Raw genomic sequence first — 57033 nt, forward strand, 5'->3', positions numbered from 1 at the left:
GGTCATCACCTCCGGCGGCCTGTGGAACACCTATGCCGACCCAAACCAGGTGGAAAACGCTCTCCTTAATCTGGCGATCAATGCGCGTGATGCCATGGAAGGGCACGGCAAGCTGACAATCGAGGTCGGCAATGCGGTTCTCGATCGCGATTACGCGCGCAAGCATTCGGAAGTTTCGCCGGGGCAATATGTCATGCTGGCTGTTACCGATACCGGATCGGGCATGTCGCCGGACATTCTGGAAAAGGTGTTCGAGCCGTTCTTTTCGACGAAACCGGAAGGCAAGGGCACCGGTCTCGGCCTTTCGATGGTTTACGGTTTTGCAAAACAGTCCAGTGGCCATGTCAACATCTATAGCGAGGTGGGGCAGGGCACGACGGTGAAGATGTATCTACCGCGATCCGCCGCCGACGAGGACAGGGAAGTGGTGATACCGACCGGCCCCGTCGAGGGTGGCACGGAAACGATCCTTGTGGTGGAGGATGACGAGGAGGTGCGCAGCACCGTCGTCGAGACACTGAGCGATCTCGGTTACCGCGTGCTCACTGCCCGCGATGCGCAGGCTGGTTTGACGGTGGTCGAGAGCGGTATTCCGATTGACGTCATCTTCACCGATGTGGTGATGCCGGGACCTTTGAAAAGCCGGGAAATGGCGCGCCGTGCGCAGGAAAGGTTGCCTAATCTCGCCGTTCTCTTCACATCCGGTTATACGGAAAACTCCATCGTGCATGGCGGCAAGCTGGATTCCGGGGTGGAACTGCTCTCCAAGCCTTACACGCGCGAAGCGCTGGCGCGGCGCATCCGCCATGTCATCGCCAATCGCAAGCAGGTTTCTCTCGCCAAGACGAGGCCGGTATCATCACCGCGTCATTCCAAAACCCCCGAACCCGCGCAGGTCGTCGGAGACGAGACCAGATCGGTTTGCGTGCTTCTGGTTGAGGATGACGAGTTGATCCGGATGAATTCGACCGAGATGCTGGCCGATAACGGCTTTGCCGTCGTCGAGGCCGGAAATGCTGTGCAGGCGCTAAAGGCGATCGAGACGGAAGAGATCGATGTTCTCGTTACCGACATAGGCCTGCCGGACATGAAGGGCGGCGAGCTGGCGGTTGAGGCATTGCGCCGGAAACCGGGACTAGCCATCGTGTTTGCCACGGGAGACAACCAACTGCCGAACGGGGCGCCGGAAACGGCAGTGCTTTTGACCAAGCCCTATGACGAACAGCAGATCGTCTCAGCTGTCGAACTGGCCCATACGGCAAACAGGATAGCGGGCGAATAAACCGCCCGCCATCGTGTCTCAATAACCGCGCGTCATATCGACCGTTTCCGGCAGCGTACCTGTTTCACGCCATGTCTTGACATTGCCTGCCACTATTTTCGCTGAACTTTCACGGCTTGTCGGCGCGGAAATATGTGGCAGGACGGTCACTTTCGGGTGCTGCCAGAATGCGGAGGCGGGAGGTAGCGGCTCCTGTTCGAAGACATCGAGAACCGCATGCGAAAGCTGGCCGGAATCAAGCGCCGCGATCAGGTCATCGGCGACGACGACGGCTCCGCGGGCGAAATTGATGAGTGCGGCTCCCTTTTTCATGGCGCCGAGACGGTCGGCATTCAGAAGGCCGCGCGTCGCATCGGTCAGCGGCACCAGACAGACGAGAATGTCGCTTTTTTCCAGCAAGTCCTCCAGCCCGTCATCGCCCGTCAGCGTTGCCACTCCCTCGATTGCCTTGGCCGAGCGGCTCCAGCCGGAAACGTTGAAGCCTGCATGAAGCAGGCGTTGCGCCGCAGCCGTTCCGAGCGCGCCGAGGCCGAGGAGGCCGATGGTCATCTCGCCCGGATGCCGATAATCGAGTTCCTGCCAGAGGGCTTTTTGCTGGTTTTCGCGATAGGCCGGCATGTCGCGTTGCAGGTAATAGGTCCATGCCAGCACGGCTTCCGCCATCACGCGTGAAAGCTCCGGGTCTTTCAGCCTGACGATCGGCGGCGCCTTGTCTCCCAGTTCCAGAACGAGCCGTTCGACACCTGCCCACAGGCTGTGAATCCACGAAAGACCCGGCAAGGCTGCAATATCGGCTGGATCGGGATTGGCGACGATGGCGAAGTCCACCGCGCGTTTCTGCTCCCCGCTCAATTCGGAAAAGGAGAGGATTTCCTCTTCCGGCATGGCGTCGCGAAGCGCTTGCTTCCAGATGGCCTCCGCTTGCGCATTCATCCGCGAAACAAGGGCGATGGGTGATGGCATGAAACTGGTCCTGCTTGCTGGCGATTGGTTGGTCGCCATCAATGCGTAATTTTGCGGGCAACGCCATAGGCTGGATGGCAAAATTTGAGTTGCGAAAAACAGCGGCCCGGTTTGCACCGGGCCGCTACACCATTCAGGCGTTTTCCTTCACCGGCGGTTTGGCGTCGCCGTAATAGGCCGCGAATGTCTCGTGATAGTGCTCAGAGCCACCGGGGCCTGCATAACGCTGCAATTCCGTCATATCGGTCTTGTTGAGCACGATACCCAACGTCTTGTTGGCAATCTGCGGTTCGTTGGCCATCAGGTTCTGCACCATCTGGATCGGCGTCTTGCCCCATTCCGTCACGAAGACGAAACCATCGACCTGCGGTGCGAAGGCTTTTGCGTCGATGACGGGAACGACGGGTGCAAGGTCGACAATGATGTAGTCGCAGGCCTCACGCGCCGATTCGATGAATTTGCGCATGCCGGAGGAGGCAAGAAGCTCGCTTGAATGGGCAAACTGGTTGCTGGTGGAAACCGGCAGGATGCCCATTTTCGTGCGGGTATCGACCTTCACTGCCTGCGTCCACGGTATCTCGTCAAGCACGACCTCCACCAGACCGGCGGATTGCCGCGTTGTCAGCATGCGGCTGAGGCCGGGGTTGCGGATGTCGGCATCCACCACAAGCGTGCGCTTGCCGGTGGAGGCAATCAGACCGGCGAGATTGAGCGCCACGACCGATTTACCCTCGTTCGGCAGGCACGAGATGACGCCGATTACCCGGCACTGGCGTTCCTGGATAACGACATCAGCCGTCAGCTTCACGTTGCGCAGCGTCTCGGCAAAGCTTGAGCGCGGGCTGTCGACGGCAAGGCGTAGCATTTTCTGGAACGAGACCTGACCGTTTTCGTCGATGGTCGTGCTCTCGCTGCCGGGGGTGGCGGCAGGGGTACCCGACTTTGCGGTTTCTGCACCCCGTTCCCCGATAAAGGGCAGGTAGCCCAGAAAACGCATGCGCAGATTGTCGCGCACATCGTTGCCGGTGTGGAAAAAGCGATCCCGGAACTCAAGAAGCGCTGCAATGCCGCCGCCCAGCATAAGGCCGAGAATGACGGAAAGCGCCATGGTCATGGTCTTTTTCGGGCTGGACGGAGCTGTCGGCAGACCAGCTTCGGAGATGATGCGGGCCTTGGCGATCGGCAGCGACTGCTTCTGGGATGCTTCTTCGAAGCGGCCGAGGTAGGACTGGTAGAGTGTGCGCAGAGCGGTTGCCCGCTGCTCCAGCTCACGCAATTGCACCATGGTGATATTGGCCTGCGAATTGCGGCCCGCCACGCGGTCGATATTGTCGCGAAGCGATTGCACACGGGAATTGGAGACGTCGTATTCGTTCTTCAGGCTGCCCGTAACCTGCTGCAGTTCCTGGAAGATCTGCCTTGCAATCTCTTTCTTCTCACTCTCCAGCGCTACCGCCTGAGGGTGGTCGGCGCCGAATTGCTGGACGACGCCCTGCAATCGGTCAGAGATCGTGATGTAGCGTTTGCGAAGGTCCTGAATGACCGAGTTGTCGGCATCCCGTGCGGAAACGACTGCATTGTCAACGGCTGCATCCGGTCCCCGGTCGATGATGGATTTGTATTGGCCATAACGTGCAGCAGCCGTCGCGACATCCGCCTGCGCGGCAATCAGCTGGCCGTTGAGATCGGCCAACTGGCCTTCCGACATCAGCTCGCCACGCGAAGAAACGATATTATTGTCCGTCTTGAATTTTTCGACGGCAAGCTGGGCGGCCTGCGCACGCTGGTTCAGGTCGCTCATGCGCTCCTGAAGCCACACGGAAGCGCGCTCGCTGGCGTCGAAATTGGCGTTCAGCTGTTCGGTCAGATAGGCCTGCGCATAGGTCTTGGCGATGAGCGCGGCAAGCTGCCGATCTGTCGAACGGGTGGAAATGGCGATGACCGAACTGCGGCCGACACGCTCTACGATCAGCGATTGTTGCAGCACGGCGGCTGCCTTTTCGCGGCGTCCGGCGCGGATTGCCGCTTCGGAGGCCGGCGGATCTCCGGGCAGGATGAGATCGACGATACCGCGCACGGAGGATTTCACGAGATCGACCGGCGACAGCGACGGATTGACGATGGTGTCGTTCTCGTCGAGCTTGGCCTTGTCGACCACGGTCAGCGCCATTTCCTTGGATTTCAGAATTTCCACGGCACTGGCGATACGGTTGTCGACGATCTGGGCGGCAGGTACCGGCGATTCCTCTTCCGCGTAACGGGAAAGGCTTTCATCCAGAAGCACCTGAGTCATCGCGGTGTAAACGGGGGTTGCAAGCACCAGATAAAGGCCGGCCAGAACCACAGCGGCGATGACCGAGGCGGCAATGACATTGGCGCGGCGCACCACGGCTGCCCAGAGGCGATCGAGGTCAATAAATGTGTCGGCATCCTTGCCGGGATCCGGAAAACCGATGCTGGATTTAAAGGTCTTGTGGTGCATGGACCTACCTTGTGAATTAAAAATGGTACGCGGGAAGCCGAGCAACGCTCGGCTTCCCGCCCCCCGTTATTGATGTGCCGACCGCCTCCCCGGCAGCACGATTAAAGTCAGGCCGCCTGAACGCGGCTTTCATGGTTTGCAACGAGTTCCTTGACGGAAGCGAGAACCTGCGCCTCCATGTCGGCACGCATCAGCGAGAAGGCGACATTGGCGGCGATGAAGCCCTGCTTGCTGCCGCAGTCGAATGTGCGACCGCTGTACTTCTGCGCATGGAAGGCCTGCTTTTCAGCGAGCCGCTTCATGCCGTCAGTCAACTGGATTTCGTTGCCCGCGCCACGCTCCTGTTTGGCGAGAATGTCGAAGATTTCCGGCTGCAGAATATAACGGCCGTTCAGGTAATAATTCGAAGGCGCCCTGGATGGTTCCGGCTTCTCGACCATTTCGGTCACCGCAAAGCCGTGATTGACCTTCTGGCCGACACCAACGACGCCGTAGGATGACACTTCTTCCGGCAGGCATTCCTCAACACCGAGGATATTGCCGCCGACTTCGTCGTAGAGTTCCATCAACCCGGCAATGCAGCCGCGTGCGCCATAGGAAACCATATCAGGCAAAAGCAGCGCAAAAGGCTCCTTGCCCACCAGTTCGCGCGCGCACCAAACCGCGTGGCCGAGGCCGAGCGGCACCTGCTGGCGGGTGTAGCTGACTGTGCCCGCGACTGGCAGCATCTTTTCAAGCTGCAGCACCTGCACCGTCTTGCCGGAGCGGGTGAGCGTGTTGATAAGCTCGGGCGCGCTGTCGAAATAGTCTTCGATGGCGGTCTTGTTACGGCTGGTTACGAAAATAATGTGCTCGATGCCGGCCTGCATGGCCTCATCAACGGCATATTGCACGACCGGCCGGTCGACGATCGTGAGCATTTCCTTCGGCATCGCCTTGGTGGCGGGCAAAAACCGCGTGCCGTTGCCGGCTACGGGAATGACGGCTTTTCTGACAGTTTTGTTCAGGTCCATCGCGTTCTCCTTCATCAACGTTTGATCTGTCCCCAGTCCGCTTGCAGATTTTTCGCGCACAGATTTGTCCGTTCACAAATTTTACGAAATCTGCCTTTTCACCCCAGTATTTGCCGCGGGCGCAAACATCGCGTTCCGCAACCTCTTCAGCCGCACGGCAATGGGCATTCTCAAATGGCCCAGCACGGCGGGATCTCTGATCGTTGTCTTCAGCGCGCCGATAATCGAGCGCCGCTTGATGTCTTCCACCAATGTCAGGAAGTTACGGGCCAGTTGCAGGCTACGGCTTCTGGCCTGCTGCGCATCCATGGCGGCGGGCAACAGCGCGTAGTGGCTCAGAAACTCCTGGTCCGCCCGCATCATTCCTTCGACGTGGTGGATTTCAAGGACGCGCGAGATCGAACCCTCGCGAATATTATAGATGTAGCCCGGTTTCGGCTCGATGACGCAAAGGCCGCCGGCGGCAAGCGCCGAGGCAAGCAGGATGTAATCTTCGCCGATGCGGATGTCCTCGCGAAAACGCAATCCCTCACTATTTAGGAAATCGCGCCGGAACATCGGCTTCATGTAGCCGAAGTTGAAGGTGGAGCGGAAAAGGATGTTGGAGGAAATGAAGTCCTCAAGGGTAAGGACGGGTCTTTCCTCCAGAAACTCTTCCGAGAACATCGTTTCCATCGGCCTGCCGTCCGTATAGGCGACATCGAGATTGTCTACAGCGATCACTGCATTCGCCGCATCTGCCCGGCACATCATGCAGGCGGAACGGTCGGGGCGGACGACGTCGTCCGAATCGAGAACGGCGATAAAGCGTCCGGTTGCTGCGTCGATACCGGCATTGCGCGCGCCTCCCGGTCCGAGGTTCTGTTCAAGCGCAAGCAGCCGGACACGCGAATCGTTGGCCGCAATGGCCTCGACGAGCGAGATCGTCTCGTCGGTGGAGCGGTCATCCACGACGATCACCTCCAGTGTCACGCCCTGCTGGTCAAGCGCACTTTGAATGGCGGCTTCGATCGTCTCGGCGGCATTATAGGCGGCAATAACGAAGCTGATATCGGGCTGAGGGTTAAGGTTCTCCATCAGGTTGCCTCCACCGCGCCGTATTGGCGGATTTCGCGCACTCCGAAGGCGCCGCTTACCGAGCCGAGATGCAAGGCGCCGCGCAGGGCATAGCGGTTGCGGCGCACGGCGTTGAAACCGTTCAGCGCGGCAAAGACGGCGCAATAGAGAACTTTCGATCCTGCCTTCAGCACCTGCATCACGCGTCTTGCGCCGGGTTTCTTTTCGGCAAGCACACGGCCATGGGTCTGGCCGGAGCGGAAGCGACGTTTGGCAAGCCACATGAAACGGGCGCGGTTTTCCGGCACCGGCTCGGAGAGCACGGCCTTTTGCGCAAAGACGATGCGACCGCCCGAAGCATGGAGATGCGAGAAGAAATGCGTGTCCTCACCGCCGCTCTGGCCGAGCGCCAGCGCAAAACGCCGGTCCTTTACCGATGGGGCGTCCATCTTGAGAAGCGTGTTGCAGGTGTAGCCGGTGATGATCTCGCCATTCACCCAGACTGGCACGGTCGAGTGAAAATCGCCACGTTTCATCCAGCCCGGCGCATTTTCACGGTAAACCGCCGTCACTGGCCCAAGAACGACATCCGCACCGGTTTCGCCTGCCTTCTCCAGAAGTGCGGCCAGCCAGTGCGGCGGGGCGGTCTCATCATCGTCGATAAAGGCCAGATAGTCTGCCCGGCATTCAGAGAGGCAGGCGTTGCGGGCAATCGAGATATTCGATTTCGGGCAATGGACATAGGCGATCTCGAAAGGCGAAGTTTCACGCAGCCGATCCACACTTGCCTTGGCACTCGGTTCCTCATCATTGTCGGCAACGATCAGGCGAACTGTCACGCCTTCGGGCACTTCCAGTTCGAAGAGTGACAGAAGTGTGGCGACCAGCGCCGGACGTCTGTAGGTACAGATGCCGATATCGACGGTCTTTGAATTGTGTGGTTCGGTGACGATGAGGTCGGTCATGAGACAGCCTTTTTTCCCCGGAATTTCAGGAGTTCCAGCCAGAAGCCGGTGGACCACGCCAGATGCATCACCATTGCGGAAAAGGCGGCGAGCGGGCCGTATGGGTTTTTCTGACCTATTGCCATCCACAAGCCATAACCCACACATGCGGCGATCCAGAGGCCGAGCGGAATAAGTGCTGCCCAATGCACGAGCGACAGCAGGGCAAGCACGAAGACCGGCAGGACAGCCAGCGGAATCATCTGACGGATCTTCGGGATCGAACGATGTTTCAGCAGGTTCTTTGCCCGGCCACGGCCATAGGCGAGATATTGCTTGAACAGAGGCATGACGCTGGCGCGCGGATAATAGGTCATGCGGGTCTTGTCGGTCATCCATATACGGAAACCGGATTTGCGCAGCCGGAAATCCAGTTCGGCATCCTCGTTGTGGCTGAAGCTTTCATCGTAACCACCGACCGCGTCGAAGGCGGCGATCCGCATCAGCGCGTGGTGGCCATGGTCGATCCAGTGTCCCTTGGCGCCTTCGCGGTGCTTGGAGCCGCCATTGCCGAGTTTGGAATTCTGCGCAATCGCCGTCGCTTTCTGGAACAGGCCGTGCCCGACCGTATCCATGGCGACCACGACGGAATCCGCGCCGGTGCGATCCGCGTCCTCGATTAGCCGCTGGCAATAATCATCCGGATAATCGCCATGGGCGTCGATGCGGATGAGGTAGTCGAAATCCTCGCCGAAAGTGGATACGGCCAGGTTTATACCGGCGCTCTGGATGCGCTTGGGATTGGGAAGGAGCGTAACGCGGTCATTCGTTACGGCGAAGGCGGAAACGATGTCGCGCGTGCCGTCCGTACTGCCGCCATCGGCAACAACGATGCGGAAAATACGCCCATCCATCGCGCCGGTGAATTTTCGCAGCAACGCCTCGATCGTCTTTGCCTCGTTGAGGCAGGGAATGACGATCAGAGTTCTGATGCCGGAATGACCAAGACCTTCCATGATTTGCCCCCTACGCACTACACGGGTGAAAACGCAGCTTCACGGGCATGGCCGGAAGCGGATTTTGTAAGAGAGGACAATTGCTGGACCAGCTGACGGCAATCGTCGCGGTCGGTCAGCCATTGTTTCTTATCGAGTGCCGAGAGGGCGTCGAAGGCGTCCGTATACGTTTGTGGAGTCATAGTGTTGAAAAGAGCGGCCAGATCATCTGCGCCGGCATTTTGCAGAACAAAACCGATATTGCGCTTTTCGATGAAACGAGCCGTTTCCGTGCCTGCAAGTGCAATCGGCAGGGTGCCGTAAAGGCATCCCTCATAGAGCCGATTGGGCAGCAGCCAGCTTGAATTCTGGCCTTCCTCGAAGAAGTCGATCGCCCAGGTGAACTGCACTTCATTATAGATGGTGGCCAGATCTTCAGGGTTCTTGTAGGCCCCGTGGAAATGCACATGCGGCGCGGCAGCCACGAAACCATCGAAATCCGCAAATTCCGAATAGGCCGGCCGGCCGCGCAGGATGATCTCGACCTTGCCATCCATGCGCTTTGCAAAATCGGCGAGGATTTCGAGCGATTTGCGGCATCGAAGCGCCCCAAACCAGCCGATTTTCCACGGTTCGCCGGAGGCAGGCGGGCGCGGTTGTGGGGTGGCTGCTACAGCGGCATCAAGCGCCAGCACCCTGTTTTCCTGCAACAGCACGGGAAGGTTCAGGCCGGAAACGGGTTTGAAATAATGCTTGACGAAAGCTGGAGAACTCGTCACCAGCAGCTTGGCATCCCGGGCGAAATAGCGCTGGGCCGCATTGAGAAGCTGCCCCGGCTTGCCCTCATTGAGAAGCAGGCGGTGAATGTCGAGACATTCGTAAACCAGTGCCGGCTGGCGGTCGTAAAGCGACATGGCCCGTTTTGCGAGAGCCAGCATTTCCAGGTTTCTGGCAAGAATGACGTCGGGCGTGGGGGTGCCGCGTAATGTTTTGCCGAGCGAGAGGCTGGCTTTGGCGACGGCTGCCATGCGCTGAAGAAACTGCCCATCGGCGGTTTCTCCGAGAATGACCGGCACCACGCCCTCGATCTCTGCAAGCCGGTTCTGTCCGCGCCGGAAGCCCGCCAGCGTGACCCGCGCGCCGCCCGCAAGCAAGGTCAACACCCGCCGGCGAATGGCGGGGTCCGACAGATCATGCGCGAGATAAAGAACATGGATCATGCATGGGTTCCGGTTGGTTTCATGCGTCAAGGACGCCGAGGCTCAGGTTTAAAAAGGCAATCAGTTAAGGGCGCAGGCGATGGATTCGGGAAACTGGCATTTGTCGCCGAGCGCCGTGAAGGCGAAGCGGTCAACAATCATCTGTGTTGCGCCGGAATAGGAAAAGGCACCCATCCAGTCCTTCAACGTGTCGGTTCCCCACAGGCTGAAGAAAATCTTCTGGGCATTCTGCGGAATCTTGGTCTCATCCGTGACTTCGTGAACGAGCTTGCCGTTGACGTAGTAACGCAGGCGCTGAGGCTCCCACACGAAGGCGTAATCGTTGAAGCCAGCATCAGCTCCGCCTTCTACCGGCACCAGTTTCTCATTGCCGCCCTTGGCGGAAATATACTGGTTCAGCTGTACCTTGCCCGTATTCTTGCCCAAAACCTCGAAGTCGATTTCATCATGGGGCTTTTTGTCGGTCGGGCCGATATAGGTGAAGAAGGCGGAGTTCAGCCCGGAGCCGGTAGCGGCTTTCATCCGTGCTTCATAGGTGCCGTAGCGATAACGCCCCTTGGTCTGGATTTCACCGCAGGCGAAGTTGCGGTCGCCGGACTTTGCTTCCTCAAAACCAAGCGTCAGCTGGCCGTTTTCCACCGTGGCCAGTTTCTTCGACCAGGTGCAGTTCTGATGCGCACCGTTGTTCCAGCCGTCGGACACGTACCAGAACGACCGGTCCATATGATCGAAATTCTCGATGAAGGATGCACCGTTGCCTTCTTGTGCCTGGCTCGGTGTCGTGAAGGGTGTCGCCAGCAGGGCGGCGGCGAGAAGAATGCGTGTCTGAACGCGGGTGACAAATGTTGTCATTGGTTCACCTCTGTCGTTGCGAATAAAGTGTTTCGGATGTGGGCGGGCCGATCATGGAGGCCCGTTTTGCAGCGAATTCGGACGTTGTCTTGCGTTTGCCGTTCCGGCTTCCGGTCAGCACGGCATAGACGGCCGGCAGGTATTTGCGGGTTTGTGCATTGCTCACCACCAGAATGACAAAGGCGGACAGCGTGGCGATGACATAGAAGGCGGGGTAGAAATCGGGTCCGCCCTTGTTCCAGACCATCCACATGATGACGAGCAACGGATAGTGAGCGCAGAATATCCAGAAGCTGAGGCTTCCGGTTTCGGAAAGCCGCTTGCCGAGCCTGCTGCGGATCAAAAGCGCCGACGACGCCCAGAAACCGAGCGCGCCGAAAACAGCGAGCAAATTGCGCGACATGTTCAGCCAGAAGGTGAACTCCGGGCCGGTGAAATAAAGGCCTGTTGCCAGCATGGCCGCAGCGACAAAGGTCAGCGCCATGATCGGGAAGGCGTAGGGATCGAGTGCCTTGACATCGACGCGGTGCAGCGCAAGTGCGATGCCCAGTGAGAAGCTGAACAGGATCGATTTCTTCTGGACGATGAAGATCGTCAGGTCAGGCATGGCGGTTATGAAGAGCAGGATAGCGAGCGTTGGCAGCGCAAAGCGGCGCATGAGAAATGCAAGCACCGGCGACAGCAGGATGCAGACGAACAGGTCGCGCAGGAAATAAAGCGGCACGTTTACCGGCAGTTCTTCGAGCGCCGTTCCATGGCTGATGATTTCACGCGGGCTGGCGTTCCAGAGGTCCGGGAAATAACCCACACCAACGTCAAACAGCTGGATAAGCAAAATTGCGGCAAACAACGCGCCATTCCACAGCAGGAAGGGCAGCAGCACCGTTTTCGACTTCGAACGGATCGTCGCCGGATAATCGAACCCGCTCATGCCGCGACGAAACAGCAGATAGCCGGATATCGCGCTGAGACAGGGCACACCGATGCGAAACAGGGCGTCGCCCAGAAAAACACGCAGCCAGTCGAAGAAGCCGTAAAGGCCAAGAAAAGGGCTGGTTTCGGCATCGTGCGGCACATGGACGAACACGATTCCAGAGATCAGCAATATACGCATCAAATTGATACGGGAGGATAGGTTCTGATCGACAGTCACATCAGTCACCCCTATTGGGCGGCGTCCACCCACGCCGCGTTGCAACCAGAGCGAACTTAAGCCCGCACTCGTAAGTCTGGTTTCGACTTTAGGGTAAAATGTGGCGACGCGGGAAAAACACAAGCTTAGATATTGCGGGTGATTGTCTGGCGTTCCGGCATTCCGTGCGACTTAGAAAAATTAAGCAACTGAAAATATTTAATTTTTCCTAGATTTAAGTCGTCGCTAAAAATCGCCAGAGGAAGCGTTATTATCATCGTACGCGATATTGCATCGCAAAAAAATGGTTTTGCCATGCCGTCACGGAACACATATCCGTGACGGGTGAGACCTGTTAACGGCCGAAATGAGGCGCTTTCAGTGACGAGCCGCTAACCTTGGGTTGCGTTTTCACGCATTCGCCGCGATTTGACCATCCCGAGGATTTTTCCAAGCAGGGCGCGTTCCGTCAGCAAAATCAGCACCGCATAGATGATACCGCCGACTGCGGCGCCAACGAGGACCTGAAGCGTTGCGTTGGGGATGCGTTCGGCAAGGACGTGAAGCAGGTAACGCACCGAAACGGCCATGACCAGCGCTGCAATCATCGGTCTGCTGCTGACATAGAGGCCGCTGAAAAAGGGTGTATCGCTTGCCTTGAAGACGGCCCATGAGTAGGCAACCAGCGTCACCGCATTGACGATGCAGAGCCAAATCATCGCGTCGATCAGGCTGCCGTAGACGGCTGCAGCCCAGACGGCAACCGTGGTGACGATGGCGCGGATCGTGGCCGACCAGAACAGCACACGCCCATAGCCGGCACCCTTGAGATAGGGGATAAAGGTGCTGCATGGGGTCAGAATGGCTTTCGAGAGGGCAAGGAGACCGAGAACCGGCCAAGCATAAGCCCAGTTCTGCCCGAAAATTACCAGCATGGCCGGTTCGGCCACCGCCCAGAGGCCGAACATCATCGGCGCAAGCAGCACGGTCAGAACCTGCGTGCTGAACATCAAGGCATCACGCCGGCGCTGCGGATCGTCCATCATACGGCTGAAGGCGGGAAACAGCACGCCCATGACGGCCGACAGGACGACCTGATTGGGAATGCTGGCAAAACGGTTGGAGGCGGAATAGGCGCCCGCATCGGCAAGGCCGAGATGCCGGGCGATCACCACCATCGGCGACTGGAAGGTGACGAAATTGGCGATTTCCGATCCCATCAGGCCGGAGCTGAAACCGAGAAGCGGCACCAGACGGTGCGGTTTCATGACGAAACGCGGGCAATAGCGGGAAACGGCATATAGCCCGACAAGCCTGATGAGTGCGGCGGCGAAAAGCTGGATGATGAGCGCCCAGACGCCGAAGCCGAGAAGCGCCATAGCCACGGCGACAACCGCCGCGATGCTTTCAGACGCCATGCTCCACAGCGCGTCCTGACTGAAGTTCATGCGCCGGGCTAGCAGTGAATAGGCGACATCACCCGCAAGTTGCAACGGAATGAGAAAGGCCATGATACGCAGCAGATAGGCACTTTCCACCGCACCCAGAAGCCCACCGAAGAACTCCGCGAAAATGTAGAGCGCGGCGGCCATGGTGCAGGAAATTGCCAGATTTGCCCAGAAAACGGTATGGATTGTATCCATATCCTCTTCTTTCTCGACGATCAGCGCCGAGGTGAGCCCCGCTCCGGCAATCATGGTCAGGAATTGTACAACCGTTAAGCCGACTGCAACCACACCAAATTCTTCCGGTGTCAGCAGTCGTGCAAGAATGGGAACGGTGACAAATTTAAGCCCGAATGTCCCTGTCTTAGACAAGACGCTCCAGCCGACATTCGTGGTGATGGTCTTTACATTTGGAGCTGGGGGCATACAAGCATCCTGTTTCTGGAGGCCGGCGGGGAGGAACGCCGGTGGGGAGTTGCCGATACCATCGGGGCCGCTTTTAGGATCGGGCCCGACACTTCTTGATCAACGCAAGGGGCGAAACAATGGCAAGATTTACTGTCGTCATTCCCTATTACCAAAAGCAGCACGGAATTCTTGGACGTGCGCTCGCATCGGTTTTTGCGCAGACTTACCAGGATTTCGATCTTGTCATCGTCGATGACGAATCGCCATATCCGATAGACAATGAGCTTGCAGAACTTTCGCAAGCGCAGAAAGAGCGGATTCTCGTCATTAAGCAGGCCAATGGCGGGCCGGGTGGTGCGCGCAATACCGGTCTCGACCACGTTCCTGCTGGCAGCGATTACGTCGCATTTCTTGACTCGGACGACATCTGGACGCCCGATCATCTCCAGAATGCGGCCTTCGCGCTGAAGACATTTGGCGGTGAGTGCTATTGGGCATCCATGCAGGCAAGTGACGAATTTTATTATCATTTCGCCATTTCCGAGCTGGAGAAGAACGAGGGCGCCGCAAGGCTTTCCGAGCGGCCTCTGGTGATCGAGCTGCCGGATCTGGCGAGCGTGATGCTGCGCAACTGGAGCTTCTTGCATCTCTCCTGCATGGTGATCGGCCGCCCGCTTTTTGAAAAGATACGCTTCGATCCGGCGCTCCGGCTTGCGGCGGAAGATGTGCTGTTTTTCTGCGATTCCATCCTCGCATCCAAGCGCACGCTTCTGTGTGACGATGCCGGTGCCATGCGCGGAATGGGCGTCAATATCTTCCACAGCATCGACAATACCTCGCCGGAATTCCTGCGCCAGCAGTTCAATACCTGGGTTGCGCTCGATACGCTGGAGGGGCGATTTTCGCGGCGGCCGGACGATGTGGCCTCGATCGCTTCCTATAAAAATACGGCGCGCAAACAGGCGCTCTGGAGCCAGGCCGGCAATCTGAAACGGCGCAAGGTGCCCGAATTCGGACTGCTGCTGAAGTGGGCGATGCGCGATCCGGCACTCCTGCGAGCGGCTTTTGAGCTCGGCGCAGGCAAAATAGTGCGGACAAGATGATCGAATTCTTGCCTGCAAGAATTTATATGTTTTTCACCCAGGAGTGACTTCATGAAACCTTACCACTGGGAATCGCATCACGGAAATTTTGGCGACGATCTCAATCTGTGGCTGTGGGACTTTCTGCTGCCCGGGCTGCGGGACGTGCATGACGATGTGATGCTCGTCGGTGTCGGCACGGTTCTCAATGATACATTGTTGCCCGCAAAGCAGCGCAAGCTTGTGATCGGCAGCGGTTATGGCTACGGCGCGGTGCCGGATACAAGCACCGGATTTTGGGACATTCGCTGCGTGCGCGGCGAAAAAACCGCAGCCAAATTGGGACTTTCTCCCGAAAAGGGCATTGTCGATCCCGCCGTGATGGTGACCGAGATGCCAGAGTTCAAAGGCCTGCCGAAACTCTACAAGAAAACCTTCGTTCCCCATTGGGAATCGGCGGAATTCGGCATGTGGGAAACGGTTTGCGAACCGGCGGGACTGACCTATCTCGATCCGCGCGGCGAGGCGATGTCGGTCATCCGCGCCATCGCCCAATCTGAATTTATCGTGGCCGAATCCATGCATGGCGCCATTCTTGCCGATGCGTTCCGCGTGCCATGGGTGGCGGTGAGCACATCTCCCTCGATCAACAGTTTCAAGTGGAGCGATTGGGCAGGCACGGTCGGTGTGGAGTATCAGCCGCGTTACGTGCCAGTCTCCACCCGCGCCGAGGCGGCGAAAAAGGGGTCGCGTTTCTGGGGTATGAGCTTCCCGCCGCCGCCAGCCCCCGTCATTGCCGAGGCGGGATCCGGTCCGGCGCTTGAGGGCGATGTGCTGGTGCGGCCGCAGGCAAGCCAATCCCTGTCGCTGCGCAAACTGGCCAAGCAGGTGCTGGCAGCACCTTCCACGCTGGCGCTGTGGCAGGCAAGCCGTGCCGAACCGCGTCTCAGCCCGGATGGCAGGCTGGAGGAACGCAAGGAGCGTTTTTCCGCTGTTCTGGAAACGGTCAAACGTGATTATCTCTGAAGGCGGGTTGCCTCAGCAATTTCGGACACAGTCACCCCGGCCTGGGTCCGGGGTCCAGCGCGCTCAAGTCCTTGATCGCAAAAGACTCTCTTCATGGCGCAGACGCGCCATGACTGGATGTCGGATCTAGTCCGGCACGAAGAATGAGAGAATATCGAACTTGCCATCATCCTCGCGGCTGGAGGTTTTCCCTCAGGAAACCGGCGTGCCGTCCAGCAGATAACGAATATCCCGAACCGGCGCCGGTTTGCGAAAACGGGCGGTCTTGTCGGTCCAGATGCCGCGCGTGATGGCCGGCAGGGCAGGCAGACGCGCAAGAGCGTGGCTCAAAGCGCCGCCCATCCCTTTCTGCTTTTTCGCATCGAGAAAATGGCGAAGCTCGAATTTCGCGCGGATGTGTTTTTCGTGCTCGAGCAGGATCGCCGTCTCGCTGGCCGACAGCTTGCAGCTGGTGAGAATATCCTTGTCCGCTTCGTATAGACGGCGAAGATCTTCCGTGCTGTGACGGCCGCTCAACGAATTGCCGCGGACAATCGCCCCATAACCGCAATGACGGATGACCTTGTAACGGGCACCGGCGGCAAGCGCGCGGGTATAAAGTTCGTAGTCTTCGCCGAGACGCAGACGCTCGTCGTACCGCAACGCATGGTTGTCCAGAAAGGCGCGGCGGATCACCGGTTTCAGAAAGCCGGTTTCCCCGCGTTCCACGCCGGGTCTGGAAATATTGCCTTCCACGAACTCCGTCAGCGACAGAAACCGGGCCTGTGGTTCGAAGCGGGCCGGCTGCATGGACGACGCGCCCGGAACCGATTGCTGGATGAAGGCGATATTGTCGGCCACCAGATCCCAGTCGTCATTTTCCAGCATGGCGGCAAAACGGCCTTTGAAAAAAAAGTCGTCCGCGTCGAGAATGCTGATGAGCGGTGCGGATGAAATCGAGATCGCATGGTTGCGGGCGGCCGAAGGGCCACGATTGACGTCGAATCGCACGACCCGCAAACGGCCGGTACCGTCATCCGCCGCATGTGCGACATCGCTGGTCGTATCGGTGGAGCCATCGTCGATCACCATGACTTCGGCGACCTCCGGCTCCACAAGGGCGGAGCGGATGGCGATATCTATCGTATCGGATGCATTTTTCGCAGCGATGATGACGCAAATGGGCTGTGAACCGCTCACCATGTGTTGTCCTTCTGCTGTGACGAACCGTCAGGATTTGGTCAGCAGAAAGTGTCAGGGGTGTGGATGCAAGTGATTTTTTTGCGGCGCAATAAAAGAATGTGCGTGAGAGGTCACATATCGGTCAGTTTCGCGCCATGTGGCGGGGCGCTGCTTACCGTGTCCGGCGTCATGATCTCGGCGCTGCGATCAAGCGCGAAGGTTTCGCGCATCCGCCGTTTCTCCCGGGCGACCAGAACCAGGAGTGCAATAAAATAACCGGTTTGCAGAATGACGGCGCAGATGAGGGTCTGGATGAATGCCGTATAGAACGACCCGTGGATGAAATATGTAGCGACCGCAAAGGCAAGCAATGCACCAATCATGCTGAAAAATACACGAGGTGCATACATGGTGCTCTCCTCCCGAGAACGATTTCTCCGTTTTTGGCTGCGCTGCGGCATTTTTTTTCTTTGCAAGAATATACGATGAGACCGGTGTTGTTTCAACACACATATACTTCTTCTATCTCCCACGGCATGAAATTTCGGTAATCTTGATTGGTAAATTCCTTGGTAATCGGCGATTTGCCCGAATCGGTGTCCTCCGGCAGCGCAGATTCTTTCGTCTGACAGGCTGCAGAACCCGTCCCTGCAAGGCGTTAGCGGCCTTCTCTCCTGCGTAGCAGACTTCGTTAACCATCCAGCCTTTAAAAAGTCGGTATTGATTCCTCGAAGAGCAAGGTGCCCGCGTGACGACGAATTCGGAAGTAATCGCCTTTCCGGCAAAGAACCGTATTGCCAACGTAAAACGGTGCGCAACCATGCTCGACCGGCTGCATGGTGTGGAGGCGAATGATTTCTGGCGCAAGGAGTGCCGTGAACTGGCCGCCTATCTGACGGGCCTCGGCTATGAGGACGCCGCCATGCGGCGCGAGGTCATGGAGTTTCAAAATGCGGTGCAGGCGGAGTTGTGGGCGGGGGATGCCACGCCCGAGGCGCGCCGCGACAGCCATTGAGGCTTTAAGCGTTTCCCAAAAAAAAGCCGGCAGGTGTCGCACCGCCGGCTTTTCTGTTCATATCTGTTTTTGATCAGGATGCGCCGGCACCGCGCGTGCGGGCAATGCCGTCGAGCGCGGGCTTATATTTCGGATCAAGCCGTGCCGCATGCGAATAGGACTTTGCGGCTTTCGCCATCTCGCCGCGGCGCTCATAGACCAGTGCCTGGTTGGCCCATGATTCTGCGACGTTGCCATCAAGCGAAATGGCGTGGTTGAAATCGGCGAAAGCGTTTTCGTCGTCGTTCAGCGCGACATAGGAAAGGCCACGGCCGTTATAGGGTTCCGGCGAGGTTGAGGACAGCGAGATGGCCTTGGAGAAGTCCTCGATCGCTTGGGCATGCTGGTTGCGCAGCTGGTAGATCAGGCCACGATTGTGCCACGCGCGGCCATCGGTGGTTTCGAGTTCGATGGCGCGGGAGAAGTCGTTGAAAGCTTCGTTGACGCGGCCGGACTGGCGGTAAAGATTGCCACGGCCGATCAGGGCTACGTCATAGCTCGCATTGATCTGCAAAGCGGCGTTGTAATCCTGCAAGGCCTGCTGCTGCTGGCCGGAATTGCGATACACGAGCGCGCGGTTGGCATAGGCCTGATAAAAGCGCGGGTTCAGTTGCAGCGCCTTGTTGAAATCCTCGATGGCGCGGCGCGAATCGCCGGCGCGGCCGTAAGCGGAGCCACGAACGTTATAGCCTTCCGGATCCTGCGGATTGGCGTTGATGACCGAGGTGAGCGAGGCAATGTTTTCCTGCGAGCCCTGGGCACGGTCGATCCTGAAGACATCGTCAGTCTGGTTGGACGTAGCGCAGCCGGAAAGACCGGCAAGGACGGTACAGACGACAAGGGAAACACGGAATCTCTTGTTGTTTTTCAGGAGCACCCGGCGCGTGGAGGCATCGGAGTTTTTCACAACACAGGCATCAACAGCGGTCATTCGGTGGGGGTTCCCTCGCAGGCCGGTCTCAAGATAATTCTCCGGCCACAAACACAAAGAGCGGCGGCGAATTGATCGCCCCCGCCCAACAAGCATTCAAAAACGTCCAAAAGACGGCCTATTAACGGCCTGCGCGCGGAGCTGCAACCAGACCTTCGCGCTGTGCGCGCTTGCGTGCCAGCTTGCGAACGCGACGAACAGCTTCAGCCTTTTCGCGGGCGCGCTTCTGGGAAGGCTTTTCGTAATAATCGCGCATTTTCATTTCACGGAAAATGCCTTCGCGCTGCATCTTTTTCTTGAGAGCGCGAAGCGCCTGATCAACGTTATTGTCGCGGACTAGTACCTGCACGTGAAACCCGTTCCTTTTGTTTGGTTGTCTTGCTGTGAGAATAAAGGCATTCGCACGCAAATAAAATCGTTCGTTCGGCCGTCGAGCCTAGCGATTGGTGACGTGCAATATCAGAACATTTGCAGCAAGTCCATACGGTACCGCATATTCAACAGCCAAAATCCAGCTACCCCGGCATTCTGCCTGCAATGTCGAAACAAAAGCATTGCGGCGTCGCAAAATGGATATTGCCTCCGATGCCGATTTGCCATGTGTATAATATGTGCCGGAGCTATGCTTTCGGCTTCTGGCCGGTTCTTGAGGAGCAGACTGCGAATGCGCAAATATTCCGTTTTTGCCGTGGCGCGCGAGGCGTTGCGGGGTCATAAGGGGTGGGATGCGCAATGGGCGTCGCCCGAGCCGCGCAAGGAATATGACGTCATCATCATCGGTGGCGGCGGCCACGGTCTTGGGGCCGCCTATTATCTTGCCAAGGAACACGGCATTACCAATATAGCGGTGCTGGAAAAGGGCTGGCTAGGCGGTGGCAATACCGGCCGCAACACCACCATCATCCGCTCCAATTATCTCTATGAAGAGAGCATGGATATCTACGAGCATTCCCTGAAATTATGGGAAGGGTTGAGCCAGGATCTCAATTACAACGTCATGTATTCGGCGCGCGGCGTTATGATGCTGTCGCACAACATTCACGACCAGCAGTCCTTCAAGCGCCATATCAATGCCAACCGTCTCTATGGCATCGACAATGAATGGCTGACGCCGGAACAGGCCAAGGCCTATTGCCCGCCACTCGAGATTTCCGGCAATGCGCGTTATCCGATCAACGGTGCTGCCCTCCAGCGGCGCGGCGGCACGGCGCGTCACGATGCGGTGGCCTGGGGCTATGCGCGTGCGGCTTCCGATCGCGGCGTGCACATTATCCAGAATTGCGAAGTCACGGCCATCAGGCGCGGACCTGATGGCGCGGTCACGGGCGTCGAGACCAATCGCGGTTTCATTGGCGCAAAGAAAATCGGCGTTTCCGCCGCCGGTCACTCCTCCGTTCTGATGAAAATGGCGGATGTGCGTGTGCCTCTGCATTCCAACCCGTTGCAGGCGCTGGTATCAGAGCCGCTGAAGCCGATCTTCCCCTGTGTCGTCATGTCCAATACGGTGCATGCCTATATCTCCCAGTCGGACAAGGGCGAGCTGGTCATCGGTGCTGGCACCGACCAGTATAATTCCTACTCCCAGACTGGCGGCCTGCAGATCATCACGCATACGCTTGACGCCATCTGCGAGCTGTTCCCGATTTTCCGCCGCGTCAAGATGATGCGCCAATGGGGCGGCATTACCGACAACACACCCGATCGCTCCGCCATTCAGAGTGTGACGCCGGTGCCAAATCTCTTTGTCAATTGCGGTTGGGGCACGGGTGGTTTCAAGGCGACACCGGGCTCGGCCAATCTGTTTGCGCATCTCATCGCGCGCGGCGAACCGCACCGTCTGGCGGCGGGGCTGACGCTCGATCGTTTCCGCACCGGACGCCTCATCGACGAGGCCGCTGCCGCCGCCGTGGCGCACTGATGCTGGCGGCGGTTATGCTTTCGGCAAACATGGGTGTTGCGGCGGCGGTCGTGCCGGCGGGCAATCTCATCCCCGAGATGGGGGATTTTCGTAGCCAGAAAATCCAGAGAATGCAGGGTGAACGCGACTGGCCTTTCGTGGCGGAAAAAGGCCTTTTGCTCTGCGCGCCGAGTCTCGCGGACAAGCTGGTCTATTTCGTCGGCGAGAAGGAAAATGGTGCGCAGGACGAGCCCTTCGCGATCGACACCGACATGATGGCGGTTGCCATCATCAATATGGGTCGGGCCTCGGCGCTGAAACCATTCGATAATTTCGAGCAGCTCTTGAAGCGGCTTTCCCCCTTCGTTGCGATGGGAAAGCGGCTGTGTGACCAACCCGCCGGAAGCATGCTTCCGGAAAGTTCTCTTTGAAGGTGGAGCCACGATGCTTCTGATCCATTGCCCTTATTGCCGGGAAGACCGTTCCGAACTCGAATTTCGCTGGGCGGGCGAAGCCCATATCGCCCGGCCGGAAAACATTGCCGATATTTCGGACGAGGCCTTTGCCGAATATTTCTTCATTCGCGACAATGACAAAGGTCTCGTTTTCGAGCGCTGGCGCCACATTCACGGTTGCGGCCGCTTTTTCAACGCCGCCCGCGATTCCGTCAGCGACAAATTCCTGATGACCTACAAGGCAGGCGAGCCGAAACCGGATGCCGACGCGGTTCTTTCCGCCCAAAAGGGAGCTGCGCAATGAGCGGCGATTATCGTATCAAGGGCGCCGGTCGCCTGACACCTGCCAGAACGGCACGCTTCACCTTCGACGGCAAGATCTATCAGGCGCTGGAAGGCGACACCGTTGCATCCGCACTTCTGGCGAATGGCGTGCATCTGATTGGCCGTTCGTTCAAATATCACCGCCCGCGTGGTTTCCTTTCCGCCGGCCCGGAGGAGCCGAATGCGCTGATCGACGTATCGCGTGACAGCCTGCGCAAACAGCCGAATGTGCGCGCCACGGTGCAGGATGTATTCGACGGCGCCATCATCGCCTCGCAGAACCGCTTTCCGTCGCTGTCCTTCGATATCAGTGCGATCAACGATTTCCTGTCGCCGATGTTTGCGGCTGGTTTCTACTATAAGACCTTCATGTGGCCGAAGGCCGCGTGGCACAAGATTTATGAACCGATCATCCGTCGCGCAGCCGGTCTCGGCAAGGCGCCGACCGAGCCGGATGCGGATCATTATTCCGGCCGTTATGCCCATTGCGACGTGCTGGTGGCCGGTGGCGGTGTGGCCGGGCTGACAGCGGCGCTCGCCGCTGCAAAAACTGGCGCCAGCGTCATTCTGGTTGATGAGAATGCCGAAGTTGGCGGCGCGCTGCGTTTTGATACCGGTGCGGTCATCGACGGCCTGTCCGGATATGACTGGGCGCAAAAAGTTTTCACTGAACTGAAATCGCTGCCCAATGTGCGTGTTCTGACCCGCACGACAGCGTTCGGTTATTACAACCACAATTTCGTGGCGCTGGCCGAGCGTGTGACCGATCACCTCGCCACGCCGGCCAAACACCAGCCACGTGAAAGACTGTGGCAGGTCCGCGCCAAGAAAGTCGTTCTGGCGGCAGGCGCGATCGAGCGGCACATGGTCTTTGCCAATAATGATCGTCCCGGCATCATGCTGGCTTCTGCTGCGCGCATCTATCTCAACCATTACGGCGTGACCGTCGGCAATAATGTCGGTGTCTACACAGCCCATGATTCTGCCTATGAGACGGCATTCGATCTCAAGAAAGCGGGTGTGAAGATCGCCGCTATCGTGGATTGCCGCGAGAACCCCGATCGGCGGCTGCTGGACGAGGCGCGGGCGCTGGGCATCGAGGTACTGGCGGGTCACAGTGTTTACGATACGTCAGGGCGGCTGCGCGTTTCTTCCATGAGCGTTGGCCGCAATGGCGGCTCTAACAAGCGCAAGATTGCCATCGACGCGCTCGTCGTTTCGGCGGGCTGGACGCCTTCGGTGCATCTCTTCTCGCAATCGCGCGGCAAGCTGAAGTTTGACGCGGCAAACCAGCGGTTCCTGCCTGACATCCATGTGCAGAATTGTGTGTCAGTCGGCGCCTGCAACGGCACGGACGATCTCGCCGCATTGATCGCCGAGGCTGCTGCCGCAGGTGGCGGTGCAGCGGAATTCTCCGGCGAGAATGCGCGCGCCTGGACCGGCGGCATGATCGGCGCTGCGGAAGGGGCAGGCGAAGGCACCGGCGTCAAGGCCTTCATCGATTTCCAGCACGATGTCTGCGCCAAGGACATTCGCCTTGCCGTGCGTGAAGGCATGCATTCGGTCGAGCACATCAAGCGCTTCACCACCAATGGCATGGCGTCCGATCAGGGCAAGATGTCCAACATGCATGGCCTTGCCATTGCCTCGGAAGCGCTTGGGCGGGATCTGCCGAAGGTCGGTCTCACCACTTTCCGCCAACCCTATACGCCGGTCACCTTCGGCACGCTCATCAACCATTCGCGCGGTGCGCTGTTCGACCCGACCCGCAAGACGCCGATGCATGACGAAGAGGCTGCGGCAGGCGCCCTTTTCGAGGATGTCGGCAACTGGAAGCGCGCATGGTTCTTCCCGCGCGGCGGCGAGGATATGCACGAGGCGCTCAACCGCGAATGCAAGACGGTGCGGACAAGCGTCGGCGTGTTCGATGCCTCCACGCTCGGCAAGATCGAGGTGGTCGGCCCCGATGCGGCTAAGTTCCTGAACCTCATCTACACAAATGCCTGGGACACACTGAAACCCGGCCGTTGCCGCTATGGCATCATGACGCGCGAGGACGGTTTCGTTTACGATGACGGTGTTGTCGGTCGTCTTTCCGAGGACCGTTTCCACGTGACGACGACGACGGGCGGCGCACCGCGCGTTCTCCAGCACATGGAGGATTATCTCCAGACCGAATTCCCCGAGCTGAATGTCTGGCTGACATCGGCGACCGAACAATGGGCGGTGATTGCGGTGCAGGGACCGAAAGCGCGCGAGGTGATCGCGCCTTTCGTCGAGGGTATCGATATTTCGCCCGAAGCCTTCCCGCATATGGCGGTCGCGGAAGGCACCTTCTGCGGCGTGCCGACGCGTCTCTTCCGTGTATCATTCACGGGTGAGCTTGGTTTCGAAATCAACGTTCCGGCCGATTACGGCGCTGCCGTCTGGACCGCGATCCGTGAACGGGCCGAAGCGGTGGGCGGATGCCTTTATGGCACCGAGACCATGCACATCCTGCGCGCCGAAAAGGGTTACATCATCGTCGGACAGGATACCGACGGCACCGTGACGCCTGACGATGCCGGGCTTGCCTGGGCCGTTTCCAAGAAGAAGACGGATTTCGTCGGTATTCGCGGTCTGAAACGCCCGGATCTCATGCGCTCTGGTCGAAAGCAGCTTGTGGGCCTCAAGACGAAGGACCGGCTGACTGTTCCCGAAGAGGGTGGCCAGATCGTTGCTGATCCAAACCAGCCGAAACCCATGACCATGCTCGGCCATGTCACTTCCGCCTACTGGTCGGAAAATCTCGGCCACTCCATCGCCTTTGCGCTGGTGGCGGATGGCAGGGCGCGCATGGGCGAAACGCTCTACATCCCGCTTGCCGATAAAACAATTGCCGTCGAAGTGACCGATATGGTCTTCCTCGACAAGGAAGGAGCCCGTCTCAATGGCTGACACACTTCACGCAAAACGCAAATCCGTACTCGAGGATTTCCACGGTGGTTCGCCCTTCGTCTCGCTGAAGCCCGCCGCCTCGGCGTCGCGGCTGTCGCTGCGCGCAAGGGAAAGCGCACTGCCGGCCCTCTCGGATGCACTCGGCCTGTTATTGCCCAACAGCCCGAAAAGCTCTGTCACATCGGGTTTGCGCTCCGCTCTCTGGCTTGGTCCGGACGAATGGCTGGTGATCGATCAGGGCGAAAGCGACCTTATGGCGGCGCTCGCCACCGTTCCCGGCATGTTTTCGGCGACCGACGTTTCCCACCGCAACACGGCTGTCATCGTTTCCGGCCCCGGCGCGGAGGCAGCTCTGAACGCCGGTTGCCCGCAGGATCTGTCTATCGCACAGTTCCCGATCGGCGCCTGCTCGCGAACGGTTTTCGGCAAGGCGGAAGTGGTGCTGCTGCGCGTGGCTGACGATACGTTCCGGGTCGAGTGCTGGCGCTCCTTCGCCGAATATGTCGGCGGCCTGTTGCAGGAAGCGGCGCAGGACGTGGCGGTCTAGCTTTTCCACCCCTGCCATTCCACCCATCGCCCATGGAAATCGGCGCGGCCGATTTCCTGTTTCTTACCGGTCGGCCAGATTTGCAGGGTGATTGCGGCGCTTCCCGGCGTCGTATCTGCCTCCATCTGCAGGCGGGCAAGCGGAGCCTCAGGGGTGGCACGGCTTCCAGCCTCGGCGATCAGCGTTTCGCCGGCCTCTTTCAGCGCATCGGGCAGATATTGCCAGGCGACAGAATGGTAGACCACATGGGCAGCGCCCGAATGTTGCGCGGCAAGGCGGCGTTGCAGCCAGTCAATTGCGTCAGCCTTTTCAACGTGCAAGCCGTTCTCCACCGCAATACGCAGGGCGGCCGCCGTGCGCTCCAGCCTGTCGGTCTGATCGGCCCAGACATATGACATCAGCCGCAACCGGTCCTCGGCAGACGACGGATCGAGTGGGTTAAGATCGCAGCCGGCGCGCTCGATGACCTCTATCCGCTTGTCGGGCGGGGTGTCTCCGCGCCATTCCGGCGACATGGACACTTCGGATTGCCTGCCCCAGGCAAGATCGCCAAGACGATACTGGTAGCGGTCAAATTGCAGGTTCAGACCGGCGCTGGCGCCGACCTCTGAAAGGACCAGCGGCTTGCCGAAAAGCTCCGCAATGGAAAGAAAACCCGGCAGCAGCACAGCGGAACGGCGGACTTCGTTGGTCTGCGGCGGCGATTTCAGTCTTTCGAGGATGAAGCCCGAATGGAAGCGCAAGGCACTTGCGCAAGCCTGCCAGAGCGCATTCTCGTCTTCGGGTGCTATATCGACAAGAGGAGCGATCTTGTCCTCGATGACAAGCGCATGCAGGGCACCGGCAAGCCGCAGTGGGACGGAATCGCCGGACGGGCCGACATTGCCAGGCCAGGACAAAATCATCTCGCCAACGTCCGTCTGGCGATCCAGCCGCGCCGCCACCGCGCGGCAAAGCCGTGCGGTAAAGGGCGAACCGAGGCTGTCGCAGGCTCTTGCCTGTGCGAGAAACGCGTCTCTTACGGCTTCATCATGCATTGGGCCGTCTCCTTTGCGCAGTCCGGCGTTACTTTGCCAGACTGGCCTCGCCGTTGACGAGGGCTTGATCATCAAAACCAAAATTGCGCATCAGCACACGGTGCTCGTCTGATCCGATATAACAAAGAAGCGCCGCATCGACCGCGCTCTGGAGTTCCCGGTCGGATTGGCGGAAAGCAAATGCGCCTGAGGCTGCTGGTCTCTCTTTCGGTAAAACAGAGACAACTTCCAAATCGAGCTCTGGATTTTGCTGCATAAAACCGAGATGGGCCATGGCCACGCTGGCATAGGCGTCGGCACGCCCATCCAATACGGCCTGAGCGGCCTCGTCGTAGGTCTCGCAAATGAGAATGCGGTCATCGGGCACGCCCGCTTCCATAATTGCGCGATGTTGGATCTGATCACGGATCGCGACCAGCGTACATTCCGGATTTTTTGCTGCCGATGCGTATCCGTCCAGATCTCTGAGGTTGCCCTTCCTCACCAACAGTCCATCAGGCAACGCCCAGATGGGATGGCTGAACGTCACGATCTTTCTGCGTTCAGCGGTATCGAAGAGGCCAGTAGTCATATCCCAAAGGTTTTCGTTCAGCCCAGGCAACAATTGCGAGAATTCGGTTTCGATGAATTCAATGTCATGAATACCGATCATGGCTAGAATGACTCGCGCCAACTCCACATCGCACCCGGTCACATCGCCGCATTCGTTCCTGTAGTTGAACGGAGGTTCTATCAAATATGCGAATCTCACAGACACTCCGATCTCAAATTGGGATTTACTTCGCCATCAGGCGTCTTGCGGCCTGTCCTCGGGGTTGAACTGGGTGATGGTTGTCCAGCGGGCAGTGAGCGCCGGTTTTTTCTCGTTTTCTATCTCCACCGTCACATCATAGGTCGTCACCAGCATGGCGGCGCCGCGAAACCGCGCCTCGGCCAAAGTGAAACGGCCACGCACCCGTGCTCCGCTTTTGACCGGCGTGACGAAGCGGACGGCGTCAAAGCCGTAGTTGATGCCCATGGTCGTTTCGCGAATGCGGGGCAGGGCATCGTAATTCAGAGCCGAAAGCAGCGAGAGCGTCAGGAACCCATGCGCGATAGTGCCGCCAAAGGGGCTTTCCGCCTTGGCGCGTTCCGGGTCGGTGTGGATGAACTGTTCGTCCAGCGTCGCTTTTGCGAAGGCGTCGATCATTGTCTGGTCGACGGTGATCCAGTCGGAAACGCCCAGCTCCGTGCCGACGAAATTTTTCATTTCCGCCAGCGCTATTTCCTTTGCCATGTTACCTCTTCTCGATTGCCTTTCGGAACTTATAAAGGTGCCGGGGCCAAGCGATCAACCGCGCAGATAAAACACTACCGAGCGGGCAGGGAGGAAGGCCGGATTGCCGAAATCCGTGCCGATCGCTTGCCAGTCGTCGCCCGGCAGGGTGAAGGGCACGATCTCATGGCTGCGGTTGATGAGCACGGCAAGCTCCGCGTCGTTTTCGGTCTCGTGGTCCGGCGTGGCAAGCACCATGGCGAAAGCCGGCATGTCCGGCCTTTCCCATTCCGCGACCGTCATCGGTTCTCCGCCGGGGGCAAGCCATGTCACATCGCCGTTGCCGGAGAAAAACTCGGTTTGCGAAAACACGCCGAAGCGTTTGCGAAGTGCTGCAAGAAATGCCGTGTGGTCAGTCAGCTCCTGGGAGAGCGACGACCAGTCGACCCACGTTATCTCGTTGTCCTGGCAATAGGCATTGTTATTGCCATGTTGGCTGCGGCCACCCTCATCGCCGGCGGTCAGCATCAACGTGCCGCGACTGACGAAGAGCGTGGAAAGCAGCGCTTTTACATCCGCGTGGCGCGCGGCCACGACGGCAGGATCGTCCGTCAATCCCTCCAAACCATTGTTCCAGGAATGATTTTCATTATGCCCGTCGCGATTGTTCTCGCCGTTTTTCTCATTGTGCTTGTGTTCGTGGCTGACGAGATCAAACAGGGTAAAACCGTCATGGGCGGCAAGGAAATTGACGCTGCGGCTTTTCGAACGTCCACGGCGGGAAAAGATCGGCGAAGAGCCGGAAAGCGCATTGGCCAGCGCCCCGGTCGTTCCCGCATCGCCGCGCCAGAACCGGCGCATGTCGTCGCGGGCGCGGTCGTTCCATTCCAGAAAGCTCTCCGGAAAATTGCCGAGCTGATAGCCGCCGGGGCCGATATCCCATGGTTCGGCGATCAGCACGCGGTCGTATAGTACCGGGTCAGAGTGCATGGCGGCAAGCGTTTCGCTGGCCATGTCGAAGCCACTAGCCGTTCGTCCCAATATGGGCGCGAGATCGAAACGGAAGCCATCGATACCGGCATTGAGAACGAAATGCCTCAGGGAATCGATAATGAGCTGGCGCACATAGGGATGATCGCAGGCCACAGTGTTGCCGGTGCCGGTGTCATTGACCAGCACGCCTGGCTTTCCTTCCGGGTGACGGAAAGCGGTGAGATTGTCCAGTCCGCGCAAAGACAGGATGGAGCCTTCGCTGTCGCTTTCACCCGTATGGTTGAAAACCAGATCGAGAATGACGCCGATGCCTTGCGCGTGCAGGGCTGCAACCGTGTCGCGCAGCTCCCGCACTCCGCCGGGGCAGAGGCGCGGATCGAGCGCCATGAAGCCGACGGGATTGTATCCCCATGCATTGGAAAGGCCAAGCGGCGGCAGGTGGCGCTCGTCGATCCAGGCGGTGATCGGCATCAGCTCCACCGCATCGACACCGATTTTTTTCAAATGCGCAATAATGGCAGGATGAGCCAGCGCTGCCACCGTGCCTCTCAGCTCTTCCGGCACGGCAGGATGCAATTTGGTGAAGGATTTAACCGCGAGTTCGTAAATCAGCCCGCCTTCGGCAAAGCGTGGCGGCTGGCGCCTGACCTGCTCATATTGCGACAGGATCGCCTTCGGCATGATCGCGCCCGTGTCTTCGCCATAGGCCAAAAGCGCGGCATCATGCCGGAATGGCCGGTCTATCTCCGTGGCATAGGGGTCGAGCAGCAGTTTTGCGGGGTCGAACCACAGGCCATGTTCGGGGGCATAAATGCCGTCGGCGCGGTAGCCATATCGCGCACCGGGGCCGGTCTCGGCAACTGTCAGCCGGTGAATGTCATTCTCATCGCGCCTCATTGGCAAACGCGCCGTCTCTTTTTCGCCCGTCGCATCAAAAAGGCAAAGGTCGATTTGTGAGGCGTGCCGGGAATAGACCGCAAATTCCGTTCCGTTTTCCGTCTGGGTTACGCCTTTGGGGAAAACGGCTGGTTTCTGCATGGTCTCTCTCTCCGGAAGATGATGATATCGAGTCTGGCGGGGAGGTTAGTCAGTAACCTCAGGCGGCCTCATGGCCGCCTGCCAAGTTTTTCGCTATGCCCGTTGCCGGAAACGGTGCGTGCAATGCAAAACCTTACGTGATGACGGTCGGTTCGTTGCGGCCGGTATGGGCCTTGATGCCGGCGATCGTATCGGCAACGGAAATAAGGTCGGCAAGCGCCGCCTGCGTTTCGATGCCGTGACGGGCCGCATCCGGCTCATAGCGCTCGACGTAAAGTCTGAGCGTTGCGCCCGCAGTGCCCGTGCCGGAAAGGCGCAGCACGATGCGCGAACCACCTTCGAACAGGATGCGGATACCCTGGTTCTTGCTGACGGACTGGTCGACCGGGTCGAGATAGGCGAAATCATCAGCAGCTGCGACCTTAAGATTGCCGTAGCTGGTGCCAGGAAGTGTTGCGAGTTTTTCGCGCAGGATGGCCACCAGAGTGTTTGCGGCGTCCGAATCCACTTCCTCATAATCGTGGCGGGAATAATAGTTGCGCCCATATTCGGCCCAGTGCTTGGTAACGATGTCCTTCACGCTTTCCTTGCGGGCGGCGACAATGTTCAGCCAGTAGAGCACGGCCCACAGGCCATCCTTTTCGCGCACGTGGTTGGAGCCGGTGCCGAAGCTTTCCTCACCGCAGATTGTAACCTTGCCGGCATCCATGAGATTGCCGAAAAATTTCCAGCCGGTTGGCGTCTCGTACATGCCAAGCCCAAGTTTTTCTGCGACGCGGTCGGCTGCGGCACTTGTCGGCATGGAACGGGCGATGCCGGAAATGCCGGCGGCATAACCGGGCGCGAGCCGCGCATTGGCGGCGATGATCGCCAGGCTGTCGGACGGGGTGACAAACATGCCCTTGCCGACCACCATGTTGCGGTCGCCGTCGCCATCCGACGCCGCGCCGAAATCAGGACCTTCCGGGCTCATGACATCGTCATAAAGCTCCTTGGCGTGCACCAGGTTGGGGTCGGGATGGTGGCCGCCGAAATCGGGCAGCGGCGTTGCGTTGCGGACCGAGCCCTTCGGCGCGCCGAGACGCTTTTCGATGATTTCCACCGCATAGGGGCCGGTGACGGCACTCATGGAATCGACGACAACCTTGAAGCCGCCGGCAATCAGGGCGCGAATGGCGGCAAAATCGAACAGTTCTTCCATCAAAGCGGCATAATCGGCGACCGGATCGATGACGTCGACCGTCAGTTCATCCACCTTGAAGCTGCCCACCTTGTCGAGATCGACGTCTGCAGCGTCGGAAATCTTGTAGCTGTCGATGACCTTCGAGCGGGCATAGATCGCGTCGGTGATCTTTTCAGGCGCAGGGCCGCCATTGCCGATATTGTATTTGATGCCGAAATCTTCGGTCGGGCCACCAGGATTATGGCTGGCGGAAAGCACGATGCCGCCGAAGGCTTTGTATTTGCGGATGATATTGGAGGCGGCGGGGGTTGAGAGAATGCCGCCCTGACCGACCAGCACCTTGCCGAAACCGGCGGCGGCCGCCATCTTGATCGCCTTCTGGATGACTTCGCGGTTGTAATAACGGCCATCGCCGCCAATCACCAGCGTCTGGCCCTGAAAGCCCTCAAGCGAGTCGAAGATCGACTGGATGAAGTTTTCGGCATAATTTTCCTGGGCGAAGACGGGCACCTTCTTGCGCAGGCCGGATGTGCCCGGCTTCTGATCCTGAAAGGGTGTCGTCTGAACGGTCTTGATCATTGTTTCAATGGCCTCTCGAAATAAGCTGGCTGTAAAGCGCGGCATAGAGCGCAGCGCTTTTTTCCCAGGAAACATCGGATTTCATTCCGAGTTTCTGCATTTGTGTCCAAAGTTTCGGGTCGTGATAATAACGCACGGTCCGGCGGATCGCCTGTTTCAGACCGTCGAGCGTGACGGGTGAGAATTGTACACCGGTCGCCGATTTATTGGCGATGGCGGCATGGTTGGCGTCGATCACCGTATCGGCAAGGCCGCCGGTTCGGGCAACCACGGGAACGCAGCCATAACGCAGCGCGTAAAGCTGGGTAAGGCCGCAGGGCTCGAAGCGCGAGGGGATGATGATCGCATCGCAACCCGCCTGCATCAGATGCGACAGCGGCTCATTATAACCGATGGCGACACCGACGCGGCCATGGTGGCGGGATGCCGCCGCCAGTAGCGCGCCTTCCAATGCCACATCGCCGGCGCCCAGCACGACCAGACGGCCGCCGAGGGAAACGATCTCGTCCACGGCTTCCGCCATGAGATCAATGCCCTTCTGCCAGGTCAGCCGGGAGATGACGCAGAAAAGCGGGCTGTCATCCTGGTCGATGCGGAAATGTTCTGCGACGGCCTTCTTGTTCAGCGCGCGGTTCTTGAGATTGGTGACGGAATAGTTGTCGTGGATCAGATGGTCGGTGGCCGGGTTCCAGACATCGGCGTCAATGCCGTTGACGATACCGTGCAGCACATGGGCGCGGCTGCCGATCACCCCTTGCAGCCCCATGCCGAATTCCGCGGTCAGGATTTCTTCCGCATAGGATGGGCTGACCGTGCTGAGCGCGGTTGCCGTCTGCAAGCCGCCCTTGAGGAAGCTGACATCGTTATAATATTCGATGCCTTCCATGCCGAAGGCGTGGGCGGGCAATTCGAGCTTGCTGAAGATATTGGCCCCGAACTGACCCTGAAAAGCAATGTTATGGATGGTGAGAAGGCTCGGAATCTCTGGCGTTTCGGCATAACGCATATAGACCGGGGTCATTGCTGCCTGCCAGTCATGGGCGTGCACCATATCCGGCCGCCAGCCGGGAAGCACACCGGCGCCGATTCGTGCCGCTGCCAGCGAGAGCGCCGCAAAGCGCTTCCAGTTATCAGGATAATCCTTGCCGGTCTGGCCGAGATAGGGGCCGCCGGAACGCTCGTAATAGGCGGGCGCGTCAAGGATCAGAAGGTCTAGCCCCTCATGTTGGACTTCGAGCAGATCAGCCTTTTCGCCAAGCAGATCGGTGAACTCAAAACATTTGACGGGGTCCGTCACGGCGGCTTTCACCGCCGGATATCCGGGTATCAATGTGCGCGTTCTCACACCATAGGCTTCGAGCGCGATGGGGAGGGCGCCGGTAACGTCGGCGAGCCCTCCGGTCTTGATCAGGGGATAAATTTCGGATGAAACCGAAAGGACATTCATGGGCTCTACAGGTCCAGCTTGTCGATCATCGATTGGGTGATAAGGCAAATGCCGTTTTCCGTGCGCCGGAAACGTTTGGCATCCAGTTCAGGGTCTTCTCCTACAATCAGTCCTTCCGGAATGACCACTCCATGGTCGATGACGACGTTGCTGAGCTGGGCGTGGCGCCCGATCTTTACACTCGGCAGTACTACGGCATTCTCAAGGCGGGAGTATGAATTGGCGCGCACGCCTGTGAACAGAAGGCTACGGTTGAGGGCGGCGCCGGAAATGATGCAATCGCCTGACACGACCGACGACACGGCAGAACCGCGGCGGTCCTCATCGTCATGCACGAATTTCGCCGGCGGAGTGATTTCCGCATAGGTCCAGATCGGCCAGGACTTGTCATAGATATCGAGGTCAGGCACCACATCCGTCAGGTCGATATTGGCCTGCCAATAGGCATCGATGGTTCCGACATCGCGCCAGTACGGTCCGTGCTCGAAATCCGAACGCACGCAGGAGTCCGCAAAACGGTGCGCGACGGCTTTGCCGTGCTGGACAATGTAGGGAATGATGTCCTTGCCGAAGTCGCGGCTGGAGGTGGGGTCGGCGGCATCGCGACGCAGCGCTTCCATCAGGAATTTCGTGTGGAAGACGTAGATCCCCATCGAGGCAAGCGCGAAATTCTCGTTGCCGGGAATGCCGGGCGGATCGGCCGGCTTTTCGATGAAGTCGATGATCTCGTCTTTTTCGTTCACATGCATCACGCCGAAGCCCGACGCTTCCTTGCGTGGCACTTCAAGGCAACCGATCGTTACATCCGCGCCGGAATCGACATGCTGTTGCAGCATGTATTCGTAGTCCATCTTGTAAATATGGTCGCCGGCCAGAATGACCATATATTCGGGCGCATAGGGCTCGATAATGTCGATGTTCTGGTAAACGGCGTCGGCGGTGCCTTCGTACCATTGCGTTTCGGACACGCGCTGCGAGGCCGGCAGAATGTCGAAGCTTTCGTTACGCTCTGGACGGAAGAAGTCCCAGCCGCGTTGCAGGTGGCGGATAAGGGAGTGAGCCTTGTATTGCGTGGCTACGCCAATGCGGCGAATGCCGGAATTCAGCGCGTTCGAAAGTGCAAAATCGATAATGCGGGCCTTACCGCCAAAATAAACCGCTGGTTTTGCCCGGCGGTCTGTCAATTCCTTCAAACGGCTTCCTCTACCGCCCGCGAGAACATAGGCCATTGCATCACGCGCCAGGGGCTGAACTCTTTTTTCCGACATGGTTGTCCTCCCGTTCTGTCTGTCAGTTTTCCGGTTCGAGCATGATCGTTGCCAAGGGCGGCAGGACGAGCATCGCCCCGATTTCCCCACCGGCATTGACCGCCTGAACGCGTCCGCCATTTCCCTTGCCGCTGCCGCCATAAATTTCGGCATCGGTGTTGAGAATCTCCCGCCACCGCCCCGCAACAGGAAGCGGCACATAATAGTTTTCCCGGTAGACCGGGGTCAGATTGCAGATAACCGCAACCGGTTTTTCGCCGGGCGCCGAGCGCAGCCAGGCGAAGACCGAGTTTTCGTGATCATCGACCACCAGCCACTGGAAACCTTCGGGTTCGCAGTCACGGGCGTGCAGAGCGGCTTTCGAACGGTAGGTGAGGTTGAGATCGCGCACGAGGCGGCGCATACCCTCATGCATCGGATATTGGCGAAGGTTCCAGTCGAGCGATCCCTTTTCGCTCCATTCGCTCCACTGGGCGAACTCCTGCCCCATGAACAGCAGCTTCTTGCCGGGATAACCCCACATGAAGCCGTAATAGGACCGGAGATTGGCAAATTTCTGCCAGTCGTCGCCCGACATCTTGGCGATCAACGATCCCTTGCCGTGCACTACTTCGTCATGGGAAAGCGGCAGCACGAAATTTTCGGTGAAGGCATAAAGCAGCCCGAATGTCAGTTCCTGATGGTGGAACTTGCGGTGCACCGGCTCACGCGAGAAATAGCTCAGCGTGTCGTGCATGAAACCCATATTCCATTTGAAGCCGAAACCGAGGCCGCCCTCGTGAACCGGCTGCGACACTTTCGGCCAGGAGGTGGATTCTTCAGCAATGGTCATGACGCCCGGATGGGTGCCGTAGACGAGCGAGTTCATCTTCTGCAGGAAGCGGACGGATTCCAGGTTCTCGCGCCCGCCATATTCGTTGGGGATCCACTCGCCTTCCTTGCGGGAATAATCGAGATAGAGCATCGAGGCGACGGCATCGACGCGCAATCCATCGAGATGGAATTTTTCGGCCCAATAAAGAGCGTTGTTGACGAGGTAGGACAATACCTCGATACGCCCGAAATTGTAGATGGCCGTGTTCCAGTCGGGATGAAAACCCTGACGCGGGTCGGCATGTTCGTAAAGCGCTGTCCCGTCAAACAGGCCCAGGCCGTGCTCGTCGGTTGGAAAATGCGCAGGAACCCAGTCGAGGATCACGCCGATGCCGACCTTGTGGGCGCCGTTGACGAAGCGGGCGAAACCTTCCGGATCGCCGAAACGGGCGGTCGGGGCATAAAGCCCGGTCGTCTGGTAACCCCAGGACGGATCGTAGGGATGTTCGGTGATCGGCAGAAACTCGATATGGGTGAAGCCCATATCCGTGCAATAGGGAATGAGCTGGGTGGCCATTTCATCCCAGCTGAGGAAGGTGCCGTCCTCGCGACGCCGCCAGGAACCGGCGTGCACCTCGTAAATGCTGATCGGCTGCCGGCGCTGGTCCACTTGCGCCCAATGTTCCCGGTGGGCCTGATCTTCCCATTTCTGCGCCAGTTCTGGTGCGGTGACGGAGGCGTTCTTCGGCCGCAGTTCACCACGCCGTGCATAGGGGTCGGCCTTCAGCGGCAGAAGCTCGCCGTTTGCGCCGAGAATCTCGAATTTATAGGCGCAGCCGGCATAGACGTCAGGTGCGAAAATTTCCCAGATGCCGGTATCCTTGCGGAAGCGCATCACATGCCGTCGACCATCCCAATTGTTGAAATCGCCGACGACGGAGACGCGCCGCGCATTGGGAGCCCAGACGGCGAAGTGGAAACCTTCGACCCCTTCAAGCTTGAGCGGATGAGCGCCCATCTTGTCGAACAGTCGCAGATGCGATCCCTCGCGGACGAAATAATCGTCCATCGGTCCAAGAACCGGACCAAAGCTGTAGGGGTCGGTCACTGCCCATTCCGCATCGTCGCGACAGGCGCGATAACGCACCGGCTGACGCGAGGTGAGATCGACCGGGCCTTCGAAGAAACCCTCCGGATCGAGCTGCTTCAGTTCGCCGACGAAAGATCCGTCCAGTGTGAGGACAGATACTTCTTCAGCCCCCGGAATGAAACACCGTGCAGAAAAACCTCCCGGCGTTTCGTGAACGCCGAGAAGTGCAAAGGGGTTGGAATGCAAACCGCTCTTGATCGCCTCGATTTCAGCCTTCGTGATTTCGCCAGTCTTTTTCTCTTCGGCCGAATTGAGCGGTTTTTTCATCAGGCTCTCCAGATATCGGCGGCGTACTGCCGGATCGTCCTGTCGGACGAGAACCAGCCCATACGCGCCGTGTTACGGACTGTTTTCGCATACCAGCTTTCCGGATCGCTCCAGATCGCATCCACCTTGCGCTGCGCTTCGGCGTAGGCGTCGAAGTCGGCCGCGACCATGAACCAGTCGCTGTTGTAAATGCCGTCGATCAGCCCGGCGAAGCGGGAGCGGTCGTCGGGTGAGAATACGCCAGAGGCGATAGATGACAGCGCCTGCGACAGTTCCACCGACTGTTCAATAATCGCGCGGGGGTTGTGGCCCTCGGCGCGCGCTTTCGACACCTCTTCCGCCGTCATGCCGAAGATGACGATGTTATCCTCGCCGACATGTTCGAGCATTTCGACGTTCGCACCATCCAGCGTACCGATGGTGAGCGCGCCGTTCAGCGCAAACTTCATGTTGCCGGTGCCCGAGGCTTCCATGCCAGCCGTCGAGATCTGTTCGGACAGATCGGCGGCCGGAACCATGATTTCCGCAAGCGAGACGTTGTAGTTCGGAATAAACACCACTTTCAGAAGCCCGCGCACGGCCGGATCGTTGTTGATGACCCGGGCAATATCGTTGGCAAGTTTTATGATCAGCTTCGCGTTGTGATAACTCGGCGCTGCCTTGCCTGCGAAGAACTTAACGCGCGGTACCCAATCCAGTTCCGGGTGAGAACGGATCTGGTCGTAAAGCGCCACCGTTTCGATAAGGTTCAGAAGCTGGCGCTTATATTCATGGATGCGCTTGATCTGGATGTCGAACATGGCCGAGGGATCGACACGGATGCCCATGCGTTGCGCCACCGTATTGGCAAGCCGCACCTTGTTCAGACGCTTCACTTCGGCAAATTTTTCGCGGAAACCGGCATCGTCGGCGAAGCGGTCGAGCGCTGTCAGCTTTTCCGCATCGTCGAGGAAATCGTCGCCGATCGCTTCCCGGATCAATCCGGTCAGGCCGGGGTTGCACTGCATCAGCCAGCGGCGCGGGGTGATGCCGTTGGTCTTGTTGTTGATGCGCTCGGGATAAAGGCTGTGCAGGTCGGCAAAGACCGTTTCCTTCATCAGTTCGGTATGAAGTGCCGAGACACCGTTGATGGAATGCGAGCCGATGAAGGCGAGATTGCCCATGCGCACGCGCCGCTCACCGTTTTCGTCGATCAGCGAGATGGACCGGATCTGCTGATCCGGCATCTTCTTTTCCTTGCGGGCGTAGACCAGCGTATTGGCATTGATCGCATAGACGATCTGCATGTGCCTCGGCAAAAGCCGCTCGAGCAGCGGGACGGGCCAGCTTTCCAGCGCTTCGGGCAAAAGCGTGTGGTTGGTGTAGGAGAAGGTGCCCTGCGTGATCTTCCAGGCTTCGTCGAATTCAAGGCCGTGGACATCGCATAGCAGGCGCATCATTTCGCAGATGGAAATGGCCGGATGCGTGTCGTTGAGCTGGATCGAAACCTTGTCGGGCAGCGAGGTGAAATCCGGATATTGCTGCAGGTGACGGCGCAGAATGTCCTGCAGGGAGGCGGAGGAGAAGAAGAACTCCTGCCGCAAACGCAATTCCTGGCCGGCCGGGGTCGCATCGGCAGGGTAGAGAACGCGCGTCAGGCTTTCGGCCTTGTTGCTTTCCCGCAGCGCGCCAATGTGGTCGCCGGCATTGAAGGCGGCAAGCAGAATGGGATCGATAGGCTGCGCCGACCATAGGCGCAAGGTGTTGACGCGGGTGCCGCGCCAGCCGACGACAGGCGTGTCGTAAGCCATGGCAATGACGCGTTCGGCAGGTTTCCAGACGAAGCGCTGCGGCTCCTCATATCCACCGATGGTTTCCACCGATCCCCCAAAGCCGATTTCATACGAGCTTTCGCGGCGTTCGAATTCCCAGGGATTGCCGTGCGCCAGCCAGGTCTCCGGCAATTCCACCTGCCATCCGTCCGCCATCTGCTGGCGGAAAAGGCCGTGCACATAACGGATGCCGTAGCCATAGGCGGGAATATCGACGGTTGCCATCGATTCCATGAAACAGGCAGCGAGACGGCCAAGGCCGCCATTGCCAAGTGCCGCATCCGGTTCAAGTCCCGCAATGACATCGAGATCGACGCCGAGCGAAGAAAGCGCGTCCCTGATTTCGTGCATCAGCCCGATATTGGAGATCGCATCGCGCATCAGGCGACCGATCAGAAACTCGAGCGACAGGTAATAAACGCGCTTGGAATTGTTGGCATAGGCCTTGCGGGTGGAGGCCATCCACTTGTCGATGATGCGGTCACGGACGACGAGAATGGTCGCGGTCAGCCAGTCATGCGGCTTGGCAACTTTTACGTCCTTGCCGATACGGTAGGTGAGGCGCTCGATGATTTCCGCTGCCATGATTTCCGGGTTGGAACTGCGCGGGGCGGGACGGGGAAGATCGGCGGCGTTTAGATTATTGATCATTGGTCGGTCAGCACCTTGGTGGGAGGAGAGGGTCTGATGAGGTCGATCCGGTTTGCCTTTACTGATGCCAGTTTATGCATCGATATGGAGGCGTGGCAACAGCATTTTTTGTGGAAATTTGAACAGCTTAGGGTAATGAAAAATAACACTTTTTCTTCAGCGTCCCGAGGATCGCCAAAGGCATTGCCTGCCCATTGTCCGTCATTCATGAACGGGTTTGCATGGTCGTTGCGATGCAGGGCATCGTTCAAGAAAGGGAGAGGGGCTGCAACACTTCTGAAATGGTTCACCGGTCCTGAAATCTGTTTCGGTCTATCGGATCACACACTAGCCTTCGCGGCGGAGATAATTCAATGAAAATAAACACGACGCTGCCGCAGCCGCGCCCACCGGTGGCGGCCAAACTGAAAAAAATGGCCTCGGTCGTCATGAAATGCGACGTTTACGGCAGGGAAAAAGGTTCAGTGGTCATACCGCCGGCGCGGATCGTCACCCGGGTATTTGGCGGCACCGCACACCACGGGGTGCAATCGAAGGAAAAGGGTTCCGAGCTTAGCGCGATGCCCTCTTCAAGCCCGCGCCAGTAAAGCGTTGGCGGCTTGTCGTCGCTTGACCAGCGGAAGGCGTGCAGGCAATCGCCATCCATCAGCACGGCGCTGAACCGCAACGCGGAAGAAACACCCGCCGCGATCATCTTTTCCAGGCAGAGGCGCAGCGCGGTGGAAATGGCCCGAACTGGGTCCGCATCAAGGTCGTGGCCGGCGGCAATCAGGAAGATGGCTTCGCTGTCGCCGGTGCCGCGCCGGGCGGAATAAATATCATCGGGTATGAGGGAATCAATGTCGCGCCTGATCTGCTCGTAGCCGCCGATCTGGCCGTTATGCATAAAGAGATATTGACCATGCGCAAAGGGGTGGCAATTGGCACGGGATACTTCGCCTGATGTGGCGGAGCGGACGTGGGCCATGAACATGCCCGAGCGAAGCTGGTGGCAAAGGGCGGCCAGATTGGCGTCGGACCAGGCGGGTCTGGTGTCGCGAAAAACGCCGGGCGTTCCGCGCTCGCCATACCAGCCAAGACCGCAACCGTCGCCATTGACGACGGTTTTAGCTTCCCTTGCGGCCATGGACTGGCTGACCAGCGACGCTTCCGGCTCGATCAGAAGACTGTCGAGCCAGACCGGTTTACCGGAATAGGCAAAAAGGCGGCACATTCATGCAGCTCTGTTCAGGGCCTTGTTTCCGAGCGCGAAGCCGACAGCGGCCTGGGCGTGAATGGCGGTCGAATCGTAGCCCGGCAAAGGCAGGGCATCGGGATCGATCAGCAGGGAAATTTCGGTGCAGCCGAGAATGACGGAATCGACGCCGAGCGCACGCGCTTTCTCGATGACCGACATGTAGCGCTCGCGCGAGCACGACTTGATCTCGCCCTGGCACAATTCGCCAAAAATGATGTCGTGGATGGCGGCCCTGTCATCCGCATCGGGCACGACCACATCGACGCCGTGGCGGCGCATGCGGTCGGTGTAGAAGCCATGTTCCATCGTGTAGCGCGTGGCGAGCAGAAGCGGCTTGCGGCGTCCATCCGCCTTCAATGCGGTGGCAGTTTCATCAATGATGTCGATGAGAGTGACGCCCGACATTTTTTCAACGGTTTCCGCAACGAGGTGCATGGTGTTGGTGCAGATCAGCACACAATCGGCACCCGCATTGGCAAGACGCGCACCCGCAGCGCCCAAAAGCGCGCCGGCCTCATCCCAGCGGTCAGCCTTCTGAAGGGCAACAACCTCGGAAAAATCGAGCGAATGCATGACGATATCGGCCGATACGAGCCCACCGCGGCTGTCACGAACGGCCTCGTTGATCATGCGATAATAGGTTGCGGTGGATTCCCAGCTCATGCCGCCGATCAGACCGATCCGTTTCATAGGCGTTCCCTTATAAAAGTTTGATTGATGACAAGAATGCCATTGCCGCGATGAAAACGGCATGCGTTTTTTCAGGGATTTAGAAGGCAGATTGCAAATTCTGGGCGTGCATTATGCTCAGCTCGCAAATTTCTTGCGTCACTACGTTAACCGGTGCATTCTGAAACAATGATTGACGACCGTGACCGCCGAATCCTTGCGATTCTCCAGGAGAATGCAGAAACACCTCTCGCCGATATCGCGGATGAGGTGTCGTTATCGCTTTCCGCCTGTTCCCGCCGTATCACGCGTCTGCGTGCGGAAGGATATGTGACCGGCACGATGGCGCTGCTCGACCGGCGGAAAATCAACCTGCCGACCACGGTTTTCCTGCTTGTGAGAACCGGCCTGCATGCGGAGGACTGGCTGGACCGGTTCCATGCCGCCGTCAGCACCATACCGGAGATCGTCGAGGTGCACCGGCTGACCGGCAATTTCGATTATATTCTGAAACTCGTGCTGCCAAATGTCGAATATTACGACACCATCTACAAACAGATCCTCCGGCGGGTCGAGCTTTACGACATGTCCGCCTATATCTCCATGGAGACGGTGAAGCTGTCGTCTTCACTCCCGACGACGCATATCTGATCGCAATATTTGGTCTTTTTTCAGCTCTCGGCTTCAAAACGGAAACCAAAGCGGAAACTTCGGGTCTCGCCCGGTTGAAGGGTGATGTCCGCTTCAAGTTGCGGCTGGTTGAAGGCGTTTGTCGGTGTTTCCACAGGTTCGAGCGCGATGGATTTTCGCCTGTCGCGGGCAAGCGTATCGCCGGTAAAGACATGCATGTGGCCGCGCTCCTGCCAAACGGTCAGGCTCGAACCATCGTTCCGGTTTTCGATCCTAGTCTCGTAAAGCCCGTTTGCGGATGGGATCAGATCGGTAAAGCAGACATCCAGCACATGGCCTGCGAGCGGCGCGGCAGAAAGAAACGCTGCATCGTCCCGTTTGAGAATGCCCGTCTCACTGTCGGTGAGTGGTATCAAATTCGCGTCCGTTTTGATCGCTGTTCGCGACGGTAGGGTGAGAAGGAGATCGTCGATGGAGGATATGCCGGGCAGACGGAAATAGGGATGCCAGCCGGCCGCAAAGGGCAAAGGCCGGTCGTCGCCATTGATGCCGCGTATATCGATGGTAACCGCATGGCCGGCAAACCGGTATTCCACCTCGATGGCGAGATGGTAGGGATAGCCCTTGAATTCGGCCGGCAATATCTCGGCACGAAAGACGATAATGTGCGCGTCGTTTTCCTCGAAAGACCGGTCGAGGGCGAAGGGCAGGGCACGGGCAAATCCGTGGAAGACGAGGTCCTCGTGGGCAAGCACCGGCTCGATACGGTGCATCTCCCCGCCAAATTTAAATTGGCCCTGAGGAATGCGATTGGTGAACGGGGCGAGAATGCCGTTTCTCACGCCGTTCTGCGACTGCAATTCCTGAAGCGACGAATAGCCGTCGACAAGGTTTTTTTCATTGCCATCGGCAAGTCGTGGCCGCCAGCTCAGAAGGGTCGCGCCCTCATAAGCGATCTCGGCGCTGAAGCCGTTTCCGGAAACGGTCAGGCTGGCAATCCCCGTGCCTGTTGCGGAAGTGGTCATCGGGAAATTGTCCTTCATGCAAGCGTCTGCGGCCGTCGGGCCGATTGCGCCGCCGATTCGCCCGATCATCTTCGCTGCGGAGACATTTCGCAATGGCCATGACGGTGGCACACCTTAATGACCTCGCGTCAGCTCGGCCTCTAAGGTGTTATTGCCCTGGCCATGGCGCAAATCATTCCGTGAAGGTGCGTTTCGCGCCGGTGAAAAATTCCATTAGGGCGGCCTGATCCTCGCCGCCAAGTCCCGCCGCTGTCAGCATGCGGTGCACCTCGGCGCAAACCGCCGTCAGCGGCATGGCCGTGTTGGTGCGTCGAGCCAGATTCTGCGCGCCGTTCAGGTCCTTGACCATATTGTCGATGCGGCCAGTCCGGCGGTAATCCTTCGCCACGTAACGTGGCATATATTCCTGAAGAATTGCGCTGTCGGCGCGGCCGCCTTTCAGCGCCTGCGGAATTTTGGCGGCATCGACGCCGGCATCCAGCGCAAGCTGCGTTGCTTCCGCTACGGCAAGGAAGTTCAGCCCGCAAAGAACCTGATTGATGAGCTTCGTCGTCTGGCCTGCGCCGCTTGGACCCATATGGGTGTAGTTGCTGGCCACGTGCCGCAGCACGCGATGGGCATCGGCCACATCCTTTTCCGTGCCGCCGGCCATCAGGGTCAGTTGCCCGACGAGTGCCTTCGGCGCGCCGCCGGAAAGCGGGCTGTCCACCCAGCGCAGCTCTTTTTCAGCCGCATCCGCCGCCAGTTCTTTTGTCGCTTCCGGATCGATGGAGGACATGTCGATGATCAGCGTGCCGGGCCTGGCCCCCGCCGCCACGCCATCTTTGCCGAAAACGGCGGCGCGGACGATTTTCGGCGAATTGAGGCTGAGGATCACGACATCGGAGACCGAAGCCGCTTGCGCCGCCGTCTCGGCGCTATGCGCACCAAGGCTGGTCAAAGCCGCCACCTTTTCCGCGTCCAGATCGAAAACCGTCAGGTGATTGCCGGTCTCGATCAGCCGCGTACCGATCGCGCCGCCCATCGCGCCAGCGCCAATGAGGGCGATTTTGTTCTTCTCGGTCATGGTGCTCACGGTCTCCTCCCAAAGCGTCGTGGTTACGGCTTCTTCAAAGCGAGGCGGTAATGCCGCCGTCGACGTAAAGAATATGTCCGTTCACGAAAGACGAGGCATCGGACGACAGGAAAATGCAGGCGCCGACAAGCTCTTCGACTTTGCCCCAGCGGCCGGCGGGCGTGCGTTTTTCAAGCCATGCTGAAAACGTCTCGTCGGCCACCAGCGCCGCGTTGAGCGGCGTGTCGAAATAGCCCGGCGCAATGGCGTTGCACTGCAGGCCATATTTGGCCCAGTCCGTCGCCATGCCCTTCGTCAGATTGCCGACGGCGCCCTTGGTGGCGGTGTACGGCGCGATACCGGGGCGGGCAAGAGCGGTCTGGACGCTGGCGATGTTGATGATCTTGCCACGTCCACGGCTGATCATATGACGCGCGACGGCTTGCCCTGCGTGGAACACCGAGGCGATGTTTGTCTGTAACAGGCGCTCGAAGGCGTCGGCCGGAAAATCCTCCAGCGGTGTGCGGTGCTGCATGCCGGCATTGTTGACCAGAATATCGATGGGGCCGACTTCCGCCTCGAAACCGTCGATGGCCTTGCGCACCGCATCATGATCGGTGGCATCGAAGGCGAGCGTCTTGGCACCCTTGATGCCTGCGGCGGCTGCTTTCAGCTTTGCCTCGTCGCGGCCGTTCAGCACCACTTCGGCTCCCGCCTCCACCAGGCCCTGCGCCAGCGCAAAGCCGATGCCCTGCGACGAGCCGGTGATCAGGGCGCGGCGGCCGGAAAGATCGAACAAATTAAGGCCCACTGTTTCCTCCAGTCTCTCGACATTGCTTTCATGCCGGTTTATGTTATCGATAACATTCATCCCTTTCAGACGTGGATGTCAAGGCTTAAACGCCTGTTTCCGGTACGCAACATGCGCGCGGGGAGGCTGCAGGGCGGCGGCAATGATTGGGATAGGGATTATTTTGTTGCGCCGTTTAAGGCGCGATATCGAACGGGAGATATTTATGAGAGCGATTGTCGCCCACGGGGCAAAGGATGTACGCATCGAGGAGAGGCCGGAGGAGGCGCCGGGGGCAGGAGAAGTGCGTCTTCGTCTGGCTCGGGGCGGGATTTGCGGCAGCGATCTTCACTATTACAATCACGGTGGTTTCGGCGCGGTACGGCTTCGCGAACCAATGGTGCTGGGACATGAGGTCTCCGCCATTGTTGAGGAGCTGGGCGAGGGCGTCGAAGGGCTGAAGGTTGGCGGTCTGGTCGCGGTTTCGCCGTCCCGTCCGTGCAGGACCTGCCGCTTTTGCCAGGAAGGCCTGCACAATCAGTGCCTCAACATGCGCTTTTATGGCAGCGCCATGCCGTTTCCGCATATTCAGGGCGCTTTCCGCGAGGTTCTCATCGCGGATGCCCTGCAATGCGTTCCGGCCGACGGTTTGAGTGCCGGTGAGGCAGCTATGGCGGAACCGCTGGCGGTAACGCTGCATGCCACCCGCCGCGCCGGCGATTTGCTTGGAAAACGCGTGCTCGTCACCGGCTGCGGCCCCATCGGCATTCTCTCCATCCTGTCTGCCCGCCGTGCCGGTGCCGCTGAAATCGTCGCGACCGATCTTTCGGACTTCACGCTTGCCAAGGCGCGGGAAGCGGGCGCGGACCGCGTCATAAACAGCAAGGATGAGCCTGATGCGCTGGCGGCGTACGGCGCGAACAAGGGAACCTTCGACGTTCTCTATGAATGCTCCGGTGCCGCCGTTGCACTGGCGGGCGGGATTACGGCGTTGCGTCCGCGCGGCATCATCGTCCAGCTTGGCCTTGGTGGCGATATGAGCCTGCCGATGATGGCGATTACTGCCAAGGAACTCGATCTGCGCGGCTCTTTCCGGTTCCACGAGGAATTCGCGACGGGCGTCGAACTGATGCGCAAAGGCCTGATCGACGTCAAGCCGTTCATCACCCAGACGGTGGACCTCGATGACGCCATCTCGGCCTTCGAATTTGCCTCCGACCGCAGCCGCGCCATGAAGGTGCAGATCGCTTTTTCGTAAGCGCCTGTTGCGCACGCCGGTTTGTCGACGTCTTGATCGGCGGTGGATTAATCCGCCGCCGATTTTTCATGCGCGCGCTTCCATCTACAACAAGACGTCTTTGATGTTATCGATATCATTTCGTGCATCGCGGGCCGGGAAAGTGTACCAGAGGGCGCAGCCCTGATCCCCGGCAGTCGCTGCCTCTTCTGATTTGCACATTTTGACGCAGGTCAAAAAGGTGATTTGCCGATTGCCATTTTTTGCTTTATCGAAATTTCAGAAATTACTGAAAATACAGGAAGCAAAGAAATGCCCACCAATCTTTCTCCGCTCGTTCAGTCCTTCGTGCTGCATTTCGGCGAGATGGGCAGCCGCTGGGGCATCAACCGCACGGTCGGCCAGGTCTATGCTTTGCTTTACATCTCGCCGAAGCCGCTCTGCGCGGACGACATTGTCGAGTCGCTCGGCATTTCCCGTTCCAATGTGTCGATGAGCCTGAAGGAGCTTCAGGCGTGGAACCTTGCAATTCTCAAGCATTTCCCCGGCGACCGGCGCGATTTTTTCACGACGCCGGAGGATGTGTGGCAAATTCTGCGCACCCTTGCCGAAGAGCGCAAGAAGCGCGAGATCGACCCGACACTCAGCGTGCTTCGTGAAATCCTGATGGAGAAGCCGGAAAACGAAGAGGAGCGGCATGCGCAGAAGCGCATCGATGAGATGAAAACGCTGATCGAGCAGCTCACCGGCTGGTATGACGATGTGAAGAAGCTGGAGACGGAGCGGTTGGCTTCGCTTCTGGCACTCGGCTCGAAGGTCACGAAGCTTCTGGAGGCCAAGGACAAGATCGTCTCTCTTGCCAGACCCCGTGCCAAGAAGGACAGGTGAGGAGATCGTCCGTGAGCATGTCCGCAGAAATCCGGCAATCCGCCAATGGCGATGATGCAGACTGTCCAGTTCCAGCGGCGGTCTCTCCCGACAAGGCACGGCGGCGCTTCTTCGGTAAATCCGCCAATGACAAGGGTGTCGGTACGGCGGAACTCGCGAAGGCACCCGCGGTAGGAAGATCGGTCGCCCTGCTGCATGTCCTGCCGGCTCTGCTCTGGTTGCCCCAGGCGGGTTTGCTTGCATTTTCGGTCGGAAATATTGCCGACGGTGCGCCGATGACGGCGATCCTGCCGGCGGCCGTGGCTGTTCTCATTCTCGGTCTCCTCAAGGCATGGCTGGAAAAAGTTGCTGCGAGACTGTCGTTTCGCGCCGCGCGTGCCGCCCTTTCGCGGCGGCGGCTGCAAGCGCTTCATGCCGTTGCGGAGGTGTCGCCGCTTGATCTGGCGCGTACGGCCTCCGGCGAGGCGGCAAGCGTTATCGCAGAGGCAGCCGAAGCGCTGGTACCTTATCTTTCCAGGTTCCAGCCTGCGCGGATGAAAGCTACCATTGTCCCCTTGGTTTTCGTGCTGGCAATCCTGCCATTTACCTGGATTGCGGCGCTTGTTCTGTTGCTTTCCATGCCCACTATCCCGCTTTTCATGGCGCTGATCGGCTGGCAGGCGAAGGATGCCAGTGAAAAGCAGCTGGCCGAGACCGGCAACATGAATGCTTTCCTGCTCGATCGCCTGCGTGGCCTGGAAACGATCCGCGCACTGGAAGCCGTTGATCTGACCGCTGGACGCCTGCGGACGGACGCAGAGAACCTCAAGAAGCGGACGATGGCTGTCCTGCGGATCGCCTTTCTGTCCTCGGCGGTGCTGGAGCTTTTCGCTGCCCTCGGCGTTGCCATGACAGCCGTTTATATCGGTTTCCATCTGCTCGGTTTTCTCGATTTCGGCGCGTGGGGCGAGAAGCTGACACTTGCCGAGGGGCTGTTCATCCTGCTTCTGGCGCCTGCCTTTTTCGAACCGCTGCGGGAGTTGTCCGCCGTCTGGCACGACCGCGCAGCCGGCGAGGCGGCGCTGGGCGCGCTCGACACATTGACGCGGGCTGGCAAAGCCATCGTGGGTGAGGGTAAGGAGGTCGCAATGGCCCCTTTTCCGACGCCCGGTCTGGTGGAGTTGGCTAATCTCTCCTTCGCCTATCCGAATGCTCCGCCTGCCATTCGGAATCTAAATCTTACGGTCCAGTCAGGCGAGACAGTTGCGATTCTTGGGCCTTCCGGTTGTGGTAAATCCACTGTACTCTCCTTGATTGCCGGCTTGGCCGAGGCTGACGGCGGTACAATAGGGATCGGGGGCGTAACGCTTGGTCATGCGACTGCCGATGGACTGCGCAAGACAATCGGCTGGGTCAGCCAGAAGCCGTTCTTTTTTGCCGGTTCCCTGAAGGCGAACATTCGCTTTGGCCGCGCCGGTGTCAGCGAAGGTATGGTTGATGAGACGCTGCGCTGCACCGGGCTGGATGCATTGTCGAAAGCACGCCGGCATCTGCCTATAGGAGACGGCGGCTACGGTATTTCGGGCGGGGAGGCGGTGCGCCTCGCCATTGCGCGTGCTTTCGCCGATCCGGCGACGCAGCTTGTGCTGGTCGATGAACCGACAGCGCATCTTGACCGGGAGACGGCTGCGCTCGTCACCGAAAACCTGCTGCAACTCGCAAAAGGCAGGACATTGATCGTCGCAACCCATGATCCTGTGCTCGCCGCGCGCATGGACAGGGTCGTGGATATGACGACGATCCATTCGAGGGGGCAGTCATGATCGCGCGTTTTGCGATATTGAAACCTGTTATTTCCCTGTTCTGGTCGGCGCGTCGCGGCATGCTGCTCGTTGGCGCGGTTCTGGCAGCAACCACGGTGCTGGCGGGTATAGGCCTTCTCGGCGTTTCCGGCTGGTTCATTACTGCGACCGCGATTGCCGGTCTGGTCCCCGCGACGGCCTATGCTTTCGACGTCTTTGCGCCATCGGCGGCCATCCGTCTGCTGGCGTTGTCACGCACCGCTGCCCGTTATGGCGAACGCATGACCACCCATGAGGCGACGCTGTCCGTGCTTGCAGCGCTTCGCGAAAAGCTGTTTCGTGGCTTTGCCGCACCGCAGGCGGCGAAACATCTGGAGGCGAGGCCCGCCCGCCTGCTGAACCGGCTGACTGCGGATATCGATGCGCTGGATTCGCTTTATCTGCGCGTGCTGGTACCCGCCGCCGTCGCAATCCTCGCCGCAATCGCAACAGGCATCGGTCTTGCCCTCCTCAATCCGCTTGCGGGCGTTCTGGCGGCCCTCTTCCTCATTGCGGCGGGTCTTGGCATTTCAGTGCGCTCGGCGTTGACGGCGGAAAAATTTGCGCGTCGCCGGGCAATCGGGCTTGAAGCGCTTCGTGCCCGCACGGCGGACTTGGTCAACGGACAGGTGGAATTGCTCACGACTGCCCGTCTCTCCGCGCAGGTTGCGGCGATTGAACGGGCCGACAATTATCTGCTCGCCTGCGATGACCGCTTGAACCGGATCGAAACCAATGCCGGTTTTTCATTCGGCATCTCAGCGGCGGTTCTTTTGAGTGCGGCTCTCCTCGGCATGGCCTGGCTTGCGGAGCAGGACGTTGTGACCGCGCCGACTGCCGCCCTCGGCCTGCTTGTCTGTTTCGCCGCGCTGGAGCCCTTCACGGCGCTGCGCCGTGGAGCAATGGAACTCGGGCGCACGCTTTTTTCGGCAAGACGCATTGCGCCGCGTCTTTCCGCTGAAGCAGCCGCCAACTGTCCGCGCGTGCCTGCCATGGGCCTGGTGGCTGAGCTGGATGGTGTGCGGCTGGAGCGGGATGGGAACGAAAATCCTGTCCTGACGAATATCAACCTTGCAATCGCCGCCGGAGAGACGATTGCGATTATCGGGCCGAGCGGTGCGGGCAAGACCAGCCTCATCCAGCTTCTGGCTGGTGAAGTGCAACCGGCGGCGGGCAGGGTCAGCGCTTTGCCTTGCTCGCTCATGACGCAGAGAAGTCAGCTTTTTCGAGACAGCATCGCTGATAATCTGAGGCTGGCAAAACCTGCCGCGACCGAGCGTGAACTGTGGGATGCCCTTCAATCGGCAGGCCTTGGCGAGCATGTCAAAACCCTCGCCGCAGGGCTGGATACGAGACTTGGCGAGGCGGGGCAGGGTCTATCCGGCGGTCAGTCACGACGGCTCGCCCTTGCCCGTTTCCTTCTACGCGACAAACCACTCTGGCTTCTCGACGAGGTGACGGAAGGGCTGGACGGCGAAACCGCCCGTGACGTGCTCGGCCGGCTGTTTGCGAGGGCGGAAGGCAAGACTGTCGTGATGATAACCCACAATCGCCGTGAGGCGGAATTTGCCGATCGCATCATCGTGCTGAGAGAGGGGCGCCAACTTGATCAATGTCAAAGCGGCACCCCGGAATACGACGTAATGCTGCAAACATTGCGTCCGGACTGAGTGATTTTTTCAGGGCCGGCGCCGTTTCGTAACAGAAGGCCGGCCTTTCCTGAAAGGTGGGGTAAAAACATGGAACTCGACATCGTGGCGCTATCGCGCCTGCAATTCGCTGTTACCGCTTTATATCACTTTCTATTCGTTCCCCTGACGATCGGACTGTCCGTGGTGATCGCCATCATGGAAACGGTCTATGTCATGACCGGCCGCACCATCTGGCGGCAGATGACGAAATTCTGGGGTACATTGTTCGGCATCAACTTCGTGCTTGGTGTTTCCACCGGCATCGTCATGGAATTCCAGTTCGGCATGAACTGGAGTTATTACAGCCACTATGTCGGCGATATCTTCGGTGCGCCGCTGGCGATCGAAGGGATGATGGCTTTCTTTCTGGAAGCCACCTTTGTCGGTCTGTTCTTTTTCGGCTGGGACAAGCTGTCCAAGCTCGGCCATCTCATCGCAACATGGTGCGTGGCGATCGGCTCGAACTTCTCGGCGTTGTGGATATTGATCGCCAATGGCTGGATGCAGAACCCGACGGGATCGGCTTTCAACCCCCAGACCATGCGCATGGAGGTGACGGATTTCTTCGCGGTGCTGATGAACCCGGTCGCCCAGGCGAAGTTCGTGCACACGGTTTCTGCGGGTTATGTCACTGCCTCCATCTTCGTGCTCGGCGTTTCCGCCTGGTACGTGCTGAAAGGCCGCCATGTCGATCTCGCCAAGCGGTCTATGACGGTTGCAGCTTCTTTCGGCCTGGCTGCTGCACTGTCGGTCGTCGTGCTGGGTGATGAAAGCGGTTATCTTTCGACCGAACACCAGAAGATGAAGCTCGCCTCGATCGAAGCCATGTGGGAAACGGAACCAGCACCCGCCCCCTTTACTGCCATCGGTTTTCCTGATCAGGAAGCCCGGGAGACGCATTTCGCCGTGAAAATTCCGTGGGTGATGGGCCTTATCGGCACGCGCTCGCTGGACACGGAAATCCCCGGTATCAACGATCTGGTGGAACTCGCAAAGACCCGCATCCGCGATGGCATCAAGGCCTATGATGCGCTGATGCAGATACGTGCCACCGGCAAGGGCGCGGAACTGCCCGAAGAGGTGCGTGGCACCTTTGCGGAGCTCGGCCACGAGCTTGGTTACGCCCTGTTGCTGAAACGTTATGTCGACGATCCGCGCCAGGCGACGGAGGAGCAGATTGCCAAGGCCGCCGCCGATACCATCCCGCATGTGCCGACGCTGTTCTGGGCGTTCCGCATCATGGTCGGTCTCGGCATATTCTTCATCCTGTTGACGGCAACCTTCTTTTATCTCTCCGCCCGCCGCCGGCTGGATCACTATCCGTTCTTGCTGAAGGTGGCCGTCTTCGCCATTCCGCTGCCGTGGATTGCTGCGGAAATGGGCTGGGTGGTCGCGGAATTCGGCCGTCAGCCATGGATCATCGAAGGCGTGCTGCCGACGGCCGCCGCCGTCTCCAGCCTCAGCGCTTCAACGGTTCTGATTACGCTTCTCTGCTTCATCGCCATCTATACGGTGCTGTTCATCGTCGAAATGGGGCTGATGCTGAAGGCGATCCGCAAGGGGCCGGATCCGGATCACGAGCCGGAAGCGCCGCTCGTTCCTGAAAAACTCGTCGCTGCGGAGTAAACGATCATGATATTGCATCAACTCATCGACTACGAAGTCCTCCGCGTCATCTGGTGGCTGCTGCTTGGCGTGGTGCTGATCGGTTTTGCCGTGACCGGCGGTTTCGATCTTGGCACGGGCGCGCTGCTGCCTTTCGTCGCGAAAACGGATCTCGAGCGGCGTGTCGTCATCAATTCCATCGGCCCGGTATGGGAAGGCAATCAGGTCTGGCTCATCCTTGGTGGCGGCGCCATCTTCGCCGCGTGGCCGCCGCTTTATGCGGTGTCGTTTTCAGGTTTTTACCTGGCGATGTTCGCCACACTATTTGCGCTGATCCTGCGGCCGGTGGGGTTCAAATACCGCTCCAAGCGCGAGAGTACGACATGGCGCAATACCTGGGATTGGGCGCTGTTTGTCGGTGGCTTTGTTCCCGCCCTGATTTTCGGTGTGGCGATCGGCAATGTGCTGCAGGGCGTACCCTTCCGCTTCAACGATGACCTCAGGATTTTTTACGACGGCACGACTTTGTTCGAGCTTCTCAACCCTTACGCAATCCTTTGCGGCCTCGTTTCCGTTTGCATGCTGGTGATGCATGGTGCGGCCTGGCTGGTGCTGAAGACCGAAGGGCCGGTCGCTGCGCGTGCCCGCAGTTTCGGCAGCATTGCAGCACTTGCCACCACAGTTCTCTTTGCGCTTGGTGGCGTATTGTTGTGGCTCGGTATCGACGGGTATCGCTTCACCTCGGAAGTCGTGACCGACGGTCCGTCCAATCCGTTGTCAAAGACGGTCGAGGTTGCAAGCGGCGTCTGGTTTGCGAATTACGCGGCCCATCCATGGATGATGCTGGCACCGGCGCTCGGTCTTGCCTTCCCGCTCGTCGCCTTCCTGTTGTTAAGGGGCGGGCGTGAGGTGCTGGCGCTGCTTTCCAGTTCGCTTGCCATATTCGGCATCATCTCGACGGTCGGTCTGACGATGTTTCCCTTCATCCTGCCCTCTTCGATCGATCCGAAATCGAGCCTGACGGTCTGGGACGCATCGTCGAGCCATATGACGCTGTTCATCATGCTGGTCGTCGCCCTCATTTTCATCCCCATCATCGTCGCTTACACCTCATGGGTCTATCGCGTGCTGTGGGGCAAGGTGGATGAAAAGGCGATCCGTGAAGACAGCGGCCACGCTTATTAATATCGAACAAATACAAGGAGATCGAACATGTGGTATTTCGCCTGGCTGCTCGGCCTGCCTCTCGCCGCTATTTTCGCCGTCATGAACGCCATGTGGTATGAGCTGATGGAAGAAAACGCCAGAAAGGCCGGGGCCAAGCCGGAAAAATAACGCTTCGGGGCACGGGGCAAAAAAGGGCGGCGTCCTATCTGGATGCCGCCCTTCTTGTAGAAATCGCCGCGATTGACACGCGCGGTTTCAGTGGATCGCGATGCCGCGCTTGTCCGCTTCTTCCTTGATGATGTCTTCGACCAGCGCTCTCTTCAGATTTGGGTTTCCCAGAAGATAGTCGTCGGCAATCTCGAAAATCGATTTCGGATTCTCTGTCCTGTGCAGGGTGTCGAGGTCCTGGCCGATCTGCTCTCGCAAGTTTGAATAGTCGTCCATCGCGGTTCTCCCGGTCACTGGTTCAATGCAGAAGTTCTGCCGGAACCTTGCCGCCGTTTTCAGACAGCTTCTTGATGACAGCCTTGTGCAACCAGATGTTCATTGTGGCTGAGTCCGAGGTATCACCGGTATAGCCGAGTTCGCTTGCCAGTTCCTTGCGAGCGGTTAGGCTGCTGTCCAGATCGAGCGCTTTCAGAAGATCGACGATCGAATGTTTCCAGTCGAGTTTCTGCCCGTTCTGCTTGACCGCCGCGTCCAGAATGGAGGCGACATCGACGCTGCCGGTGGATGCCGGAGCAGCGGCTGTCGGTGCTGGTGCTGCTGGCTGAGCCGGAGCGGCCGGGCTTGCGCCTGTCGTGGGCGCGCCAGCTGGCGCCGAAGTCTGCGGTGCAGCCTCTGCCTTGCCAAAAATCGCGTTCTTGATCTTGTCGAAAAAGCTCATTGTGTCCTCCCTCTATCGGCGAAATGCGCGCCCGATGGCAATGAGAATGCATGCGCCGATGAAACCGGCGATAAGGTATCCAATCCAGCCTCCGAGCGAAATGCCCACAAGCCCAAGCAGGAAATTGGCGACGATGGCGCCAACGATGCCGAGAATTATGTTCATGAAAAGACCCATGTTGCTTTTCATGAACTGTTCGGCAAGCCAACCGGCTACGCCGCCGATGATGATTGCTGCAATCCAGCCGATTTGTGCGTCTTCCATAACAGGCCTTTCCTTTGTGAGAGAGGTCCGCAGGCATATGGACAGGCTTTTGCGCGCACTGATCCCCCCGCCTCTTGAACCCAGGCAGGGAATTAACGGTCAATCGAGGATTTTGTTCCGGTCTCCTTGCTTTCGTCAGCTTTGGCTTTGAAAGTCCAGCCCGATATCCAGAACCGGCGCGCTGTGGGTCAGCCAGCCGACGGAGATGAGATCGATGCCGGTTGTTGCAATGGCTGCTGCGGTTTGAGGGGTGATGCGTCCGGAGGCCTCGGTTATGGCGCGTCCGGCGACGATCTGCACCGCCTCGCGCAGCTGTTCCGGCGGCATGTTGTCGAGTAGAACCGCATCGACCCCTTCCTCCATCGCTTCGCGCAATTGCAAGAGCGTATCGACCTCGACCTCGATCTTGACCAGATGTCCGACACCCGCCTTGGCGCTGCGGATAGCGTCACGCACGCCGCCGGCTACGGCGATGTGGTTGTCCTTGATGAGAACAGCATCATAAAGGGCAAAACGGTGGTTCATGCCGCCGCCGGCGCGCACGGCATATTTTTCCAGCGCCCTGAGGCCCGGCGTCGTTTTGCGGGTGCAGGCAACCGAGGCTCTGGTGCCGGAGATGGCGGCAGCAATTGTAGCGGTGACGGACGCGATGCCTGAGAGATGGCCGAGAAAATTAAGGGCGGTGCGCTCCGCCGTCAAAAGACCGCGCGAGGGACCCTCGATCGTCGCGATAATATCGCCCGGAGCGACCGCCGCGCCATCCTGCACCTGCCGCCTCATCACGATTGTCGGGTCCACCAACTGGAAAGCCAGTTCTGCGGCATCAAGACCTGCGATGACACCCGGTTCACGCGCCGCCATGACGACGACTGAGCGATGATCAGCGGGGATGACTGCGGCGGACGTGATGTCGCCCGCCAGACCCAGGTCTTCCAGAAGGGCGTTGCGGACAAGCGGCTCCACGATAATGCGTGGCAGAGGGGTGAGGGTCATGTCAGGCGCTCCGCGCAATGCTGGAAGAAAAAAGATTGGACGATGAGAGGTCATGGGCAATGGCGATGACATCGGACAGGCAAAGCCTGCGCCTTGTGGCGGTCGCGTCCTTTTCCGGGAAATCGTTACGGAAATGGGCCCCACGCGATTCTCTTCGCAAGGCGGCGAAGACGGCGATTGCGAGCCCGACGATGGCGGGATCGGATGCCGGGCCGTTCTGTTCGGCCAGTGGGAGAAGTTCGCTGATCGCGCTGATCAACCCCGCTTCATGCCTGGCGATGCCGAGATGGCGGGAGACGATGGGCCTGACGATAGACGGGTCTGCTGCCGAAAGAACAGGCGTTGCGAATGGCGTGACAGCTGTCACCCGTTTTGATGCCGGTCGGGCGGCAATATCTTTTGCCGCACGCATGCCCATGGCAGCCGCCTCCAGCAGGGAGTTGCTGGCCAGCCGATTGGCCCCGTGAAGACCGGTGCAGGCGGTTTCGCCCGCAACCCATAGGCCCGGCACGGAACTACGGCCATTACCATCCGTGGCGACGCCGCCCATGTGGTAGTGCACGGCGGGACGGACGGGCACGAGTTCGCGGGCGGGGTCTATACCAGCCTCGCGGCATAGCAGGTCGATTGACGGGAAACGCGCCGAAAAACCGCTGCCGATCGCCTTGCGGGCATCGAGAAAGACTTTGCCGCCGCGCAGGATTTCCCGGTCGATGGCGCGGGCGACAATATCGCGGGAGGCAAGTTCTGCACCCGGAACGGTCGCCATGAAACGCTCGCCGCTTTCATTGAGAAGAACGGCACCTTCGCCCCTCACCGCCTCGCTGACCAGAGCCAGCGGCCGCCGGGGAGAGGAAAGCGCCGTTGGGTGGAACTGGACGAATTCCATATCAGTGAGGATGGCTTCGGCGCGCGCGGCGAGCATGATCCCCTGTCCGAAATTGCCGGTGGGATTGGTGGTGGCCTCATACAGCCCGCCGAGGCCACCGGTCGCAAGAATGACGTTTGTGGCCGGCAGAACAAAGCTGCCCTTTTGCCCGGCGCAGATGAGACCGGCTATGGCCCCGCCTTCTGTCAGCAGCCGGCGCACCTCCGCACCTTCCAGGACTGCGATGGACGGCGTGTTGAGAACGGCGGCTGCAAGAGCCCTCACAATGGCCGCGCCCGAGCCATCACCTTCGGCATGCAGGATGCGCCGGCGGCCATGGGCGGCTTCCAGCCCGAAAACGAGCCTGCCTTGTGCATCGCGGTCGAAACGAACTCCGGCTAGTTCCAGGGCATCGATGACTGCGGGGGCGGTGGAGACGATATCTGCTGCCATAGCCGCGTCACAGAGGCCGTCGCCTGCGGCGAGCGTATCGGCAAGATGCAGTGCAGTGCTGTCGTCAGCGCCAAGGCTTGCAGCAATGCCGCCCTGCGCCCAGGCGCTGGACGTTTCGCCACCGAGCGCGCCGCGGGTCAGAAGCAGGACCGGTTGCGGTGCGAGCGTCAATGCTGCCATCAGGCCGGCAATACCGCTGCCGACGATGACCGTCCTGCCTGCATATTGCGACAGAGCCTCACTCATACCGCCAGCATCCTTTCCACCGCGCGGCGGGCGGCGACCGCAACAGCCGGATCGATTGTCACCTCGTGGCGGTTTTCTTCAAGCGCTGTGCGGATATTGCCGAGCGTGATGCGCTTCATGTGCGGGCAGAGGTTGCAGGGGCGGATGAATTCAACATCGGGATGATGCACGGCGACATTGTCGCTCATCGAGCATTCCGTCAAAAGCACCACGCGGGCCGGTCTTTCCCGGCCGACGTAGTCCGACATGACAGCGGTCGAGCCGGAAAAATCTGCGGCCTCAACGACATCGGGCGGACATTCGGGATGCGCGAGAACGGTGATGCCGGGATGGCTTTCGCGCAATTCCCTGATGTCGTCGACGGTGAAAAGCTCATGCACCTCGCAATGGCCGCGCCATGCGATGAGTTCGACATTGGTCTCCCGCGCTACATTCTTCGCCAGATATTCGTCCGGCAGCATCAGCACGCGCGGCACGCCGAGCGATTCCACCACCTGGCGGGCATTGCCGGAGGTGCAGCATATGTCGGAAGCCGCCTTCACCGCCGCCGACGTGTTCACGTAAGTGACGACAGGAACGCCGGGATAGGCCTTGCGCAGAAGTGCGATGTCTTCGGGCGTGATGGAATCGGCGAGCGAGCAGCCGGCGGCCATATCCGGAATAAGCACGGTTTTTCCCGGATTTAGCAGCTTTGCCGTCTCGGCCATGAAATGCACGCCGGCGAGAACGATCACATCCGCTTCTACTTCCATTGCCTTGCGCGCAAGGGCGAGGCTGTCGCCAACGATATCGGCAACGCCGTGGAAGATTTC

51 protein-coding genes (2 of these 51 cut by a window edge) are annotated in these 57033 nt (G+C 59.1%); 17 read left to right on the forward strand and 34 right to left on the reverse strand.

Annotation, left to right across the window (positions count from 1 at the left end; translation table 11 throughout):
- Positions 1–1282 carry the 3' portion of a PAS domain-containing protein gene (locus tag ACQZ63_RS23390; RefSeq protein ID WP_174012213.1) on the forward strand. 1694 nt of this gene lie to the left of the window's left edge, so only the last 1282 of its 2976 coding nucleotides appear in the window; its start codon lies off the left edge, out of view; its stop codon occupies positions 1280–1282.
- Between the two features lie 18 nt (positions 1283–1300).
- Here ACQZ63_RS23390 and ACQZ63_RS23395 read toward each other — a convergent pair whose 3' ends face one another.
- The 10 genes from ACQZ63_RS23395 to ACQZ63_RS23440 form a co-directional block, all read right to left on the reverse strand.
- Positions 1301–2245, reverse strand: a complete 945-nt coding sequence (locus ACQZ63_RS23395; protein ID WP_111802074.1) for a 2-hydroxyacid dehydrogenase — start codon at positions 2243–2245, stop codon at positions 1301–1303.
- A gap of 133 nt (positions 2246–2378) precedes the next feature.
- Positions 2379–4727 (reverse strand): polysaccharide biosynthesis tyrosine autokinase, encoded by a 2349-nt coding sequence (locus ACQZ63_RS23400; RefSeq protein WP_004431729.1) that lies wholly within the window; start codon positions 4725–4727, stop codon positions 2379–2381.
- A 107-nt stretch (positions 4728–4834) separates the two neighbouring features.
- Complete coding sequence (locus ACQZ63_RS23405; RefSeq protein ID WP_004431732.1) at positions 4835–5740, reverse strand: UTP--glucose-1-phosphate uridylyltransferase; 906 nt, start codon at positions 5738–5740, stop codon at positions 4835–4837.
- Between the two features lie 81 nt (positions 5741–5821).
- On the reverse strand, positions 5822–6817 hold the full coding sequence (locus ACQZ63_RS23410) for a glycosyltransferase family 2 protein (protein WP_448799409.1): 996 nt from the start codon (positions 6815–6817) through the stop codon (positions 5822–5824).
- Positions 6817–7761, reverse strand: a complete 945-nt coding sequence (locus ACQZ63_RS23415; RefSeq protein WP_013762054.1) for a glycosyltransferase family 2 protein — start codon at positions 7759–7761, stop codon at positions 6817–6819. The genes ACQZ63_RS23410 and ACQZ63_RS23415 overlap by 1 nt, the downstream gene beginning before the upstream one ends.
- On the reverse strand, positions 7758–8756 hold the full coding sequence (locus ACQZ63_RS23420) for a glycosyltransferase family 2 protein (RefSeq protein ID WP_174006091.1): 999 nt from the start codon (positions 8754–8756) through the stop codon (positions 7758–7760). Before ACQZ63_RS23420 ends, ACQZ63_RS23415 begins: the two co-directional genes overlap by 4 nt.
- 17 nt (positions 8757–8773) lie before the next feature.
- The gene (locus tag ACQZ63_RS23425; RefSeq protein ID WP_174006093.1) at positions 8774–9955 is read right to left on the reverse strand and encodes a glycosyltransferase family protein; all 1182 of its coding nucleotides are present in this window, start codon (positions 9953–9955) and stop codon (positions 8774–8776) included.
- Positions 9956–10015: 60 nt separating this feature from the next.
- The gene (gene exoK / locus ACQZ63_RS23430) at positions 10016–10807 is read right to left on the reverse strand and encodes an endo-1,3-1,4-beta-glycanase ExoK (RefSeq protein ID WP_174006095.1); all 792 of its coding nucleotides are present in this window, start codon (positions 10805–10807) and stop codon (positions 10016–10018) included.
- Positions 10808–10811: 4 nt separating this feature from the next.
- On the reverse strand, positions 10812–11960 hold the full coding sequence (locus ACQZ63_RS23435) for an acyltransferase family protein (RefSeq protein ID WP_004431750.1): 1149 nt from the start codon (positions 11958–11960) through the stop codon (positions 10812–10814).
- A 371-nt stretch (positions 11961–12331) separates the two neighbouring features.
- Positions 12332–13810 carry a lipopolysaccharide biosynthesis protein gene (locus ACQZ63_RS23440; protein WP_111802034.1) on the reverse strand — a complete coding sequence of 493 codons (1479 nt, stop codon included), beginning with the start codon at positions 13808–13810 and terminating at the stop codon, positions 12332–12334.
- Positions 13811–13929: 119 nt separating this feature from the next.
- On the opposite strand from ACQZ63_RS23440, the gene ACQZ63_RS23445 reads away from it, so the two are divergent.
- Entirely contained in the window at positions 13930–14895 is a 966-nt protein-coding gene (locus tag ACQZ63_RS23445) for a glycosyltransferase family 2 protein (RefSeq protein ID WP_004431756.1), read from the forward strand.
- A gap of 51 nt (positions 14896–14946) precedes the next feature.
- Positions 14947–15900: a polysaccharide pyruvyl transferase family protein gene (locus ACQZ63_RS23450; protein ID WP_111802033.1), complete on the forward strand. Its 954-nt coding sequence runs from the start codon at positions 14947–14949 to the stop codon at positions 15898–15900.
- Between the two features lie 192 nt (positions 15901–16092).
- On the opposite strand, the gene ACQZ63_RS23455 is transcribed toward ACQZ63_RS23450, so the two are convergent.
- Both ACQZ63_RS23455 and ACQZ63_RS23460 read right to left on the reverse strand, forming a co-directional pair.
- Positions 16093–17082, reverse strand: a complete 990-nt coding sequence (locus tag ACQZ63_RS23455) for a glycosyltransferase family 2 protein (protein WP_448799410.1) — start codon at positions 17080–17082, stop codon at positions 16093–16095.
- A gap of 110 nt (positions 17083–17192) precedes the next feature.
- A complete protein-coding gene (locus ACQZ63_RS23460) occupies positions 17193–17471 on the reverse strand; it encodes an exopolysaccharide production repressor protein (protein ID WP_019566541.1) in 279 nt (92 codons plus the stop codon).
- Between the two features lie 338 nt (positions 17472–17809).
- Here ACQZ63_RS23460 and ACQZ63_RS23465 point away from each other — a divergent pair, with 338 nt between their 5' ends.
- Positions 17810–18076, forward strand: a complete 267-nt coding sequence (locus ACQZ63_RS23465; protein ID WP_448799411.1) for a DUF6074 family protein — start codon at positions 17810–17812, stop codon at positions 18074–18076.
- 73 nt (positions 18077–18149) lie between these two features.
- On the opposite strand, the gene ACQZ63_RS23470 is transcribed toward ACQZ63_RS23465, so the two are convergent.
- Together ACQZ63_RS23470 and rpsU are read right to left on the reverse strand one after the other, a co-directional pair.
- Positions 18150–19046 carry a tetratricopeptide repeat protein gene (locus ACQZ63_RS23470; protein WP_004431770.1) on the reverse strand — a complete coding sequence of 299 codons (897 nt, stop codon included), beginning with the start codon at positions 19044–19046 and terminating at the stop codon, positions 18150–18152.
- A gap of 121 nt (positions 19047–19167) precedes the next feature.
- Positions 19168–19395, reverse strand: coding sequence for a 30S ribosomal protein S21 (gene rpsU / locus ACQZ63_RS23475; RefSeq protein ID WP_003498359.1), 228 nt, complete (start codon positions 19393–19395; stop codon positions 19168–19170).
- 315 nt (positions 19396–19710) lie between these two features.
- Between rpsU and ACQZ63_RS23480 the strand changes: the two genes are divergently transcribed.
- The 5 genes from ACQZ63_RS23480 to ACQZ63_RS23500 are packed head-to-tail and all read left to right on the forward strand — an operon-like array spanning position 19711 to position 25206.
- Positions 19711–20964 carry a sarcosine oxidase subunit beta family protein gene (locus ACQZ63_RS23480; protein ID WP_004431781.1) on the forward strand — a complete coding sequence of 418 codons (1254 nt, stop codon included), beginning with the start codon at positions 19711–19713 and terminating at the stop codon, positions 20962–20964.
- A complete protein-coding gene (locus ACQZ63_RS23485; protein ID WP_004431784.1) occupies positions 20964–21374 on the forward strand; it encodes a hypothetical protein in 411 nt (136 codons plus the stop codon). Before ACQZ63_RS23480 ends, ACQZ63_RS23485 begins: the two co-directional genes overlap by 1 nt.
- A gap of 13 nt (positions 21375–21387) precedes the next feature.
- Complete coding sequence (locus tag ACQZ63_RS23490; RefSeq protein ID WP_004431787.1) at positions 21388–21702, forward strand: sarcosine oxidase subunit delta; 315 nt, start codon at positions 21388–21390, stop codon at positions 21700–21702.
- Positions 21699–24659, forward strand: coding sequence for a sarcosine oxidase subunit alpha (locus ACQZ63_RS23495; RefSeq protein ID WP_013762066.1), 2961 nt, complete (start codon positions 21699–21701; stop codon positions 24657–24659). Before ACQZ63_RS23490 ends, ACQZ63_RS23495 begins: the two co-directional genes overlap by 4 nt.
- On the forward strand, positions 24652–25206 hold the full coding sequence (locus ACQZ63_RS23500) for a sarcosine oxidase subunit gamma (RefSeq protein WP_065658718.1): 555 nt from the start codon (positions 24652–24654) through the stop codon (positions 25204–25206). Before ACQZ63_RS23495 ends, ACQZ63_RS23500 begins: the two co-directional genes overlap by 8 nt.
- On the opposite strand, the gene ACQZ63_RS23505 is transcribed toward ACQZ63_RS23500, so the two are convergent.
- The 11 genes from ACQZ63_RS23505 to ACQZ63_RS23555 form a co-directional block, all read right to left on the reverse strand.
- Positions 25203–26243 (reverse strand): DUF2332 domain-containing protein, encoded by a 1041-nt coding sequence (locus tag ACQZ63_RS23505; protein WP_065658717.1) that lies wholly within the window; start codon positions 26241–26243, stop codon positions 25203–25205. The two genes, ACQZ63_RS23500 and ACQZ63_RS23505, sit on opposite strands and share 4 nt — an antisense overlap.
- A gap of 28 nt (positions 26244–26271) precedes the next feature.
- Positions 26272–27000 carry a transporter substrate-binding domain-containing protein gene (locus tag ACQZ63_RS23510; RefSeq protein ID WP_323131715.1) on the reverse strand — a complete coding sequence of 243 codons (729 nt, stop codon included), beginning with the start codon at positions 26998–27000 and terminating at the stop codon, positions 26272–26274.
- Between the two features lie 30 nt (positions 27001–27030).
- Positions 27031–27519: a MaoC family dehydratase gene (locus ACQZ63_RS23515; protein WP_004431798.1), complete on the reverse strand. Its 489-nt coding sequence runs from the start codon at positions 27517–27519 to the stop codon at positions 27031–27033.
- Positions 27520–27573: 54 nt separating this feature from the next.
- A complete protein-coding gene (gene glgX / locus ACQZ63_RS23520) occupies positions 27574–29529 on the reverse strand; it encodes a glycogen debranching protein GlgX (protein ID WP_065658715.1) in 1956 nt (651 codons plus the stop codon).
- A gap of 133 nt (positions 29530–29662) precedes the next feature.
- Complete coding sequence (locus ACQZ63_RS23525) at positions 29663–31291, reverse strand: alpha-D-glucose phosphate-specific phosphoglucomutase (protein WP_004431805.1); 1629 nt, start codon at positions 31289–31291, stop codon at positions 29663–29665.
- A gap of 4 nt (positions 31292–31295) precedes the next feature.
- The gene (gene glgA / locus ACQZ63_RS23530; protein WP_065663242.1) at positions 31296–32738 is read right to left on the reverse strand and encodes a glycogen synthase GlgA; all 1443 of its coding nucleotides are present in this window, start codon (positions 32736–32738) and stop codon (positions 31296–31298) included.
- A gap of 5 nt (positions 32739–32743) precedes the next feature.
- Positions 32744–34006: a glucose-1-phosphate adenylyltransferase gene (gene glgC / locus ACQZ63_RS23535; RefSeq protein ID WP_004431809.1), complete on the reverse strand. Its 1263-nt coding sequence runs from the start codon at positions 34004–34006 to the stop codon at positions 32744–32746.
- A 22-nt stretch (positions 34007–34028) separates the two neighbouring features.
- Positions 34029–36236, reverse strand: a complete 2208-nt coding sequence (gene glgB, locus ACQZ63_RS23540; RefSeq protein ID WP_019566535.1) for a 1,4-alpha-glucan branching protein GlgB — start codon at positions 36234–36236, stop codon at positions 34029–34031.
- Positions 36236–38698, reverse strand: a complete 2463-nt coding sequence (locus ACQZ63_RS23545; protein WP_004431815.1) for a glycogen/starch/alpha-glucan phosphorylase — start codon at positions 38696–38698, stop codon at positions 36236–36238. The genes glgB and ACQZ63_RS23545 overlap by 1 nt, the downstream gene beginning before the upstream one ends.
- Positions 38699–39140: 442 nt before the next feature.
- Positions 39141–39911: a class II glutamine amidotransferase gene (locus tag ACQZ63_RS23550; RefSeq protein WP_111802031.1), complete on the reverse strand. Its 771-nt coding sequence runs from the start codon at positions 39909–39911 to the stop codon at positions 39141–39143.
- Entirely contained in the window at positions 39912–40625 is a 714-nt protein-coding gene (locus tag ACQZ63_RS23555) for an aspartate/glutamate racemase family protein (protein WP_065663244.1), read from the reverse strand.
- A gap of 168 nt (positions 40626–40793) precedes the next feature.
- On the opposite strand from ACQZ63_RS23555, the gene ACQZ63_RS23560 reads away from it, so the two are divergent.
- On the forward strand, positions 40794–41255 hold the full coding sequence (locus tag ACQZ63_RS23560; RefSeq protein WP_003498392.1) for an Lrp/AsnC family transcriptional regulator: 462 nt from the start codon (positions 40794–40796) through the stop codon (positions 41253–41255).
- A gap of 20 nt (positions 41256–41275) precedes the next feature.
- Here ACQZ63_RS23560 and ACQZ63_RS23565 read toward each other — a convergent pair whose 3' ends face one another.
- The 3 genes from ACQZ63_RS23565 to ACQZ63_RS23575 form a co-directional block, all read right to left on the reverse strand.
- The gene (locus tag ACQZ63_RS23565) at positions 41276–42277 is read right to left on the reverse strand and encodes an aldose epimerase family protein (protein ID WP_448799412.1); all 1002 of its coding nucleotides are present in this window, start codon (positions 42275–42277) and stop codon (positions 41276–41278) included.
- A 154-nt stretch (positions 42278–42431) separates the two neighbouring features.
- Positions 42432–43325 (reverse strand): NAD(P)-dependent oxidoreductase, encoded by an 894-nt coding sequence (locus ACQZ63_RS23570; protein WP_448799413.1) that lies wholly within the window; start codon positions 43323–43325, stop codon positions 42432–42434.
- A 43-nt stretch (positions 43326–43368) separates the two neighbouring features.
- On the reverse strand, positions 43369–44124 hold the full coding sequence (locus ACQZ63_RS23575) for an SDR family oxidoreductase (RefSeq protein ID WP_025595224.1): 756 nt from the start codon (positions 44122–44124) through the stop codon (positions 43369–43371).
- 205 nt (positions 44125–44329) lie between these two features.
- On the opposite strand from ACQZ63_RS23575, the gene ACQZ63_RS23580 reads away from it, so the two are divergent.
- The 7 genes from ACQZ63_RS23580 (at position 44330) to cydX (ending at position 52679) form a co-directional block, all read left to right on the forward strand.
- Positions 44330–45361 (forward strand): L-idonate 5-dehydrogenase, encoded by a 1032-nt coding sequence (locus tag ACQZ63_RS23580; RefSeq protein ID WP_004431840.1) that lies wholly within the window; start codon positions 44330–44332, stop codon positions 45359–45361.
- Between the two features lie 291 nt (positions 45362–45652).
- A complete protein-coding gene (locus ACQZ63_RS23585; protein WP_013762080.1) occupies positions 45653–46228 on the forward strand; it encodes a GbsR/MarR family transcriptional regulator in 576 nt (191 codons plus the stop codon).
- A gap of 17 nt (positions 46229–46245) precedes the next feature.
- Positions 46246–48030: a thiol reductant ABC exporter subunit CydD gene (gene cydD, locus ACQZ63_RS23590; protein WP_065663246.1), complete on the forward strand. Its 1785-nt coding sequence runs from the start codon at positions 46246–46248 to the stop codon at positions 48028–48030.
- Positions 48027–49718: a thiol reductant ABC exporter subunit CydC gene (gene cydC, locus ACQZ63_RS23595; RefSeq protein WP_035199932.1), complete on the forward strand. Its 1692-nt coding sequence runs from the start codon at positions 48027–48029 to the stop codon at positions 49716–49718. The genes cydD and cydC overlap by 4 nt, the downstream gene beginning before the upstream one ends.
- A gap of 69 nt (positions 49719–49787) precedes the next feature.
- Positions 49788–51365: a cytochrome ubiquinol oxidase subunit I gene (locus ACQZ63_RS23600; protein WP_004431849.1), complete on the forward strand. Its 1578-nt coding sequence runs from the start codon at positions 49788–49790 to the stop codon at positions 51363–51365.
- Positions 51366–51371: 6 nt separating this feature from the next.
- Positions 51372–52529 carry a cytochrome d ubiquinol oxidase subunit II gene (gene cydB, locus ACQZ63_RS23605; protein ID WP_004431850.1) on the forward strand — a complete coding sequence of 386 codons (1158 nt, stop codon included), beginning with the start codon at positions 51372–51374 and terminating at the stop codon, positions 52527–52529.
- 27 nt (positions 52530–52556) lie between these two features.
- Positions 52557–52679 (forward strand): cytochrome bd-I oxidase subunit CydX, encoded by a 123-nt coding sequence (gene cydX, locus ACQZ63_RS23610; RefSeq protein WP_004431852.1) that lies wholly within the window; start codon positions 52557–52559, stop codon positions 52677–52679.
- An 87-nt stretch (positions 52680–52766) separates the two neighbouring features.
- Here cydX and ACQZ63_RS23615 read toward each other — a convergent pair whose 3' ends face one another.
- The 6 genes from ACQZ63_RS23615 to nadA form a co-directional block, all read right to left on the reverse strand.
- Positions 52767–52955 (reverse strand): hypothetical protein, encoded by a 189-nt coding sequence (locus tag ACQZ63_RS23615; RefSeq protein ID WP_004431853.1) that lies wholly within the window; start codon positions 52953–52955, stop codon positions 52767–52769.
- 22 nt (positions 52956–52977) lie between these two features.
- A complete protein-coding gene (locus ACQZ63_RS23620) occupies positions 52978–53397 on the reverse strand; it encodes a DUF3597 domain-containing protein (protein WP_004431862.1) in 420 nt (139 codons plus the stop codon).
- A gap of 12 nt (positions 53398–53409) precedes the next feature.
- The gene (locus tag ACQZ63_RS23625; protein ID WP_004431872.1) at positions 53410–53661 is read right to left on the reverse strand and encodes a GlsB/YeaQ/YmgE family stress response membrane protein; all 252 of its coding nucleotides are present in this window, start codon (positions 53659–53661) and stop codon (positions 53410–53412) included.
- 135 nt (positions 53662–53796) lie between these two features.
- Positions 53797–54654, reverse strand: a complete 858-nt coding sequence (gene nadC / locus ACQZ63_RS23630; protein WP_004431875.1) for a carboxylating nicotinate-nucleotide diphosphorylase — start codon at positions 54652–54654, stop codon at positions 53797–53799.
- A gap of 1 nt (position 54655) precedes the next feature.
- Entirely contained in the window at positions 54656–56221 is a 1566-nt protein-coding gene (locus ACQZ63_RS23635) for an L-aspartate oxidase (protein ID WP_448799414.1), read from the reverse strand.
- A protein-coding gene (gene nadA, locus ACQZ63_RS23640) for a quinolinate synthase NadA (protein WP_004431880.1) crosses the window boundary here: on the reverse strand, positions 56218–57033 show its 3' portion. 156 nt of this gene lie beyond the right edge of the window; 816 of the gene's 972 nt are visible here — the last part of the coding sequence; its start codon lies beyond the right edge, outside the window; the stop codon is at positions 56218–56220. The genes ACQZ63_RS23635 and nadA overlap by 4 nt, the downstream gene beginning before the upstream one ends.

This window comes from Agrobacterium sp. CG160-95, from assembly GCF_053521725.1.

Excerpts from the sequence above, each read along its gene's own strand:
- glgB (WP_019566535.1), bottom strand. The coding sequence starts at position 36,236 with ATGAAAAAACCGCTCAATTCGGCCGAAGAGAAAAAGACTGGCGAAATC.
- glgC (WP_004431809.1), bottom strand. The coding sequence starts at position 34,006 with ATGTCGGAAAAAAGAGTTCAGCCCCTGGCGCGTGATGCAATGGCCTAT.
- ACQZ63_RS23515 (WP_004431798.1), bottom strand. The coding sequence starts at position 27,519 with ATGGCAAAGGAAATAGCGCTGGCGGAAATGAAAAATTTCGTCGGCACG.
- ACQZ63_RS23505 (WP_065658717.1), bottom strand. The coding sequence starts at position 26,243 with ATGCATGATGAAGCCGTAAGAGACGCGTTTCTCGCACAGGCAAGAGCC.
- ACQZ63_RS23445 (WP_004431756.1), top strand. The coding sequence starts at position 13,930 with ATGGCAAGATTTACTGTCGTCATTCCCTATTACCAAAAGCAGCACGGA.
- ACQZ63_RS23620 (WP_004431862.1), bottom strand. The coding sequence starts at position 53,397 with ATGAGCTTTTTCGACAAGATCAAGAACGCGATTTTTGGCAAGGCAGAG.
- ACQZ63_RS23395 (WP_111802074.1), bottom strand. The coding sequence starts at position 2,245 with ATGCCATCACCCATCGCCCTTGTTTCGCGGATGAATGCGCAAGCGGAG.
- ACQZ63_RS23450 (WP_111802033.1), top strand. The coding sequence starts at position 14,947 with ATGAAACCTTACCACTGGGAATCGCATCACGGAAATTTTGGCGACGAT.
- ACQZ63_RS23525 (WP_004431805.1), bottom strand. The coding sequence starts at position 31,291 with ATGATCAAGACCGTTCAGACGACACCCTTTCAGGATCAGAAGCCGGGC.
- ACQZ63_RS23425 (WP_174006093.1), bottom strand. The coding sequence starts at position 9,955 with ATGATCCATGTTCTTTATCTCGCGCATGATCTGTCGGACCCCGCCATT.
- glgX (WP_065658715.1), bottom strand. The coding sequence starts at position 29,529 with ATGCAGAAACCAGCCGTTTTCCCCAAAGGCGTAACCCAGACGGAAAAC.
- ACQZ63_RS23470 (WP_004431770.1), bottom strand. The coding sequence starts at position 19,046 with ATGACCGCTGTTGATGCCTGTGTTGTGAAAAACTCCGATGCCTCCACG.
- ACQZ63_RS23410 (WP_448799409.1), bottom strand. The coding sequence starts at position 6,817 with ATGGAGAACCTTAACCCTCAGCCCGATATCAGCTTCGTTATTGCCGCC.
- ACQZ63_RS23405 (WP_004431732.1), bottom strand. The coding sequence starts at position 5,740 with ATGGACCTGAACAAAACTGTCAGAAAAGCCGTCATTCCCGTAGCCGGC.
- ACQZ63_RS23545 (WP_004431815.1), bottom strand. The coding sequence starts at position 38,698 with ATGATCAATAATCTAAACGCCGCCGATCTTCCCCGTCCCGCCCCGCGC.
- exoK (WP_174006095.1), bottom strand. The coding sequence starts at position 10,807 with ATGACAACATTTGTCACCCGCGTTCAGACACGCATTCTTCTCGCCGCC.
- nadC (WP_004431875.1), bottom strand. The coding sequence starts at position 54,654 with ATGACCCTCACCCCTCTGCCACGCATTATCGTGGAGCCGCTTGTCCGC.
- ACQZ63_RS23455 (WP_448799410.1), bottom strand. The coding sequence starts at position 17,082 with ATGGTGAGCGGTTCACAGCCCATTTGCGTCATCATCGCTGCGAAAAAT.
- ACQZ63_RS23480 (WP_004431781.1), top strand. The coding sequence starts at position 19,711 with ATGCGCAAATATTCCGTTTTTGCCGTGGCGCGCGAGGCGTTGCGGGGT.
- ACQZ63_RS23555 (WP_065663244.1), bottom strand. The coding sequence starts at position 40,625 with ATGAAACGGATCGGTCTGATCGGCGGCATGAGCTGGGAATCCACCGCA.
- glgA (WP_065663242.1), bottom strand. The coding sequence starts at position 32,738 with ATGAATGTCCTTTCGGTTTCATCCGAAATTTATCCCCTGATCAAGACC.
- cydD (WP_065663246.1), top strand. The coding sequence starts at position 46,246 with ATGTCCGCAGAAATCCGGCAATCCGCCAATGGCGATGATGCAGACTGT.
- ACQZ63_RS23615 (WP_004431853.1), bottom strand. The coding sequence starts at position 52,955 with ATGGACGACTATTCAAACTTGCGAGAGCAGATCGGCCAGGACCTCGAC.
- ACQZ63_RS23565 (WP_448799412.1), bottom strand. The coding sequence starts at position 42,277 with ATGAAGGACAATTTCCCGATGACCACTTCCGCAACAGGCACGGGGATT.
- ACQZ63_RS23560 (WP_003498392.1), top strand. The coding sequence starts at position 40,794 with ATGATTGACGACCGTGACCGCCGAATCCTTGCGATTCTCCAGGAGAAT.
- ACQZ63_RS23485 (WP_004431784.1), top strand. The coding sequence starts at position 20,964 with ATGCTGGCGGCGGTTATGCTTTCGGCAAACATGGGTGTTGCGGCGGCG.
- ACQZ63_RS23570 (WP_448799413.1), bottom strand. The coding sequence starts at position 43,325 with ATGACCGAGAAGAACAAAATCGCCCTCATTGGCGCTGGCGCGATGGGC.
- ACQZ63_RS23495 (WP_013762066.1), top strand. The coding sequence starts at position 21,699 with ATGAGCGGCGATTATCGTATCAAGGGCGCCGGTCGCCTGACACCTGCC.
- ACQZ63_RS23490 (WP_004431787.1), top strand. The coding sequence starts at position 21,388 with ATGCTTCTGATCCATTGCCCTTATTGCCGGGAAGACCGTTCCGAACTC.
- ACQZ63_RS23625 (WP_004431872.1), bottom strand. The coding sequence starts at position 53,661 with ATGGAAGACGCACAAATCGGCTGGATTGCAGCAATCATCATCGGCGGC.
- ACQZ63_RS23585 (WP_013762080.1), top strand. The coding sequence starts at position 45,653 with ATGCCCACCAATCTTTCTCCGCTCGTTCAGTCCTTCGTGCTGCATTTC.
- ACQZ63_RS23400 (WP_004431729.1), bottom strand. The coding sequence starts at position 4,727 with ATGCACCACAAGACCTTTAAATCCAGCATCGGTTTTCCGGATCCCGGC.
- ACQZ63_RS23600 (WP_004431849.1), top strand. The coding sequence starts at position 49,788 with ATGGAACTCGACATCGTGGCGCTATCGCGCCTGCAATTCGCTGTTACC.
- cydC (WP_035199932.1), top strand. The coding sequence starts at position 48,027 with ATGATCGCGCGTTTTGCGATATTGAAACCTGTTATTTCCCTGTTCTGG.
- ACQZ63_RS23420 (WP_174006091.1), bottom strand. The coding sequence starts at position 8,756 with ATGGAAGGTCTTGGTCATTCCGGCATCAGAACTCTGATCGTCATTCCC.
- ACQZ63_RS23550 (WP_111802031.1), bottom strand. The coding sequence starts at position 39,911 with ATGTGCCGCCTTTTTGCCTATTCCGGTAAACCGGTCTGGCTCGACAGT.
- ACQZ63_RS23635 (WP_448799414.1), bottom strand. The coding sequence starts at position 56,221 with ATGAGTGAGGCTCTGTCGCAATATGCAGGCAGGACGGTCATCGTCGGC.
- ACQZ63_RS23460 (WP_019566541.1), bottom strand. The coding sequence starts at position 17,471 with ATGTATGCACCTCGTGTATTTTTCAGCATGATTGGTGCATTGCTTGCC.
- ACQZ63_RS23500 (WP_065658718.1), top strand. The coding sequence starts at position 24,652 with ATGGCTGACACACTTCACGCAAAACGCAAATCCGTACTCGAGGATTTC.
- ACQZ63_RS23415 (WP_013762054.1), bottom strand. The coding sequence starts at position 7,761 with ATGACCGACCTCATCGTCACCGAACCACACAATTCAAAGACCGTCGAT.
- cydB (WP_004431850.1), top strand. The coding sequence starts at position 51,372 with ATGATATTGCATCAACTCATCGACTACGAAGTCCTCCGCGTCATCTGG.
- cydX (WP_004431852.1), top strand. The coding sequence starts at position 52,557 with ATGTGGTATTTCGCCTGGCTGCTCGGCCTGCCTCTCGCCGCTATTTTC.
- ACQZ63_RS23580 (WP_004431840.1), top strand. The coding sequence starts at position 44,330 with ATGAGAGCGATTGTCGCCCACGGGGCAAAGGATGTACGCATCGAGGAG.
- ACQZ63_RS23440 (WP_111802034.1), bottom strand. The coding sequence starts at position 13,810 with ATGCCCCCAGCTCCAAATGTAAAGACCATCACCACGAATGTCGGCTGG.